Annotated in this window: 59 protein-coding genes and 1 tRNA gene (2 of these 60 only partly in view); 42 read left to right on the forward strand and 18 right to left on the reverse strand. The window is 65.7% G+C overall.

Annotation, left to right across the window (positions count from 1 at the left end; all coding sequences use genetic code 11):
- Positions 1–437 carry the 3' end of a LysR family transcriptional regulator gene (locus VK98_RS04860; RefSeq protein ID WP_048412966.1) on the forward strand. 457 nt of this gene lie to the left of the window's left edge, so 437 of the gene's 894 nt are visible here — the last part of the coding sequence; the start codon falls outside the window, past its left edge; its stop codon occupies positions 435–437.
- Here VK98_RS04860 and VK98_RS04865 read toward each other — a convergent pair whose 3' ends face one another.
- Genes VK98_RS04865 through VK98_RS04880 form a run of 4 tightly spaced genes read right to left on the reverse strand, consistent with a single transcriptional unit; the run spans position 438 to position 2,295 of the window.
- Positions 438–998, reverse strand: coding sequence for an RDD family protein (locus tag VK98_RS04865; protein ID WP_048412967.1), 561 nt, complete (start codon positions 996–998; stop codon positions 438–440).
- Complete coding sequence (locus VK98_RS04870) at positions 985–1,374, reverse strand: DUF3106 domain-containing protein (RefSeq protein ID WP_048412968.1); 390 nt, start codon at positions 1,372–1,374, stop codon at positions 985–987. The genes VK98_RS04865 and VK98_RS04870 overlap by 14 nt, the downstream gene beginning before the upstream one ends.
- Positions 1,367–1,732: a DUF3619 family protein gene (locus VK98_RS04875; protein ID WP_048412969.1), complete on the reverse strand. Its 366-nt coding sequence runs from the start codon at positions 1,730–1,732 to the stop codon at positions 1,367–1,369. The genes VK98_RS04870 and VK98_RS04875 overlap by 8 nt, the downstream gene beginning before the upstream one ends.
- Entirely contained in the window at positions 1,729–2,295 is a 567-nt protein-coding gene (locus VK98_RS04880; protein WP_048412970.1) for an RNA polymerase sigma factor, read from the reverse strand. The genes VK98_RS04875 and VK98_RS04880 overlap by 4 nt, the downstream gene beginning before the upstream one ends.
- Before the next feature lie 196 nt (positions 2,296–2,491).
- Between VK98_RS04880 and ilvB the strand changes: the two genes are divergently transcribed.
- The 3 genes from ilvB to ilvC are packed head-to-tail and all read left to right on the forward strand — an operon-like array spanning position 2,492 to position 5,838.
- The gene (gene ilvB / locus VK98_RS04885) at positions 2,492–4,258 is read left to right on the forward strand and encodes a biosynthetic-type acetolactate synthase large subunit (protein WP_048412971.1); all 1,767 of its coding nucleotides are present in this window, start codon (positions 2,492–2,494) and stop codon (positions 4,256–4,258) included.
- Between the two features lie 11 nt (positions 4,259–4,269).
- A complete protein-coding gene (gene ilvN / locus VK98_RS04890; protein ID WP_048412972.1) occupies positions 4,270–4,761 on the forward strand; it encodes an acetolactate synthase small subunit in 492 nt (163 codons plus the stop codon).
- Positions 4,762–4,821: 60 nt separating this feature from the next.
- Complete coding sequence (ilvC, locus tag VK98_RS04895) at positions 4,822–5,838, forward strand: ketol-acid reductoisomerase (protein ID WP_048407995.1); 1,017 nt, start codon at positions 4,822–4,824, stop codon at positions 5,836–5,838.
- Between the two features lie 115 nt (positions 5,839–5,953).
- On the opposite strand, the gene asd is transcribed toward ilvC, so the two are convergent.
- Complete coding sequence (gene asd, locus VK98_RS04900) at positions 5,954–6,796, reverse strand: archaetidylserine decarboxylase (RefSeq protein ID WP_048413199.1); 843 nt, start codon at positions 6,794–6,796, stop codon at positions 5,954–5,956.
- Positions 6,797–7,031: 235 nt separating this feature from the next.
- Between asd and VK98_RS04905 the strand changes: the two genes are divergently transcribed.
- From VK98_RS04905 to VK98_RS04930, 7 genes are all read left to right on the forward strand, one after another.
- The gene (locus tag VK98_RS04905) at positions 7,032–8,840 is read left to right on the forward strand and encodes a 2-isopropylmalate synthase (protein ID WP_048413200.1); all 1,809 of its coding nucleotides are present in this window, start codon (positions 7,032–7,034) and stop codon (positions 8,838–8,840) included.
- Between the two features lie 443 nt (positions 8,841–9,283).
- Positions 9,284–9,922, forward strand: coding sequence for a dethiobiotin synthase (bioD, locus tag VK98_RS04910; protein ID WP_048412973.1), 639 nt, complete (start codon positions 9,284–9,286; stop codon positions 9,920–9,922).
- 187 nt (positions 9,923–10,109) lie between these two features.
- Positions 10,110–11,213 carry a cytochrome c oxidase subunit II gene (coxB, locus tag VK98_RS04915; RefSeq protein ID WP_338030547.1) on the forward strand — a complete coding sequence of 368 codons (1,104 nt, stop codon included), beginning with the start codon at positions 10,110–10,112 and terminating at the stop codon, positions 11,211–11,213.
- A 38-nt stretch (positions 11,214–11,251) separates the two neighbouring features.
- Complete coding sequence (gene ctaD, locus VK98_RS04920; RefSeq protein ID WP_048412975.1) at positions 11,252–12,889, forward strand: cytochrome c oxidase subunit I; 1,638 nt, start codon at positions 11,252–11,254, stop codon at positions 12,887–12,889.
- A gap of 10 nt (positions 12,890–12,899) precedes the next feature.
- Positions 12,900–13,457: a cytochrome c oxidase assembly protein gene (locus tag VK98_RS04925; protein ID WP_048412976.1), complete on the forward strand. Its 558-nt coding sequence runs from the start codon at positions 12,900–12,902 to the stop codon at positions 13,455–13,457.
- Positions 13,454–13,630 carry a DUF2970 domain-containing protein gene (locus tag VK98_RS23215; RefSeq protein WP_082158757.1) on the forward strand — a complete coding sequence of 59 codons (177 nt, stop codon included), beginning with the start codon at positions 13,454–13,456 and terminating at the stop codon, positions 13,628–13,630. Before VK98_RS04925 ends, VK98_RS23215 begins: the two co-directional genes overlap by 4 nt.
- Positions 13,631–13,651: 21 nt before the next feature.
- On the forward strand, positions 13,652–14,515 hold the full coding sequence (locus VK98_RS04930) for a cytochrome c oxidase subunit 3 (protein WP_048412977.1): 864 nt from the start codon (positions 13,652–13,654) through the stop codon (positions 14,513–14,515).
- 57 nt (positions 14,516–14,572) lie between these two features.
- Here VK98_RS04930 and VK98_RS04935 read toward each other — a convergent pair whose 3' ends face one another.
- The gene (locus VK98_RS04935; RefSeq protein WP_019102806.1) at positions 14,573–14,770 is read right to left on the reverse strand and encodes a DUF2909 family protein; all 198 of its coding nucleotides are present in this window, start codon (positions 14,768–14,770) and stop codon (positions 14,573–14,575) included.
- A gap of 85 nt (positions 14,771–14,855) precedes the next feature.
- Here VK98_RS04935 and VK98_RS04940 point away from each other — a divergent pair, with 85 nt between their 5' ends.
- From VK98_RS04940 to VK98_RS05045, 22 genes are all read left to right on the forward strand, one after another.
- Positions 14,856–15,491, forward strand: a complete 636-nt coding sequence (locus VK98_RS04940) for an SURF1 family protein (RefSeq protein WP_053077230.1) — start codon at positions 14,856–14,858, stop codon at positions 15,489–15,491.
- Positions 15,475–16,017, forward strand: coding sequence for a hypothetical protein (locus VK98_RS04945; protein WP_048412978.1), 543 nt, complete (start codon positions 15,475–15,477; stop codon positions 16,015–16,017). Before VK98_RS04940 ends, VK98_RS04945 begins: the two co-directional genes overlap by 17 nt.
- A gap of 73 nt (positions 16,018–16,090) precedes the next feature.
- Positions 16,091–17,107 carry a heme A synthase gene (locus VK98_RS04950; protein ID WP_048412979.1) on the forward strand — a complete coding sequence of 339 codons (1,017 nt, stop codon included), beginning with the start codon at positions 16,091–16,093 and terminating at the stop codon, positions 17,105–17,107.
- Positions 17,108–17,133: 26 nt separating this feature from the next.
- Positions 17,134–18,033, forward strand: coding sequence for a heme o synthase (locus VK98_RS04955; RefSeq protein ID WP_019102802.1), 900 nt, complete (start codon positions 17,134–17,136; stop codon positions 18,031–18,033).
- Positions 18,033–18,620 carry an SCO family protein gene (locus VK98_RS04960; RefSeq protein ID WP_048412980.1) on the forward strand — a complete coding sequence of 196 codons (588 nt, stop codon included), beginning with the start codon at positions 18,033–18,035 and terminating at the stop codon, positions 18,618–18,620. Before VK98_RS04955 ends, VK98_RS04960 begins: the two co-directional genes overlap by 1 nt.
- A gap of 93 nt (positions 18,621–18,713) precedes the next feature.
- Positions 18,714–19,430, forward strand: coding sequence for a flagellar brake protein (locus VK98_RS04965; RefSeq protein ID WP_231589205.1), 717 nt, complete (start codon positions 18,714–18,716; stop codon positions 19,428–19,430).
- Between the two features lie 52 nt (positions 19,431–19,482).
- Entirely contained in the window at positions 19,483–20,124 is a 642-nt protein-coding gene (gene hisG, locus VK98_RS04970; protein WP_048412982.1) for an ATP phosphoribosyltransferase, read from the forward strand.
- A 10-nt stretch (positions 20,125–20,134) separates the two neighbouring features.
- Positions 20,135–21,427: a histidinol dehydrogenase gene (gene hisD, locus VK98_RS04975; RefSeq protein WP_048412983.1), complete on the forward strand. Its 1,293-nt coding sequence runs from the start codon at positions 20,135–20,137 to the stop codon at positions 21,425–21,427.
- 57 nt (positions 21,428–21,484) lie between these two features.
- Positions 21,485–22,474: an ABC transporter substrate-binding protein gene (locus tag VK98_RS04980; protein ID WP_053077231.1), complete on the forward strand. Its 990-nt coding sequence runs from the start codon at positions 21,485–21,487 to the stop codon at positions 22,472–22,474.
- Positions 22,475–22,573: 99 nt separating this feature from the next.
- Positions 22,574–23,644, forward strand: a complete 1,071-nt coding sequence (gene hisC / locus VK98_RS04985) for a histidinol-phosphate transaminase (RefSeq protein WP_048412984.1) — start codon at positions 22,574–22,576, stop codon at positions 23,642–23,644.
- 3 nt (positions 23,645–23,647) lie between these two features.
- Positions 23,648–24,241, forward strand: coding sequence for an imidazoleglycerol-phosphate dehydratase HisB (gene hisB, locus VK98_RS04990; RefSeq protein ID WP_048412985.1), 594 nt, complete (start codon positions 23,648–23,650; stop codon positions 24,239–24,241).
- Between the two features lie 108 nt (positions 24,242–24,349).
- Positions 24,350–24,991 carry an imidazole glycerol phosphate synthase subunit HisH gene (gene hisH / locus VK98_RS04995; RefSeq protein ID WP_048413203.1) on the forward strand — a complete coding sequence of 214 codons (642 nt, stop codon included), beginning with the start codon at positions 24,350–24,352 and terminating at the stop codon, positions 24,989–24,991.
- 20 nt (positions 24,992–25,011) lie between these two features.
- A complete protein-coding gene (gene hisA, locus VK98_RS05000; protein ID WP_048412986.1) occupies positions 25,012–25,752 on the forward strand; it encodes a 1-(5-phosphoribosyl)-5-[(5-phosphoribosylamino)methylideneamino]imidazole-4-carboxamide isomerase in 741 nt (246 codons plus the stop codon).
- Positions 25,753–25,980: 228 nt separating this feature from the next.
- Positions 25,981–26,745 carry an imidazole glycerol phosphate synthase subunit HisF gene (gene hisF, locus VK98_RS05005; RefSeq protein ID WP_048412987.1) on the forward strand — a complete coding sequence of 255 codons (765 nt, stop codon included), beginning with the start codon at positions 25,981–25,983 and terminating at the stop codon, positions 26,743–26,745.
- Between the two features lie 119 nt (positions 26,746–26,864).
- Positions 26,865–27,257, forward strand: coding sequence for a phosphoribosyl-AMP cyclohydrolase (gene hisI / locus VK98_RS05010; RefSeq protein WP_048412988.1), 393 nt, complete (start codon positions 26,865–26,867; stop codon positions 27,255–27,257).
- Between the two features lie 124 nt (positions 27,258–27,381).
- Entirely contained in the window at positions 27,382–27,708 is a 327-nt protein-coding gene (locus VK98_RS05015) for a phosphoribosyl-ATP diphosphatase (protein ID WP_043589545.1), read from the forward strand.
- 22 nt (positions 27,709–27,730) lie between these two features.
- Positions 27,731–28,054: a histidine triad nucleotide-binding protein gene (locus VK98_RS05020; protein WP_048412989.1), complete on the forward strand. Its 324-nt coding sequence runs from the start codon at positions 27,731–27,733 to the stop codon at positions 28,052–28,054.
- 72 nt (positions 28,055–28,126) lie between these two features.
- A complete protein-coding gene (tatA, locus tag VK98_RS05025) occupies positions 28,127–28,336 on the forward strand; it encodes a Sec-independent protein translocase subunit TatA (protein WP_043589548.1) in 210 nt (69 codons plus the stop codon).
- 18 nt (positions 28,337–28,354) lie between these two features.
- The gene (gene tatB / locus VK98_RS05030; protein WP_048412990.1) at positions 28,355–28,855 is read left to right on the forward strand and encodes a Sec-independent protein translocase protein TatB; all 501 of its coding nucleotides are present in this window, start codon (positions 28,355–28,357) and stop codon (positions 28,853–28,855) included.
- Between the two features lie 72 nt (positions 28,856–28,927).
- The gene (gene tatC / locus VK98_RS05035; RefSeq protein ID WP_048412991.1) at positions 28,928–29,668 is read left to right on the forward strand and encodes a twin-arginine translocase subunit TatC; all 741 of its coding nucleotides are present in this window, start codon (positions 28,928–28,930) and stop codon (positions 29,666–29,668) included.
- Complete coding sequence (locus VK98_RS05040; RefSeq protein ID WP_048412992.1) at positions 29,665–30,018, forward strand: DUF2069 domain-containing protein; 354 nt, start codon at positions 29,665–29,667, stop codon at positions 30,016–30,018. The genes tatC and VK98_RS05040 overlap by 4 nt, the downstream gene beginning before the upstream one ends.
- A 209-nt stretch (positions 30,019–30,227) precedes the next feature.
- Entirely contained in the window at positions 30,228–31,850 is a 1,623-nt protein-coding gene (locus VK98_RS05045; RefSeq protein ID WP_048412993.1) for a methyl-accepting chemotaxis protein, read from the forward strand.
- Between the two features lie 15 nt (positions 31,851–31,865).
- On the opposite strand, the gene VK98_RS05050 is transcribed toward VK98_RS05045, so the two are convergent.
- From VK98_RS05050 to kynB, 6 genes are all read right to left on the reverse strand, one after another.
- Positions 31,866–32,660, reverse strand: coding sequence for a TatD family hydrolase (locus tag VK98_RS05050; protein WP_048412994.1), 795 nt, complete (start codon positions 32,658–32,660; stop codon positions 31,866–31,868).
- 18 nt (positions 32,661–32,678) lie between these two features.
- Positions 32,679–34,436, reverse strand: coding sequence for an ABC transporter ATP-binding protein (locus VK98_RS05055; protein WP_048412995.1), 1,758 nt, complete (start codon positions 34,434–34,436; stop codon positions 32,679–32,681).
- Positions 34,426–36,198, reverse strand: coding sequence for an ABC transporter transmembrane domain-containing protein (locus VK98_RS05060; RefSeq protein ID WP_048412996.1), 1,773 nt, complete (start codon positions 36,196–36,198; stop codon positions 34,426–34,428). The genes VK98_RS05055 and VK98_RS05060 overlap by 11 nt, the downstream gene beginning before the upstream one ends.
- A 230-nt stretch (positions 36,199–36,428) precedes the next feature.
- Positions 36,429–37,817, reverse strand: a complete 1,389-nt coding sequence (locus tag VK98_RS05065; protein ID WP_048412997.1) for an amino acid permease — start codon at positions 37,815–37,817, stop codon at positions 36,429–36,431.
- A 134-nt stretch (positions 37,818–37,951) separates the two neighbouring features.
- The gene (gene kynU / locus VK98_RS05070) at positions 37,952–39,205 is read right to left on the reverse strand and encodes a kynureninase (RefSeq protein ID WP_048412998.1); all 1,254 of its coding nucleotides are present in this window, start codon (positions 39,203–39,205) and stop codon (positions 37,952–37,954) included.
- A gap of 8 nt (positions 39,206–39,213) precedes the next feature.
- On the reverse strand, positions 39,214–39,867 hold the full coding sequence (gene kynB, locus VK98_RS05075) for an arylformamidase (protein WP_048412999.1): 654 nt from the start codon (positions 39,865–39,867) through the stop codon (positions 39,214–39,216).
- 138 nt (positions 39,868–40,005) lie between these two features.
- On the opposite strand from kynB, the gene VK98_RS05080 reads away from it, so the two are divergent.
- The 3 genes from VK98_RS05080 to VK98_RS05090 all read left to right on the forward strand — a co-directional run bounded on the left by VK98_RS05080 (position 40,006) and on the right by VK98_RS05090 (position 43,674).
- On the forward strand, positions 40,006–40,476 hold the full coding sequence (locus VK98_RS05080) for an Lrp/AsnC family transcriptional regulator (RefSeq protein ID WP_048413000.1): 471 nt from the start codon (positions 40,006–40,008) through the stop codon (positions 40,474–40,476).
- 113 nt (positions 40,477–40,589) lie between these two features.
- On the forward strand, positions 40,590–42,863 hold the full coding sequence (locus VK98_RS05085; RefSeq protein WP_048413001.1) for a TonB-dependent receptor domain-containing protein: 2,274 nt from the start codon (positions 40,590–40,592) through the stop codon (positions 42,861–42,863).
- A gap of 253 nt (positions 42,864–43,116) precedes the next feature.
- Complete coding sequence (locus VK98_RS05090; protein ID WP_048413002.1) at positions 43,117–43,674, forward strand: DUF2939 domain-containing protein; 558 nt, start codon at positions 43,117–43,119, stop codon at positions 43,672–43,674.
- A 130-nt stretch (positions 43,675–43,804) separates the two neighbouring features.
- On the opposite strand, the gene VK98_RS05095 is transcribed toward VK98_RS05090, so the two are convergent.
- Positions 43,805–43,889: transfer RNA gene (locus tag VK98_RS05095), tRNA-Leu, on the reverse strand.
- Between the two features lie 81 nt (positions 43,890–43,970).
- The gene (rsmI, locus tag VK98_RS05100; RefSeq protein ID WP_197082965.1) at positions 43,971–44,867 is read right to left on the reverse strand and encodes a 16S rRNA (cytidine(1402)-2'-O)-methyltransferase; all 897 of its coding nucleotides are present in this window, start codon (positions 44,865–44,867) and stop codon (positions 43,971–43,973) included.
- 30 nt (positions 44,868–44,897) lie between these two features.
- Between rsmI and VK98_RS05105 the strand changes: the two genes are divergently transcribed.
- The 5 genes from VK98_RS05105 (at position 44,898) to VK98_RS05125 (ending at position 48,537) form a co-directional block, all read left to right on the forward strand.
- A complete protein-coding gene (locus VK98_RS05105) occupies positions 44,898–45,980 on the forward strand; it encodes a penicillin-binding protein activator (protein WP_231589206.1) in 1,083 nt (360 codons plus the stop codon).
- Complete coding sequence (locus VK98_RS05110; protein ID WP_048413005.1) at positions 45,980–46,315, forward strand: YraN family protein; 336 nt, start codon at positions 45,980–45,982, stop codon at positions 46,313–46,315. The genes VK98_RS05105 and VK98_RS05110 overlap by 1 nt, the downstream gene beginning before the upstream one ends.
- 22 nt (positions 46,316–46,337) lie before the next feature.
- Entirely contained in the window at positions 46,338–46,928 is a 591-nt protein-coding gene (locus tag VK98_RS05115; protein ID WP_048413006.1) for a phosphoheptose isomerase, read from the forward strand.
- A complete protein-coding gene (locus VK98_RS05120) occupies positions 46,928–47,509 on the forward strand; it encodes a BON domain-containing protein (RefSeq protein WP_048413007.1) in 582 nt (193 codons plus the stop codon). Before VK98_RS05115 ends, VK98_RS05120 begins: the two co-directional genes overlap by 1 nt.
- A 233-nt stretch (positions 47,510–47,742) precedes the next feature.
- The gene (locus tag VK98_RS05125) at positions 47,743–48,537 is read left to right on the forward strand and encodes a DNA-binding protein (RefSeq protein ID WP_053077232.1); all 795 of its coding nucleotides are present in this window, start codon (positions 47,743–47,745) and stop codon (positions 48,535–48,537) included.
- A 15-nt stretch (positions 48,538–48,552) separates the two neighbouring features.
- Here VK98_RS05125 and VK98_RS05130 read toward each other — a convergent pair whose 3' ends face one another.
- The 4 genes from VK98_RS05130 to VK98_RS05145 form a co-directional block, all read right to left on the reverse strand.
- Positions 48,553–49,746, reverse strand: a complete 1,194-nt coding sequence (locus VK98_RS05130; protein ID WP_048413008.1) for an EAL domain-containing protein — start codon at positions 49,744–49,746, stop codon at positions 48,553–48,555.
- Between the two features lie 144 nt (positions 49,747–49,890).
- Entirely contained in the window at positions 49,891–50,877 is a 987-nt protein-coding gene (locus VK98_RS05135; RefSeq protein ID WP_048413009.1) for a Tim44 domain-containing protein, read from the reverse strand.
- A gap of 56 nt (positions 50,878–50,933) precedes the next feature.
- A complete protein-coding gene (gene tsaA, locus VK98_RS05140) occupies positions 50,934–51,632 on the reverse strand; it encodes a tRNA (N6-threonylcarbamoyladenosine(37)-N6)-methyltransferase TrmO (RefSeq protein ID WP_048413205.1) in 699 nt (232 codons plus the stop codon).
- A 41-nt stretch (positions 51,633–51,673) separates the two neighbouring features.
- Positions 51,674–52,423 carry a GNAT family N-acetyltransferase gene (locus VK98_RS05145; protein WP_048413010.1) on the reverse strand — a complete coding sequence of 250 codons (750 nt, stop codon included), beginning with the start codon at positions 52,421–52,423 and terminating at the stop codon, positions 51,674–51,676.
- Between the two features lie 198 nt (positions 52,424–52,621).
- Between VK98_RS05145 and mnmG the strand changes: the two genes are divergently transcribed.
- Positions 52,622–53,981, forward strand: the 5' portion of a protein-coding gene (gene mnmG / locus VK98_RS05150) for a tRNA uridine-5-carboxymethylaminomethyl(34) synthesis enzyme MnmG (protein WP_048413011.1). Its footprint extends 536 nt past the window's final position; only the first 1,360 of its 1,896 coding nucleotides appear in the window; its start codon is at positions 52,622–52,624; the stop codon falls past the right edge of the window.

Below are 53,981 nucleotides of genomic sequence, written 5' to 3' on the forward strand. Positions count from 1 at the left end.
AGCGGCGGCTGGGCTGGGTGCGCACCCTGCTGGTGGCCGCGCCGGCCTATCTGGAGGCGCAAGGCGAGCCGCGGACGCCGGAGGCGCTGGCGCGCCACGCCCTACTGGTGGCGGAGCCGTTTGAACGCTGGCATTTGCGGCGGCGGGACGACGACGCGGAATGGGAATTGCCGCCGCCGCGCCTGCGGGTCAACGATATGCTGCTGCCGCGTCGGCTGGCCGAGGCCGGCGTGGGCATCGCGGTCTGTCCCCACAGCCTGTGCCACCGCCAGTTGGCGGACGGCGGTTTGCGGCAGGTGCTGGCCGGCTGGGAAATGCCGGCGCAACCGGTGTACGCGGTGTGGCCGCAACGGCGCTACCCGCCGGCGCGGGTGCGCGTCTTGCTGGACGCCTTGGCGGAGTTCGCCGAGACGGAGCCTTTGCTGGCGCGGGCTTAATCAGCCCGGCGTGGGCTCGCCGCGCCGTTTCTTGCCCGGATGCGGCGGCTTGGGCAGCACGATCTGGCGGGTGCCGGCCAGCCTGTCGTGCAGGAATAGCTTGTCGCGGTCGTAGAACTTGGCCAGGAAGGGAACCAGGCACCAGCTGAGCGCCAGCCACAGCGCCTGCGGCTGATGGCCGTAGGCATTGGCCCAGCCGAGATAGGACACCGCCGGCATGCCGACGAACAGGGCCAGGCCGATCAGATAGCGCGCCGCCGCCTGCTTCCAGACGATGCCGCCGCCGCGAGCGTTGACCAGCTTGATGCGCCAGGTCTTCATCGCCACGGTCTGGCCGCTGCGCACCCAGCAATAGCCGAAGTAGCCGAACAGCGCCACGGCGAGCGCCCCTTTCAGCAAGGTCTTGAACAACGGCCCCTGGCCGATCAGCGTTTGCAGCGGCGTCAGCGCCGCGGTGACGGTGAGCAAGAGCGCGGCGACCAGCAGCAATTCGTAGAACAGGCTGGCCAGGCTGCGTTTCAGCGTGGGCGGGGTCAGGGCGGGAGCGTCAGCGGGAGGCATCTTGGGCTTCATGTTGTTGCCGCAGGCGCTGGATGGCCTGTTGGCGTTGTTCGGGCGGCATCTGTTGCAGCGCCTTCCAGTTGGCGCGGATTTCGTCGCGCTGCTGCTGGCTCAGCTCGGACCAGGCTTTCAGCTTCTGCTGCACGCGCTGGCGCTGCGCCTCGGGCAGTTGTTGGAATTGCGGCACGATGGCCAGCAGGTTCTGCTTTTTGTACGGCGCGTAGCGGTCCCATTCGGTGGCCAGCGGCGCCAGCACCTGTTGCTGTTCCGCGCTCAATTGCGCCCAGCGGGGGCTGGCCGGCGGGCTGGCCTTGGCCGCCGGCGCCAGCAGTCCGCTCAGGCACAGGGCGAGCAAGAGGCGGCGGCCGCTATTCATGCAGCCCTCGGCTGAAGTGGGGTTCCAGCAAGGCCTCGAAGGGCAGATCCTGCGCCAGCAGCGCGGCGTCCACCGCTTCCTCCTCCAGCAGCAGGTCTTCCGCCAGCATCATGCCGGCGCCGGTCAGCAGCGCGAAGCCCAAGGCGAGGCCGCCGCGGCGCAGCGACAACACGTGGCGCTGCGCCCACAGGCCCAGCCGCTCGCGCGGCGATTCCGCTTCCGCGGCCTGGGCGTCGAAACGGGCCAGCGCCCGCTCGCGCGCCTGGGTCAGCTTGCGTTTCTGCTCGGCGTCGAGATCGGCGGCGGCGTGGTCCAGCACGCGCGCCACATGGCCGGGCAGGGGGTTGGAAGGTTTCATAGCGTCACTCCCTTTTGCGCGAGGATGGCGGCCAGCGTGTGATTGGCGCGCGAGCAATGCGTTTTGACGCTGCCCTCGGAGCAGCCCATCACGCGCGCGGTGGCGGCGACATCCAGACCCTCCCAATAACGCAGCAGGAAGGCTTCGCGTTGACGGGCCGGCAGCAGCTGCAGCGAGGCCTCGATCAGCACGGCGGTTTCCTTGCGCGCGCACCACAGCTCGGGATTGCTGTGCGCCTCGTCCGCGGCCACGTCCAGCGTTTCCAGCGGATCCGGGCTGTCGTCCTCTTCGCGGGCGGGGATCAGCGAGGACAGCAGCGTGCTGACGAAGCGGCGCGCCTTGCTGCGGCGGTAGAAGTCGCGAATGGTGTTTTGCAGGATGCGCTGGAAGATCAGCGGCAGTTCCGCCGCCGGGGCGTGCGGATAGCGATCCGCCAATTTCATCATCGAGTCCTGCACGATATCCAATGCGCTGTCTTCGTTCTGGACCGCATACCACGCCTGCTTGAAAGCGCGTTTCTCCGCCGACTCCAGGAAGTCGGCCATTTCCTCGCGGCTAGCCATCGGATGAGAGTTTGAGTTGATGCCAACAGAAGATGGTAGCAGAGCGCCGCCGATTCGGCCAAGCCTGATTTTTTTCCTGAATTTACCGAGGCTTAGGCGCATATTGCACCTGCACAAAAGCACTTGACCGGTTTCAAAGCAATACGCTAAGGTCGACCGATACGGGATGAAACTAACGCAAAGATAAAGAGGCCATATGCAGATATCGGGCGCGGAAGCGGTTGTCCGCTGCCTGCAGGAAGAAGGTGTCGAATTTGTTTTCGGCTACCCCGGCGGCGCGGTGCTGGAAATTTACGATGCCATTTTCCGGCAGGACAAATTCAAACATGTGCTGGTCAGGCACGAGCAGGCGGCGGTGCATGCCGCCGATGCCTACTCCCGTTCCAGCGACAAGGTGGGCGTGGCTCTGGTCACCTCCGGTCCCGGCGCGACCAACGCCGTGACCGGCATCGCCACCGCCTATATGGACTCCATCCCCATGGTGGTGCTGTCCGGCCAGGTGCCGTCCCCGGCCATCGGCCTGGACGCTTTCCAGGAAGTGGACATGGTGGGCATCACCCGCCCGTGCGTGAAGCACAACTTCCTGGTCAAGGACGTGAACGAGATCGCCTCCACCATCAAGAAGGCGTTCTACATCGCCAGGACCGGTCGCCCCGGTCCGGTGGTGGTGGACATCCCCAAGGACATCACCCAGCTGCGCACGGAATTCCAATACCCGGAAAGCGTGCATATCCGCTCCTACGTGCCGGCTACCCGCGGCCACCCGGGGCAGATCAAGAAAGCGGTGAACCTGCTGTTGGAAGCCAAGCGCCCCTTCATTTACGTGGGCGGCGGCGCGGTGCAGGGCAATGCCGCCGGCGAAGTGACCGAACTGGTCAAATCGCTGGGCCTGCCGTGTACCAACACCCTGATGGGCCTGGGCGCCTATCCGGGATCCGACCCGCAGTTCCTCGGCATGCTGGGCATGCACGGCACCTATGAAGCCAATATGGCGATGCAGTACTGCGACGTGCTGGTGGCCATAGGCGCGAGGTTCGACGACCGCGTGATCAGCGTGCCGTCGCACTTCCTCAGCCAGCCCAAGAAGATCATCCACATCGACGTGGACCCGTCCTCCATCTCCAAGCGAGTCAAGGCGGACATCCCCATCGTCGGCGACGTCAAGCATGTGTTGAAAGACATGCTGGACCTCTTGAAGCAATCCGGCCAGAAGCCGGACGCTCAGGCCCTGGCCGGCTGGTGGAAGCAGATCGAGGAATGGCGCGGCCACAACTGTCTGCTGTACACCCCGTCCACCGAGCTGATCAAACCTCAGTTCGTGGTGGAGAAGCTGTACGAGATCACCGGCGGCAAGGCCATCGTCACTTCCGACGTGGGCCAGCACCAGATGTGGGCGGCGCAGTACTACAAGTTCGACAGCCCCAAGCAGTGGCTGAACTCCGGCGGCCTCGGCACCATGGGCTTCGGCCTGCCGGCGGCGATGGGCGCGCAACTGGCCAATCCGGACTCCACCGTCGCCTGCATCACCGGCGAGGGCTCGATCCAGATGAACATCCAGGAACTGTCCACCTGCAAGCAATACCATACCCCGGTGAAAGTGGTGGCCCTGAACAACCGCTACCTGGGCATGGTGCGCCAGTGGCAGCAGTTCTTCTACGGCACGCGCTATTCCGAATCCTATATGGACGCCTTGCCGGACTTCGTCAAAATCGCCGAGGCTTACGGCCATATCGGCTTCAAGGTGGAAGACCCCGCCGACGTGGAGCCGGTATTGAAGGAGGCGTTCAGCCAGAAGCTGAAGGAACGCCTGGTATTCCTGGATTTCCGTACCGACCAGTCCGAGAACGTGTTCCCGATGGTGCAAAACGGCAAGGGTCTGGACCAGATGGACCTGCCCGCGCACATGAGCGAGGTGCAGAACGTGCCCTTCGAGAACAACCGTGACTACGGCAATATGTGTTGAGGTCAACCGGTATGCGACATATCCTATCCACTCTTGTGGAAAACGAAGCGGGCGCATTGTCCCGCGTGGTGGGCCTGTTTTCGGCCCGTGGCTACAACATCGATTCGCTGACAGTGTCCACGACTGAGGACCCGACGCTGTCGCGCATGACTATCGTCACCCACGGTTCCGACGAAGTCATCGAGCAGATCACCAAGCATCTCAACAAGTTGATCGAGGTGGTCAAGGTGATAGACCTCAATGAATCCGAGCACATCGAGCGCGAGCTGATGCTGATCAAGGTCCGCGCCACCGGCAAGGACCGCGAGGAGATGAAGCGCATGGCCGACATCTTCCGCGGACGCATCATCGACGTGACGGAAAAGACTTACACCATCGAGCTGACCGGTACGAGCGAAAAGCTCGGCGCCTTCATCGAGGCGGTGGACCGCACAGTGATCCTGGAAACGGTCCGTACCGGCGCATCCGGCATTGGTCGGGGTGAACGGATTCTGAAAATCTGACGCAGGCGAGAGCCCGGCCGGAGGCCGGGCCGCCCAAACAAACGATATCAAGGATTGCAAATGAAAGTTTTCTACGACAAAGACGCCGACCTCTCCATCATCAAGGGCAAGAAGGTCGCCATCATCGGCTACGGTTCCCAGGGCCACGCCCATGCGCAGAACCTGAAAGACTCCGGCGTGGACGTCGTGGTGGGCCTGCGCAAGGACGGCGCTTCCTGGAAGAAGGCGGAAGCGGCCGGCCACAAGGTCAAGGAAGTGGCCGAGGCGGTGAAGAAGGCCGACGTGGTGATGATTCTGCTGCCGGACGAGTCGCAGCCCGACGTCTACGGCAAGGACATCGCTCCCAATCTGAAGAAGGGCGCGGCGCTGGCCTTCGCCCACGGCTTCAACATCCATTACAACCAGATCGTGCCGCCGGCCGACGTCGACGTGATCATGGTGGCGCCGAAAGGCCCGGGCCACACCGTGCGCTCCGAATACCTGAAGGGCGGCGGCGTTCCGACCCTGATCGCGGTCTACCAGGACAAGTCCGGCAAGGCCCGCGACGTGGCGCTGTCCTACGCTGCGGCCAACGGCGGCACCAAGGGCGGAGTGATCGAGACCAACTTCCGCGAAGAAACCGAGACCGATCTGTTCGGCGAGCAGGCGGTGCTGTGCGGCGGCGCGGTGGAACTGGTCAAAGCCGGTTTCGAAACCCTGGTGGAAGCCGGCTACGCGCCGGAAATGGCTTACTTCGAGTGTCTGCACGAACTGAAGCTGATCGTCGACCTGATGTACGAGGGCGGCATCGCCAATATGAACTACTCGATCTCCAACAACGCGGAGTACGGCGAGTACGTGACCGGCCCGGAAGTGGTGACCTCCGCCACCAAGGACGCGATGAAAAAAGCGCTGTACCGCATCCAGTCCGGCGAGTACGCGAAGATGTTCATCCTGGAAGGCAAGACCAACTATCCGAGCATGACCGCGCGTCGCCGTCTGACCGCCGATCACCCGATCGAGAAGGTCGGCGCGGAGCTGCGCGCGATGATGCCGTGGATCGCCAAGAACAAGCTGGTGGACCAGTCCAAGAACTAAGTCCGCAGCCTGCCGCATCGACCAAAGCCGGGAATCTTCCCGGCTTTTTTGCGTTTGGGGGCAGGGGAAATGAAAAACGGCGCCCAGGGCGCCGTCGTGTCCGGAGCGAAGGCGTTCAGTCCGCCATCGGCTCGCCCATGCGCACCGCGCCGGCGGCTTGCCAGCCGGGGTTGAAGCTCAGCGGGCCTTGCGGGAACAGCAGCACCACGGTGGAGCCCAGCAGGAAACGGCCCATCTCCTCGCCCTTGGCCAGGCGGATGTCCTGGTCGCGGTAATCCCAGTGGCGGATCTGCCCCGGGCGCGGCGGATTGATCACGCCGTGCCAGACGGTGGCCATGCTGCCGACGATGGTGGCGCCCACCAGCACCAGCGCGAAAGGCTGGCCGTCCTCGCCCTCGAACAGGCAGACCACGCGCTCATTGCGCGCGAACAGACGGTCCACGCCGCGGGCGGTGGCCGGGTTCACCGAATACAGCTCGCCCGGCACATAGCTCATCCGCAGCAGACGGCCGGCGCAAGGCATGTGGATGCGATGGTAGTCGCGCGGACTCAGGTAGATGGTGGCGAAATGGCCGTCGTCGAAGCGGCGCGCCCACTCGGCGTCGCCGGCCAGCAAGGCCTGGGCGGAGTAGCTGCGGCCCTTGGCCTGAAAGATCTGTCCCTGTTCGATGCGGCCGAACTGGCTGATGGCGCCGTCCACCGGGCAGACCAGCCGTTCGCTCGCCAGCGGGCGCGCGTCGGCGCGCAAGGCGCGGGTGAAGAAGGCGTTGAAGCTGGCGTAGGCCGCCGGATCGCTGGCGGCGGCTTCGTCCATGTTCACTTGGTAGCGGGCAATGAAGCGGCGGATGATCCATTGCGTCAGGTTGCCGCCTTCCCAGTTGGCGATGCGGCCGGCCAAGCGGGTCATGGCCAGCTTGGGCATCAGGTGTTGCAACAGCACGAACAGGCGTTCGGACACTGGTTTGTCCTCGATCAATCTGACTAAACCCAAGAGTATAACCGATCTGCCGGCGTCTGATCGCGTGCAGGTTGCTTAAATTGTAAGCAGGTTTTAATTGAAAATAGACATATTGTCCGATATTTTTGGTTTGGACATCGGGTGTGACGTTTTAATCACAGTTTTCAACATGCAGATTTGACTTTATGTCTTGCTTGCCGGTAGGCTGAATCAAAATTTGCTGCGGGAGCACATGATGCAATTGGACATTGAACGCTTGATTGCGGATTTCGGCGGGCCGGGACAGCTGGCCGAAGATCTGAATCGCTTGTTCGCCGATGAGCCGGTGACTCGGGCGGCGATATACAAATGGAGAGAACGCGGCAGCCTGCCATTGGCCCAGCTCAACAAGCTGGCGGTGATGGCGGCCAGCCAGGGCAAACGCTTCGATTTCAACGATTATCTGATCGGCGTCGGGACAGGCGCGGAAATTGCAATGCAGGGACCAGGGAGAAACAGTCAGATGGGCAATCGTCTGTATATATTCGACACCACCTTGCGCGACGGCGAGCAATCGCCGGGCGCATCGATGACCAAGGAAGAAAAGATCCGGATCGCCCGCCAGCTGGAGCGCCTGGGGGTGGACATCATCGAAGCGGGCTTCGCCGCGGCCAGCCCGGGCGACGCCGACGCCATCCGCGCCATCGCCGAGGTGATCAAGGACTCCACAGTCTGTAGCCTGGCCCGCGCCAACGAGCGCGACGTCCGCGCCGCGGGCGAAGCGATCAAGCCGGCGGCGCGCGGCCGCATCCACACCTTCATCGCCACCAGCCCCATCCATATGGAGAAGAAGCTGCGCATGAGCCCGGACGAAGTGGTGGCGGCGGCGGTGGAAGCGGTGAAAATTGCCCGCGAATACACCGACGACGTGGAGTTTTCCGCCGAAGACGCGCTGCGCTCGGACATCAACTTCCTGGCGCGCATCTTCGGCGAGGTGATCAAGGCCGGCGCCACCACGCTGAACGTGCCGGACACCGTCGGCTACGCGGTGCCCTTCATCACCGAAGCCTTCTTCCGCGAACTGATCGCCAAGACGCCGGGCGGCGACAAGGTGATCTGGTCCGCCCATTGCCACAACGACCTGGGCATGGCGGTGGCCAACAGCCTGGCCGCGGTGCTGGGCGGCGCGCGCCAGGTGGAATGCACCATCAACGGCCTGGGCGAGCGCGCCGGCAACGCCAGCCTGGAGGAAGTGGTGATGGCGGTGCGCACCCGCAAGGACGTTTTCGCGCTGGAAACCGGCATCGACGCCACCCAGATCGTGCCGGCGTCCAAGCTGGTGTCCACGGTGACCGGCTATCCGGTGCAGCCCAACAAGGCCATCGTCGGCGCCAACGCCTTCGCCCACGAATCCGGCATCCACCAGGACGGCGTGCTCAAGCATCGCGAAACCTATGAAATCATGTCCGCCGAATCGGTGGGTTGGAGCACCAACCGGCTGACCCTGGGCAAGCTGTCCGGCCGCAACGCCTTCAAGACCAAGCTGATCGAGCTGGGCATCGTGCTGGACAGCGAAGAAGCGCTGAACGCCGCCTTCGCCCGCTTCAAGGAGCTGGCGGACCGCAAGCGCGAGATTTTCGACGAAGACCTGCACGCGCTGGTGTCGGACGAATTGAGCACCGGGCGCGAAGAGGATTACAAACTGGTATCCTTGAAGATCGCCACCGAAACCGGCGAAGCGCCGGTGGCCTCCATCGTGTTCCTGGCGCACGGCGAAGAGCGCCGCGCCCAGTCCAGCGGCTCCGGCCCGGTGGACGCCGCCTTCAAGGCGATTGAAAGCGTGGCCGGCAGCGGCGCGGAGCTGGAACTGTACTCGGTGAACGCCATCACCAAAGGCACCGAATCCCAGGGCGAAGTGACAGTCCGCCTGGCGCGCGACGGCCGCATCGTCAGCGGTCAGGGCGCGGACACCGACATCATCGTGTCCTCGGCCAAGGCCTATCTGTCGGCCTTGAACAAATTGATGAATCAGGAGCAAAAACTGAACGCGCAAGCGTTGGTATGAGGTTTTCCGGCTGCGGCGGCCAGCGCGGCGCGGCGTCGACAAGGTTTTCCATCCCGTCCTTGTCGGCGCGTCGCCAGCGCTAGACCGCCCGGCCGTAGAAGGGGCTCGAAAAACCGTCGTGAGCGGTCCGAGAGCAAGGCGCACCGCGCGCAGCGACCGAGCTAGTACAAAGGTACGGCGAGGAAGCGAGCACGGAGCAACGCCGCTATTCGGAGCGCACAGCAGGTTTTTCGCAGTCCCTCGGGAGTTCACTTTATCGAGTGTGAAGTCCATCAGGCCCACAAGGCCGCCCCTTCTGGCCCCGGCTCACAAGGCCGCGCGGCGGACAGCCGACCCATGAGGTCGGCGTCGTTGCGCGGCAGAGCCGGGGTTTTTTGCGTTTTACGCGCGGACGGGCCGGCGCTAGACTGCCAGCTCTCTACTTCCCCATTACGGAAAGCGCCATGTCCGCAGCCTTCTTCATTACCGGCACCGACACCGAAATCGGCAAGACCCACGTCGCCGTGCAACTGATTCGCCAATGGCAGGCCGAAGGCAAGCGCGTGCTGGCGATGAAGCCGGTGGCCTCAGGCTGCGAACTGCTGGCCGACGGCAGTTGGTGGAACGACGACGTGGCGCGGCTGACCGCCGCCACCGGCCAGTCGGATCTGGACCTGATGAACCCCTACCGATTCCTGCCGCCGGTGTCGCCGCACATCGCCGCGAGCGAGGCTGGCGTGGAAATCCGGCTGGACGTGATCATCGACCATTACCAGCAATTGGCCGCCTGCGCCGACGTGGTGGTGGTGGAGGCCGCGGGCGGCTGGCTGGCTCCGCTGTCCGACCGGCTGTTCATGGCCGACATGGCCAAGGCGCTGCAATTGCCGGTGATCCTGGTGGTGGGCATGCGGCTGGGCTGCATCAACCACGCCTTGCTGACCGCGCGCGCGGTGCTGGACGCCGGCCTGCCGCTGGCCGGTTGGGTGGCCAATCGCGTGGTGCCGCAGCAACAGGCTTACGAGCAGAATCTGGAGACCCTGCAACGGCACATGCCGGCGCCGCTATTGCTGGAAGTGCCGCATCAGGCCGGCGAATCCCACTGAGCCGCGCGCGCGGCGCGGCGTGCGCCTAACTTGCATTCGTAATATTTTATTGCGTTGCCGCAAGACATTTTCTTGTTTTCCTTGACCTTTTTTTCTAGCATGCCATTAACCGGTCATGAGAATAGACCGGACCCGTCAGCACCATTTCATGTCAGTTGAGGATTTCTAGGGGGGCTCCATGTCCTGTATGCGCGTCCTTTGCTGTTGGCTGCCGATATCCTGCGCGTCAGCGGCCGAGTTGAATCTGCAAGCCCCCGTTACTCCCATTGCCCGCCAGCAATACGATCTGCACACCATGTTGCTGATCATCACCTGTGTGATCTTCGCGCTGGTGTTCCTGGTGATGATGTACGCCATCGTCCGCCACCGCAAAGCCGCCGGCCACCAGGCCAAGCACTTCCATGAAAACACCACGGTGGAAATCATCTGGACGGTGATTCCGCTGCTGATCCTGATCGGCATGGCCTGGCCGGCCACCAAGGCGGTGTTGTCGCAGAAGAGCACGCGCGGCGAGGACATGACGGTCAAGGTCACCGGCTACCAATGGAAGTGGCGCTACGACTACCTGGACGACAACTTCGGCTTCATGAGCCATTTGTCCACGCCGCGCGAGGCCATCGCCAACGCCGCGGCCAAACCGGTCAACTACCTGCTGGAAGTGGACGAGCCCTTGGTGGTGCCCATCGGCAAGAAAGTGCGGCTGCTGCTGACCGCCAACGACGTGATCCACTCCTGGTGGGTGCCGCAACTGGGCGTCAAGCAGGACGCGATTCCCGGTTTTCTGCGCGACAGCTGGTTCCGCATCGACAAGCCCGGCACCTATCGCGGCCAATGCTCCGAGCTGTGCGGCAAGGACCACGGCTACATGCCCATCGTGGTGGAGGCCAAGACGCCGGACGACTACGCCAAGTGGCTGGAGGCCAAGAAAAAACAGATGGCCGCGGCGGCGGACGACCCCAACAAGGTGTGGACGCTGGCCGACTTGAAGGCCCGCGGCGAAAAAGTCTACGCCCAGAACTGCGTCGCCTGTCACCAAGCCAACGGCAAAGGCCTGCCCGGCGCCTTCCCGGCGCTGGACGGCTCCAAGATGGTCACCGCCGACAAGCCGGCGCACATCCACATCGTGCTGTTCGGCAGCCAGAAGAATCCGGCGATGCAAGCCTGGGGCAAGCAGCTGTCCGATACCGACATCGCCGCGGTGATCACCTATGAGCGCAACGCCTGGGGCAATCACACCGGCCAACTGGTGCAGCCCAAAGAGGTCAAGGCGGCCCGCGGCGCCACCGGCTGAGCCCGGGACCGGCGGCGCATCCATGCAAGGAGAGCGATATGGCAATTGTCGATGACGCCGGCCATGCCGGGCACGCGCCGGGGCACCATGAGCGCCCGCGCGGCATCATGCGCTGGCTGGCGGCCACCAACCACAAGGACATCGGTTCGATGTATTTGTGGTTCTCCTTCATCATGTTCCTGTCCGGCGGGGTGATGGCGTTGTGCATCCGCGCCGAGCTGTTCCAGCCCGGCCTGCAGTTCTTCCAGCCGGAGCTGTTCAATCAGTTCACCACCCTGCACGGCCTGATCATGGTGTTCGGCGCCATCATGCCGGCCTTCACCGGCCTGGCCAACTGGATGCTGCCGCTGATGATAGGCGCGCCGGACATGGCCTTCGCCCGGATGAACAACTGGAGCTTCTGGCTGCTGCCGCCGGCGGCGCTGCTGCTCTTGCTGTCCTTCATCGTGCCCGGCGGCGCGGCGGCGGCCGGCTGGACGCTGTACGCGCCCTTGTCCACCCAGATGGGCATGGGCATGGACATGACCATCTTCGCCATCCACATCATGGGCGTCAGCTCCATCATGGGGTCGATCAACATCATCGTCACCATCCTCAACCTGCGCGCGCCGGGCATGACCATGATGCGGATGCCCATGTTCGCCTGGGCCTCGCTGATCACCGCCTACCTGATCATCGCGGTGATGCCGGTGCTGGCCGGCGTGGTCACCATGGTGTTGACCGATCGCCACTTCGGCACTCATTTCTTCAACGCCGCCGGCGGCGGCGACCCCATCCTGTATCAGCACGTGTTCTGGTTCTTCGGCCACCCCGAGGTCTACATCATGGCGCTGCCGGCCTTCGGCATCGTCAGCCAGGTGATTCCCACCTTCGCCCGCAAGCCGCTGTTTGGCTACGCCTCCATGGTCTACGCCACCTCCAGCATCGGCATCCTGTCCTTCATGGTGTGGGCGCACCATATGTTCGCCACCGGCATGCCGGCCACCGCCCAGCTGTTCTTCATGTACGCGACCATGCTGATCGCGGTGCCCACCGGGGTCAAAGTGTTCAACTGGGTGGCCACCATGTGGGAAGGCAGCATGAGCTTCGAAACGCCGATGTTGTTCGCCATCGGCTTCATCCTGCTGTTCACCATCGGCGGCCTGTCCGGCGTCACCCTCAGCGTGGCGGCGGTGGACATCCAGCTGCACGCCAGTTACTACGTGGTCGCCCATTTCCATTACGTGCTGGTGGCCGGGGCGCTGTTCAGCCTGTTCTCCGCCATCTATTACTGGTTCCCCAAAATGACGGGCAAGATGTACCACGAGGGCCTGGGCAAGCTGCACTTCTGGTGGTCCTTGCTGTGGTTCAACGTCACCTTCTTTCCCATGCATTTCCTCGGCCTCGCCGGCATGCCGCGGCGGATTCCCGACTACGCGCTGCAATTTACCGAGTTCAACCAGCTGGCCAGCATCGGCGCCTTCATGTTCGGCCTGGGGCAGTTGATCTTCCTCTACAACATCCTGCGTTCGCTGCGCCGCGGCCGGCCCGCGCCGCCGCATCCATGGGAAGGCGCCAACACGCTGGAGTGGGCGATTCCGACGCCGGCGCCTTACCACAGCTTCGTCGAGGCGCCGCAGCTGGAAGTCATAGAGAACGGCGTGGTGGTGTCCAGCACCGGCGGCAAGCACCACTGAGGACGATGCGATGGAAGCCGCCGCCAAGCAGGGACGCAGCAACCGCCAGCTGATGAAGAAGCTGGCGGTGGTGGCCTTGCTGATGTTCGTTTTCGCCTGGGGGCTGATCCCGCTGTACAAGGTGGTGTGCGAAGTCACCGGCCTCAACGACGTGGTCAAGGCGGACAGCCTGGACGATGCGGCGGCAAGCGGCGGCGCGGCGACGCACGAGGTGGAGATGACCTTCGACGCCACCGTGCAGGCCGGCCTGCCGTGGCAGGTGCGTCCCTTGCAGACCCGGCTCAAGGTGAAGCCAGGCCAGTTTGTGCAGGTGGAGTACGAAATCACCAACGCCAGCGGTCAGCGGGTGGTGGGGCAGGCGATTCCGCGCTATCTGCCCGCCGCCGCCGGCGAGTACGTCAAGAAACTGGAGTGCTTCTGCTTCCGCCAGCAGGCCTTCGCGCCGGGCGAAACCAGGCGCTTTCCGGTGGTGTTCGTCGTCGACAAGCGTTTGCCGGCCTCAATAGACAGCATCACGCTGGCCTATACCGTGTTTGACGTGCCGGGCAACGCGGGAGCGGGCTCATGAAAGCGTGGCAAGGAGTGCTGGCGGTGCTGTCCGCCTTTTTCGGCGTGCGCCGCAAGGCGGACGCGCGCGAAGACAGCAAGCTGTCGCCGCTGCAGCTGATACTGACCGCCTTGTTGTTGGCGGCCACTTTTATCGGGGTGTTGCTATTGGTGGTGAGGCTGGCCACGTCCTAACCGGGGTGCAGGGAGAATGCAATGACGACAGCGAACGAGCGGGAACAGACGCATTACTTCGTGCCGCAGCCATCGCGCTGGCCGGCGGTGGGCGCGGTGGCGCTGTTCTGCCTGGGCTTGGGCGCGGCCTTCGCCGTCAACGGCCAGCCCATGGGCAAGCTGTCGCTGGGCGTGGGCGCGCTGATCCTGATCTATATGTTGTTCGGCTGGTTCGGCGACGTGATCCGCGAAAGCCGGCACGGCGACTACCAGGGCAAGGAGGACATGTCCTTCCGCTGGGGCATGGGCTGGTTCATCTTCTCCGAGGTGATGTTCTTCGGCGCCTTCTTCGGCGCCTTGTACTGGGTGCGGGTGGTGTCGGTGCCGACGCTGGGCGAGATGGACTACAAGATCCTGTACCCGGACTTCGAGCCGTCCTGGCCGCTGCTGACCGGGCCGGGGATCACCAAGCCTTACCAGGCGATGGGCGCCTGGGGCCTGCCGGCGCTGAACACTCTGATCCTGTTGAGCTCCGGCGCGATGGTGACCTGGGCGCATTGGGCGCTGCTGCAAGGCCGGCGCGCGCAATTGAAGCTGGGCCTGCTGCTGACCGTGTTGCTGGGGACCTTGTTCCTCTGCCTGCAGATGTACGAATACGGCCACGCGATGAGCGAGTTGAACCTGAGCCTGGCCTCCGGCGCTTACGGCATGACCTTCTTCATGCTGACCGGCTTCCACGGCTTGCACGTGCTGCTGGGCACCATCATTCTGGCGGTGGTGTGGCTGCGGGTGATGCGCGGGCACTTCGACGGCCAGCACCACTTCGCCTTCGAGGCGGCGGCCTGGTACTGGCACTTCGTCGACGTGGTGTGGCTGCTGCTGTTCGTCTTCGTCTACTGGCTGTGAGCCGCGAGGCAGGACCAAAGGCCAGGGGCCGCGCCGGGACGAGGGCGGACGGCTCGGCTAAGCTTGATGAGGGCGCCACCAGCCGAACAGCGCGCCCAGCAGCAGCAGCAGAAACAGGCCGATGGACAGGCCGATGCGCAAAGTGAGGGAGCGAACCAGACGTTGAGAGCCTTGATCGGACTTCAACAGGCCGGTCAGGCCCCAGAACAGGGCAAGCACGATGCAGGCGAGCAAGAACAGAATGACAAGTTTCATTGCGGAATCCCCCGGTCGATTGGGCCGTCGATCTTCAGTTTTGAAGTCTAGCGGCAAACGGCTGGTTTGGCTGTGTTTATTGGTCATGGCGGTGCTGCCTTTCTTCCTGGCGGCCTGGCAGTGGCAGCGCGCGCAGGAAAAGGCCGAGCTGCTGCGTTCGTTGACCAGCGCCATCGGCGTGCCGCCGGTCAGCCTGGTTTACCGCGAGGCCCGTCCGCAGCCGGAGTTCAGCCGGGTGGCGCTGCCGGGCGCGCATCCGGCCGGGCCGGCGCTGCAACTGGAAAACAGCTATCTGGGCGAGGTCAAGGGCCGGCGCGTGCTGCAGCCCTGGCGGCTGGAGGACGGCGCGATGGCCCTGGTAGACCTGGGCTGGCTGGCCGACGGCGTGGCGGCGCCCGCCATCGACCCGAAAACGCTGAGCTTGCGCGGGCACTGGATGCCCTTGCCGCGCCACTTCGTGCTGCCCGGCGCGGTGGCCGGCGTCGAGGGCCGCGTCGACGCCATCGACATGGCCGCGCTGCGCCTGCGCTACCCCGGCCATTGGCATCAGGGCGTGGTGGTGCTGGAGCATTCGCCGGACCCGCTGCGGCATTGGCCGGTGCTGCCGGAATTCATGCCGGAACGCCATTACGCCTATGCGGCACAATGGCTGTTGCTGGGACTGCTGCTGCTGTTGTCCTTGCATTCCTTGAGGAGGCGCTCCCATGAGCCGCGTCGATGAGCCGTCCCCGCAGGCGCCGTCCCCCGAGCCGTCGCGCCGCCGCGGCCGGCTTAAACTGCTGCTGATGGCGGCCATCTGTCTGGCGCCGGTGCTCGCCTCGTGGGCGACTTACCGGCTGATGCCGCCGCAGGGCGGCAAGAGCTACGGCCAACTGCTGCCGACGCGGCCGTTCGCGCTGATCGGCGCGCAAGGATGGCCGCGCGGCAAATGGGTGCTGGCGGCCAGGATAGAACCAGGCTGCCAGACGCGCTGCCAGCAGCGCTTTTTCGCGATGCGCCAGATTCAGCGCGCCCAGGGCGAGGCCGCTGGACGTTTGACCCGGCTGGGCTGGCAGGAGGGCGTCGCGCACGAGGAGGTGGACGCCACCCACATCCTGCAGTCCGCGCAGACGGACGTCGACGGCGGCGGTTACTACCTGGTGGACCCGCTGGGCAACCAGGTGCTGTTTTATCCGGACGCCGCCGACCCCAAGAAGGTGATCCAGGAAATCGGCCGCGTGCTGAAAACCAATAACGGCATCGGTTGAGATCATTGCGCCGCGGCCTCTCCAGGCCCGCGGCATCCGCAGTTTGTTGGCCGCTCGACAAGGGGAGCGCAGCATGAGGCGACTGATCTGGCTGGCATTCATCCTGGCATGCGTGGTCGTGCCTTTCGGCGCCTATGTGCGCCTGTCCGACGCCGGGCTCGGCTGTCCTGACTGGCCGGGCTGTTACGGCCAGATCTCCCCGCACCACGCGGCGGAGCGCATTCAGCAGCAATACGTCCAGAGTCCGGACGGGCCGGTCAGCCTGGGCAAGGCCTGGAAGGAAATGAGCCATCGCTACCTGGCCGGCGCGCTCGGCGCGCTGATCGTCGCCGTCGGCTGGCAGGCCTGGCGTCAGCGGCGGCATCGCCGCGCGGCCGGCGCGTTGCTGGCGGTGGTGGCGGCCCAGGGCCTGCTGGGCATGTGGACGGTGACCTTGCTGCTCAAGCCGGCCATCGTCACCCTGCATCTGCTGGGCGGCATGTCGGTGCTGCTGCTGCTGGCCTGGCTGGTGTGGTCGCCGCGGCTGCGGCCGGTGGAGGCGCCGGCGGCGCTGAACTGGCTGGCGCGCGGCCTGGTTCTGGCGGTGGCGCTGCAGGTGGCGCTGGGCGGCTGGGTGTCCACCAACTACGCCGCCCTGGCCTGCCAGGGCTTTCCCGCCTGCAATGGCGAGTGGTGGCCGCAGATGCGCTTCGAGCACGCCTTCCATCTGTTCAGAGAACTGGGCGAGGCGCCGGACGGCAGCCCGTTGGCGGTGGGCAATCTGGTGGCGGTGCATTGGCTGCACCGGCTGGGCGCCGTGCTGGTGACCGTCTTGTGCCTGGCGACGGCGCGCGCCGGCTGGCGACAGCCGGCGCTGCGCGGCCATCTGGCCTGTCTGCTGGCCTTGCTGGGTTGCCAGCTCGCCTTGGGCGTCGCCAACGTGTTGCTGGCGCTGCCTTTGCCGGCGGCGGTGTCTCACAACGCCGGCGCCGCCGGCCTGCTGCTGGCGTCCAGCTTGCTGGCGCTGCGCTTGCGCCCGGCGCGAGCCGTTCAAAAGCAGGCGGTCGGGCCGTTGCCCAGTCTTTCGAAAAATCATCGCGAATGGGTTTGAGCGCCGCATCCTGAGGGGGAAAAAACATGAACGCAGCGGAGCTTCAGCAGGCGCGCCAGCACGCGGTCGCCTTGATGCAACTGGCCAAACCCCGGGTGGTGGGGCTGATCGTGTTCTGCGCGGTGATAGGCATGTTCCTGGCGGGGCCGGGCTGGCCGGACCCGGCGCGCTTGTTGCCGGCCACCGCCGGCATCGCGCTGGTGGCCGGCGCGGCGGCGATGATCAACTGTCTGGTGGAGCGCACGGTGGACGCCAATATGCGCCGCACCGCCTGGCGCGCCACCGCGCGCGGCGAGGCCGGCGCGGCCGAGACCCTGATCATCGCGCTGACCGCCGGCGGCATCGGCATGGCCTTGCTGGCCGGCCTGGTCAACGCGCTGACCGCCTGGCTGACGCTGGCCACCTTCGTCGGTTACGCCATCGTCTACACCTTGCTGCTCAAGCCCAACACGCCGCAGAACATCGTGATCGGCGGCGCCAGCGGCGCGATGCCGCCGGTGCTGGGCTGGGCGGCGATGACCGGCGAGGTGCACGCCTTCGCGCTGGTGCTGTTCCTGATCATCTACGCCTGGACGCCGCCGCATTTCTGGGCGCTGGCGCTGTACCGCCGCGACGATTACGCCCGCGCCGGGCTGCCCATGCTGCCGGTCACCCACGGCCAGCGTTTCACCACCTTGTCCATCTTGCTGTACTCGCTGCTGTTGTCGGCCATCACCCTGCTGCCGGTGGCGATGGGAGCGGCCGGCTGGCTCTATCTGCTGGCGGCGCTGGCGCTGGACGCTCGGCTGCTCTTCCTTGCCGTGCGCCTGCATCGCCAGTATGCTGACGCTCTGGCCCGCCGCGCCTTTGCCTGGTCGATCTGGTATCTGACCTGGCTGTTCGCGGCCCTGCTGATAGACCACTACTGGCTGATACCCGTTTCCTGATGCGCAAATTGATAAAACTCGCCGGCTGGCTGTTGCTGCCGCTGTGGCTGGCCGCGTGCTCGCCGAATGAACCCAAGCTGGATTTGAAAGGCACCGACGTCGCCGGCGCGTCGATAGGCGGCGATTTCACGCTGACCGACCATCAAGGCCAGCGCCGCAGCCTGTCCCAATACCAGGGCAAGGTGGTGGCGCTGTTCTTCGGCTACACCCATTGTCCGGACGTTTGCCCGACCACCATGCTGGAATACGCGGCCGCGGTGAAGCAGCTGGGCGATAAGGCCGACCAGGTGCAGGTGCTGTTCGTCAGCATCGATCCCGAGCGCGACACGCCGCAGGTGCTGGCCGGCTACGTGCCGCATTTCAACCGCGGCTTCATCGGCCTGACCGGCACCGCCGGCGAGGTCGAACAGATCAAGAACCAGTACAAGATCGTCGCCCAGCGCGTGAGCCAGCCGGGCGGCGGCTATAGCGTGGACCACAGCGCCGGCTCCTATCTGTTGGATAAACAGGGCCGTTTGCGGGTGTTTGAAGCCTATGGGACGCCGTCGGCGAGCTTGGCTCATGATATTGGACAGTTGTTACGCTAAACTTGGCGTATCGGAAACTGACGCAGACATGAAAGTCGGATCAAAGTGAGCAACGACCATAACGCTGGCGCAACATCCGGCTCGCAGCCATCGTTGGATCTCGCCAAATACACGCTGTCCACGTCGGTGGAGATCGCCCATCACCTGGCCGGCATCGCCAAGAACGGCCACATGGTGACGGTGTTTTCCAACAAGGGGAAAACCTTCATCCTGACCCGCTTCCTGGAAGTGGACCACAAGGCGGGCACGCTGGTGTTCGACTGGGGCGCGGATCCGGAGACCAATGAGCATCTGCTGGCCAGCGAGCGCAATGTCTTCGTCTGCTCGCCGGAAGGCGTCAAGACCCAGTTCGTCACCGGCCAGGTGCGGCGCGTAGACTGGGAGGGCCAGCCGGCCTTCCAGGCCGACCTGCCGGAGCAGGTGATCAAGCTGCAGCGCCGCGAATTCTTCCGCATCCAGACCCCGGTGGCCAGCCCGGTGATGTGCCATGTGGCCGACTATCCGCACAAGCCCATCGATCTGCCCCTGTTCGACGTCAGCCTGGGCGGCGTCAGCATGTGGCTGCCGCAGCCGGGCACGCCGGGCTTCGACATCGGCCAGCAATACCAGCGCTGCACGCTGGACCTGAAGCCGCTGGGCGCGCTGCATATCGGGCTGGAAGTCCGCCACCGGCTGGCCGCCAAACTGCGCAACGGCAACGAGGCCGTGCGCATAGGTTGCTCCTATCTGGGGCTGACGCCGGCGATGGAGACGCTGATCCAGCGCTACGTCGGCCTGCTGGAGCGCGAACGCCGCGCGCTGGTGGGCTGAGCCCGCGCCTTCCGTTTTAACTTCGATTTCGTCATTCTTGCCGCAAGACACCATGAAGCTGACTATTGCCCTGTCCAAAGGGCGCATCTTTGAAGAAACCCTGCCTTTGCTGGCCGCCGCCGGCATTTTGCCGGCGGAGGATCCGGAAGCCTCGCGCAAACTGATCATCGGCACCAATCATCCGGGCGTGCGGCTGGTGATCGTGCGCGCGTCCGACGTGCCGACCTATGTCCAGTACGGCGCCGCCGATCTGGGCATCGCCGGCCGCGACGTGCTGATCGAGCACGGCGGCGCCGGCCTGTATCAGCCGCTGGATCTGAATATCGCCAAGTGCAATATGATGGTGGCTGTGCAGAACGGCTTCGACTACGAGGCCGCGGTGCGCCGCGGCGCGCGCTTGAAGATCGCCACCAAGTATCCGCAGATCGCGCGCGAGCATTTCGCCCGCAAAGGCGTGCACGTGGACATCATCAAGCTCTATGGCTCGATGGAGCTGGCGCCGCTGGTCGGCCTGGCCGACGCCATCGTCGATCTGGTGTCCACCGGCGGCACGCTGCGCGCCAACGATCTGATCGCGGTCGAGCACATCGTCGACATCAGTTCGCGGCTGGTGGTCAACCAGGCCGCGCTCAAGCTCAAACACGACGTGATCCAGCCGGTGCTGGACGCATTCGCCGGCGCCGTGCCGGCCTGAGGTCCGCTCCATGCTGAAACTGTCATCCTCCCAAGCCGATTTCACCGAACGCCTGCAGGCGTTGTTGGCGTTTGAAACCGCGCAGGACCCGGCCGTCGACGCCGCCGTCGCCGCCATCTGTGATGAGGTCAAGGCGCGCGGCGACGCCGCGGTGATCGAGTACACCAACCGCTTCGACCGCATGAGCGCGGCCTCGATGGCCGAACTGACGCTGTCGCGCGAGCAACTGGAAGCCGCCTTCCATCGGCTGAGCGATCCGGTGCGTCACGCGCTCAGCACCGCCGCGGAGCGGGTGCGCCGCTATCACGAGAAGCAGCTGGCGCATTCCTGGAGCTATCAGGACGAGGACGGCACCTTGCTGGGCCAGCAGGTGACGCCGCTGGACCGCGTCGGCATCTACGTGCCGGGCGGCAAGGCCGCCTATCCCAGCTCGGTGCTGATGAACGCGATGCCGGCCAAGGTGGCCGGCGTAGGCGAAATCATCATGGTGGTGCCGACGCCGGACGGCGAGCGCAACGATCTGGTGCTGGCCGCCGCCTATATCGCCGGCGTCGACAAAGTGTTCACCTGTGGCGGCGCGCAGGCGGTGGCGGCGCTGGCCTACGGCACCGAAACCGTGCCCCAGGTCGACAAGATCACCGGCCCCGGCAACGCCTACGTCGCCGCGGCCAAGCGCCGCGTGTTCGGCGTGGTGGGCATAGACATGGTGGCCGGCCCGTCCGAGATCCTGGTGATCTGCGACGGCGACACCCCGCCGGACTGGGTGGCGATGGACTTGTTCAGCCAGGCCGAGCACGACGAGATCGCCCAGGCCATCCTGCTGTGCCCGTCGGCGGACTACATCGCCCAGGTCGAGGCCAGCGTCGCCAGGCTGCTGCCGCAGATGCCGCGCCGCGCCATCATCGAGGCCAGCCTCGGCAATCGCGGCGCGCTGATCCAGGTCGGCGACCTGGCGCAAGCCTGCGAGATCGCCAACTACATCGCGCCCGAGCACCTGGAGCTGTCGGTGGCCAATCCGGACGAGCTGTTGCCGCTGATTCGCCACGCCGGGGCCATCTTCATGGGCCGCTTCACCTCGGAAAGCCTGGGCGATTATTGCGCCGGCCCCAATCACGTGCTGCCCACCAGCCGCACCGCGCGTTTCGCCAGCCCGCTGGGAGTCTACGACTTCCAGAAGCGCAGCAGCCTGATCCGGGTGTCCCAGGCTGGCGCGCAGACGCTGGGCCAGGTCGCCAGCCTGCTGGCTCACGGCGAAGGCCTGAGCGCGCACGCGCGCGCCGCGGAGCTGAGGCTGGACGTCTAGCGCCCGAAGCAAAACGCCGCGCCATCGCTTACTCTGGATAAGTAACCGGAGAAGGCGATGGCTGGGCTGCAACGCATCATGGCCGGACTCTGTCTGGCCTTTTTCCTGTCCGCAGCGGCCTGGGCGCAGCCGCGGGTGCTGGTGGTGGAGAGCTATCACAGCGACTACCCCTGGGATCAGGACTACCGCCGCGCCTTGCAGGAGCGGCTGGGCAAGCGCGTGCAGCTGAGCCATTACGCGATGGACACCAAGCGTCTGCCGCCGGCCCAGCATCAGGCGCGCGCCGACGAGGCGCTGGCGCTGGCGGCGAAAATAAAGCCGGACCTTGTCATCGTCGGCGACGACGCCGCCTTGCAGAGAGTGGGCAGCAAGCTGGCCCAGCAGGGCGTGCCGGTGATCTATCTGGGCATCAACAACAATCCGCGCAACTACTTCCCGGGCGCGGTGACGGGGGTCAGCGGCGTGTTGGAGCGGCCCTTGATCCTGCGCAGCGTCTTCGAATTGGGCAAGACCGTCCAAGGGATGCGCAACGCGCTGGTGTTGTTCGACGACGACCTCACCTCGCGCATCATCCGCGACGAAACCTTCGGCGGCCGCGACGCCATGTTGTTGTCCAATATCCACGTCGACCTGGCGCTGACCGGCTCCTACGCCGAGTGGCAGCGGCGGGTGCTGGGCGCCGCCGGCCGTTACCAGGCGATCTGGGTGGGCCTCTACTTCACCCTGCGCGACGCCGGCGGCAAGGTGGTGCCCGGCGACGAAGCGCTGCGCTGGACCGCCGCCCACGCCAAACTGCCGCTGTTCGCGTTCTGGGATTTCTCCGTCGGCAAGGACAAGGCCGCCGGCGGCCTGGTGCTGTCCGGCTACGAGCAGGGCCGCGAGGCGGCCAAGCTGGCCGAACAGGTGCTGTTCCGCGGCCAGCCGGTGGCCAGCCTGTTCCCGGTGACGCCGTCGGAAGGCCGCTATGTTTTCAGCCGCGAAGGGCTGGCGCGCGACGGCGTGGAGCTGCCGCCACGGCTGCGGGAACGGGCGAACTGGGTCGAGTAGCTGAAAGCGAATGAACACGCTACTATAGCTTTTCGCCGTTTCCGATAACACGGCTCCGTCCGCGGGGCTTTTGTTGGCCGCGAGGCCGATTGCGAAGTCATGAAAAAGTCCGTCCGACAGCTGGTGCGCGATGAGATCGCCGCCATCAGCGCCTACCCGGTAGCCTCCGCCGACGGCTACATCAAGCTGGACGCCATGGAGAACCCGTGGCCCTTGCCGGCCGACTTGCGCCAGGAACTGGCGCGGACCTTGGCCGACGTCGCCGTCAACCGCTATCCGGATCCGTCCGGCGGCACGTTGAAAGCCCAGCTGAAGCAGGCGTTCTCGATACCCGAGCCGGCCGAAGTGCTGCTGGGCAACGGCTCCGACGAGCTGATCACCCTGGTGGCGCAGGCGCTGGCCCGCCCCGGCGCCAAACTGCTGGCGCTGGAGCCGTCCTTCGTGATGTACAAGATGAACGCGCTGTTCTCCGGCCTCGACTACGTCGGCGTGCCGCTGCGTTCCGATTTCAGCCTGGATCTGCCGGCGACGCTGGCGGCCATCGCCGAACATCAGCCGGCGGTGGTGTTCGTGTCCTACCCCAATAACCCGACCGGCCCGCGTTTCGCCCGCGCCGAGGTGGAGGCGATCTGCGAGGCCGCGCCCGGCCTGGTGGTGGTGGACGAGGCCTATCAGGCCTTCGCCAGCGACAGCTTCATGAACCTGGCCGGCCTGCGCGACAATCTGATCGTGATGCGCACGCTGTCCAAGCTGGGCCTGGCCGGCATCCGCCTGGGCTACGCCGCCGGCCCCGCCGCCTGGATCCGCGAACTGGACAAGGTGCGGCCGCCGTACAACATCAATGTGCTGACCCAGGCCGCCGCGCGCTTCTCGCTGCGCCATATCGAGGTGTTCAACCGCCAGGCGGCGGAGCTGTGCGAGGAACGCGGCCGGCTGGCCGCCGGGCTGGCGCGCCACGCCGCCATCGAAGCCTTCCCGTCGGAAGCCAATTTCATCACCGTCCGGGTGCCGGACGCGCCGGCCTTGTACCAGCATTTCAAGGCCAGCGGCATCCTGATCAAGCAATTGCACGGCAGCCACCCCTTGCTGGAGCGATGCCTGCGCCTGACCGTGGGCGCGCCGCAGGAAAACGACGCCATGCTGGCGGCCCTGGACGCTTACTTCGCCTGAGCCATGAGAACCGCAACCGTTACCCGCAATACCCTGGAAACCCAGATCACCGTCAGCCTGAATCTGGACGGTGCCGGCGTAGGCCGCTTTGAAACCGGCGTGCCCTTTCTCGACCACATGATGGACCAGATAGCCCGTCACGGCCTGATTGATCTGGACGTGGTCGCCCACGGCGACCTGCACATCGACGCCCACCACACGGTGGAGGACATCGGCATCACCCTGGGCCAGGCCTTCGCCAAGGCGATAGGCGACAAGAAGGGCATTCGCCGCTACGGCCACGCCTACGTGCCGCTGGACGAGGCCTTGAGCCGGGTGGTGATCGACCTGTCCGGCCGCCCCGGCCTGTCGTACAACGTTGAGTACACCCGCGCCAGCATCGGCCAGTTCGACGTCGACCTGTTTTCCGAGTTTTTCCACGGCTTCGTCAACCACGGCATGGTCACGCTGCACATAGACAATCTGCGCGGCGTCAACAGCCACCATCAGGCCGAGACCATCTTCAAGGCTTTCGGCCGCGCTTTGCGCATGGCCTGTGAGGCGGATGAGCGCATGGCCGGACAGACGCCGTCCACCAAGGGCACGCTGAGCGCATGATCCGGCCGGTCCCCGCAGCGGCGCGGGCGGCCGCGGCGGTTTTTTTCAGGACTCCGGCGGCACTCGGCTGGAGTGCTGCCACCCCCGAAGCGAGTTTGTAGGATGGCGATGAAAGTTGCAGTAGTGGATTACGGCATGGGCAATCTGCATTCGGTGCTCAAGTCGGCGCAGGCGGTCAACGACATTGGCGCGGACATCTTTCTCACCAGCGAGCCGGAGGCCGTGCTCAAGGCGGACAAGGTGATCTTCCCCGGACAGGGCGCGATGCCGGACTGCATGCGCGAACTGAACCAGCACGGTTTGGCCGAGGCGATAAGGGAAAGCACCAAGAGCAAGCCGTTTTTTGGCATCTGCGTCGGCGCGCAGCTATTGTTCGAGGAAAGCGAAGAGGGGCCGACCCAAGGCCTGGGCCTGTTTCCCGGCAAGGTGGCGCGTTTTGCCGCCGGGCTGCGCGACGCCGAAGGCGAGCGGCTGAAAGTGCCGCACATGGGATGGAACCAGGTGTTCCAAACGCAGGTCCATCCCTTGTTCGCCGGGATCGCCGACGGCGAACGTTTCTATTTTGTGCATAGTTACCACTTTGCGCCGGCCGATGCGGGCCTGACGCTGGCGGAAAGTGAATATCCAGAGCGGTTTTCCTGTATTGTCGGTCGTGAGAACATCTTCGCAAGCCAGTTCCACACCGAAAAGAGCCACCGGGCCGGCCTTCAGATGATGAAGAACTTCCTGGCCTGGGACGGCAGTGTTTAACTCACGTTTGATTTAGCACCATGCTGCTGATACCCGCGATAGACCTGAAAGACGGTCAATGCGTACGCCTGAAACAGGGCGTGATGGACGATGCCACCGTTTTCTCCGACGACCCCGTGCAAGTCGCCGCCCATTGGCGCGATCAGGGCGCCCGGCGCCTGCATCTGGTCGATCTCAACGGCGCCTTCGCCGGCAAGCCCAAGAATCTGGCGGTGATCCGCGACATTCTGGGCGAAGTCGGCGATGACATGCCGGTGCAACTAGGCGGCGGCATCCGCGACCTGGACACCATAGAGAAGTACCTGGACATGGGCTTGTCCTACGTGATCATCGGCACCGCCGCGGTCAAGACTCCGGGCTTCCTGCACGACGCCTGCGACGCCTTCCCCGGCCAGGTCATCGTCGGCCTGGACGCCAAGGACGGCATGGTGGCGATTGACGGCTGGGCCAAGATCACCAATCACAAGGTGATCGACCTGGCCAAGCGCTTCCAGGACTACGGCGTCAATTCGGTGATCTACACCGACATCGGCCGCGACGGCATGATGAACGGCGTCAACATCGACGCCACCGTCAAGCTGGCGCAGGCGCTGACCATCCCGGTGATCGCCTCCGGCGGCCTGAGCAATCTCGACGACATCCGCGCGCTGTGCGCGGTGGAGGACGAGGGCGTCGAAGGCGCGATCACCGGCCGCGCGATCTACGAGGGCGGCATCGATTTCGCCGCCGCGCAGACCCTGGCCGACGAATTGTCGGCATAAGCCGACGCCGTTTCCAGAATCACCAAGCCATGCCGGCCCGGGCGCCTTAGAGCGTGTTTACGATCTAGCGAGCTAGAGCGAGACAAGGCGAAAACGTCTGAGAAAGCGGAATGTACACGTGGTACATGAGCATTTCGAAGACGCACTCGCCGTGTCGCGTCTCACGACGCGCAGCAGATCGTGAACAGGTTCTTGGCCCGGGCCGGTCGGCCGTTTGCCGGACTCCTTATGCTTGCCAAACGCATCATCCCCTGTCTGGACGTGACCGCCGGTCGCGTCGTCAAAGGCGTCAACTTCCTGGGTCTGCGCGACGCCGGCGACCCGGTGGAAATCGCCCGCCGCTACAACGAGCAGGGCGCGGACGAACTGACCTTTCTGGACATCACCGCCAGCTCGGACCAGCGCGACATCATCCTGCACGTGATCGAATCGGTGGCGGAGCAGGTGTTCATTCCGCTGACCGTGGGCGGCGGCGTGCGGGAGGTGGCGGACATCCGCCGCCTGCTTAGCGCCGGCGCGGACAAGGTCAGCATCAACACCGCGGCGGTGACCCGGCCGCAGCTGGTAGGCGAGGCGGCCGATCGCTTCGGCAGCCAGTGCGTGGTGGTGGCGGTGGACGCCAAGGCGGTGACGCCGGAGAACGACCGTTGGGAAGTGTTCACCCACGGCGGCCGCACGCGCACCGGCATCGACGCGGTGGCGTGGGCGCGCCAGATGCAGCAGCTGGGGGCCGGCGAAATCCTGCTGACCAGCATGGACCGCGACGGCACCAAGATAGGTTTCAATCTGGAACTGACGCGCGCGGTGTCGGAGGCGGTGGACATCCCGGTGATCGCCTCCGGCGGCGTCGGCACGCTGCAGCACCTGGTGGACGGCGTCAAGCTGGGCAAGGCCGACGCGGTGCTGGCCGCCAGCATTTTCCACTTCGGCGAGCATACGGTGGCGGAGGCCAAGCGGGCGATGCGGGATGCCGGCATCGAAGTGCGTCTGTGAACGGACGCGCGCTGATCAACATTCTTGCCGGCGTCTTAATTTGAGGCGAAGCGGGCGCCGCGCTGAATCATTTGCCGCGCCGCCACTCATAGCCAAGGCGCGCGGCGCAAAGGTGAGCGATGAATTGGTTGGATGAAGTCAAGTGGGACGACAAGGGCCTGGTGGCCGCCGTCGCCCAGGACGCCGCCAGCGGCCGGGTGCTGATGGTGGCGTGGATGAACCGCGACAGCCTGGCCCTGACCGCCGAAACCGGCGTCGCCCATTACTGGAGCCGCTCGCGCGGCAAATTGTGGAAGAAGGGCGAGGATTCCGGCCATCTGCAAACCGTCAAGGAACTGAGGCTGGACTGCGACGGCGACGTGGTGGTGATGCAGATCGAGCAGGCCGGCGGCATCGCCTGCCACACCGGCCGCGAGAGCTGCTTCTACCGTCGTTTCGATCCGGCGCGGCAAGACTGGGAAGTGGTGGACGCGGTATTGAAGGACCCGGACGCGATCTACCGCAAGGATTGACTTGCGCGCGGTCAACGCCGCGCGCCGGCTGGCCGTTAGAATGGCAGCCGGCAAGGCGATTGTTATCGTTTTGCCATCGGAACGACATATACTTGCCGGGGTTGCGGCGTAAAGGAATAGCGACATGAGCCAGGATGTGCTGAAAACCATCGCGGACACGCTGGAAGCGCGGCGCGAAGCCAGTTCCCAGTCTTCCTATGTGGCGTCCCTGTTTCACAAGGGCGAGGACGCCATTTTGAAGAAAGTGGCGGAGGAGGCGGCGGAGACGCTGATGGCCTCCAAGGACAAGGACAAGCTGCACTTGGTGCGCGAAGTGGCGGATCTGTGGTTCCACAGCATGGTGTTGCTGACCTATCATGGCCTGCGGCCCGAGGACGTGCTGATGGAGTTGAAGCGGCGCGAGGGTATTTCCGGCCTGGATGAAAAGGCTTCCCGCGCCCCCACCCCTTAAGAGTTAGCGAGAGCGGACAATAATGACAGACTGCATCTTCTGCAAAATCGTGGCCGGACAGATTCCGGCCAATAAAATCTACGAAGACGACGATGTGCTGGCCTTCCACGACATCCGTCCGATCGCTCCGGTGCATTTCATGCTGATTCCCAAGCTGCACGTGGATTCGCTGGCCCATTGCGGCCCCGAGCACGAGGCGGTGCTGGGCAAGATGCTGACCCTGGCGCCCAAGCTGGCGCGCGAACAGGGCCTGGAGGGCGGTTTCAAGACCGGCATCAACACCGGCCGCGGCGGCGGGCAGGAAGTGTTCCACCTGCATGTGCATGTGTTCGGCCACAAAAACTGATTGGCCTATCCGGCCAGGGCGGACGGCCGGGCGGCCTCCGCGGACTAATTCGATTTGATAAGGAAGTGAATCATGGGTTCTTTCAGCATTTGGCACTGGCTGGTGGTATTGCTAATCGTGGTGCTGGTGTTCGGCACCAAGAAACTGCGCAATATCGGCGAGGATCTGGGCGGCGCGGTCAAAGGCTTCAAGGAAGGCATGAACGGCGAGAACGACAAGGCCGCCAAGGACAAGCCGGCTGAAACCGGCCGCATCATCGACGGCGACGCCGACAAGAAATAAGGCGCGGACGGTTCAAGCGTGTTTGAAATCAGCTTTGGCGAAATCCTGTTGATCGGCGTGGTGGCCCTGGTGGTGTTGGGGCCGGAGCGCCTGCCTACGGTGGCGCGCACCCTGGGCGCGCTGGTGGGGCGGGCCCAGCGCTTCGTGGCCACGGTGAAGGCCGACATCCAGCAACAGGCCAACCTGACCGGCCTGAACGAATTGCGGCAGGACATCGAGGACGCGGCGCAGTCGTTCAAAGGCCAGCTCGACTCCGAAGTGCGCGGCGTGCGCGAGGCGATGGAGCAGAACGGCGCCGAACTGCGCGCGCTGGCGGACGAGGCGCGCGCGCCGGTGGACGAGGCGGTCAACGCCATCCACGGCGGCTTGCAGCCGGATCTGCTGGACCCGCTTCCGGCCGACGTCGAGGCGCAGGCCGAGGCGGCGCCGGTCAAGGACGAGAACCAGCTGGATCTGTTCGACGACCTACCGCCGGCAAAGCCGGCTCCCCAGCCGGCGGATCCGCCATCGCTGCGCTGAGGTCGGTTGCACCCGGCCGGGCGGGACTGGCGCCCGCTTCGGCCGTTCCTGAATCCATTGGAAATCCCGCGCATGAATGAACAACCCTTGCTCGCGCATCTGATCGAGCTGCGCACCCGCCTTGTGCGGGCGCTGCTCGGCGTCGCGCTGGTGTTTCTCGGCCTGTTCCATTGGTCCGGGGATATCTACCACCTGCTGGCCAAGCCCCTGCTGGACGCGCTGCCGGCGGGAGCGAACATGATAGCCACCGATGTCACCGCGCCCTTTTTCGTGCCGGTCAAGGTGACCATGCTGGTGGCCTTTCTGATCTCGCTGCCCAACACCCTGTACCAGATTTGGGCCTTTGTCGCGCCCGGACTCTATCACCATGAGAAGCGGCTGGTGCTGCCGCTGGTCGTGTCCAGCCTGCTGCTCTTCCTCATCGGCATGGCTTTCGCCTATTTTCTGGTGTTCCCGGTGGTGTTCGGCTTCCTGTCGGCGGTGACGCCGGCCGGGGTCAGCATGATGACCGATATCGACAAATACCTGTCCTTCGTGCTCGGCATGTTCGTGGCCTTCGGCGTCACTTTCGAAGTGCCGGTGGTGGTGATCCTGCTGGTGCGCATGGGCGTGGTGTCGGTGGAAAAACTGCGCCAGGGCAGGCCTTACGTGATTGTCGGCGCCTTCGTGGTGGCCGCCATCGTCACGCCGCCGGACGTGCTGTCGCAAACCCTGTTGGCGGTGCCGCTGTGGCTGCTGTACGAAGCGGGCATCCTGATGGCGGTGTTCCTGGGCCGCAAGAAGGCGCGCCCTTTGCTGGAGGACGGTTCATGAATCGAAACGCCTGGTATTACGGCGCGTCGGCGTCGCTGATCGCGCTGATCCTGCTGTGCCTGGCCTGGGAGCTGTGGCTGGCGCCGCTGCGTCCGGGCGGCTCGCTGCTGGCGCTCAAGGCGGCGGTGCTGCTGCTGCCGCTGCGCGGCATTCTGAGCCAGCGTCTGTACACCTACCAATGGGCCAGCATGTTCATCCTGGCCTACTTCACCGAGGGCGTGATGCGCGGTTGGGCCGATCGCGGTCTGTCGCAGCAACTTGCATGGGGCGAAATCTTCTTAAGCGGACTATTCTTCGTCTGTGTATTGGGCTTTGCCAGAACCTTCAAGTTGTCGCGTCAGCCGCAGTAGACCCCGCGCGCAGCGTAAAGGAAGCCGTCAGCTCATGCTGACGGCTTTTTTTGCGTCCGCCGCGCATGCGGTGAGCAGACTGTGAAACTTGCCGGAGTCATGCGGAGAACGCCGCAAACGGCTTGGTTTACAATCGCGGCGAAACCGCGACTTGATCGGCGGGAATCCAAAAAAATACGGTTTGGTTGGGGAGTGTGTAAATGCGGAATATGACGATTGCGGCCCGGATCACTCTGGGTTTCGCCTTGCTGTTGGTGGCGCTGGCGGTGACCAGCTTGCTGGCGTTCATGGGGCTGGGCAGCATTTCCAGCCGGGTGGAGGATGTCAGCACGCACGAGTTGGCCTTTTACCGGGACGTGGTGGAGTTGCAGCAGCATATGGGCAATCTGCGGCGTTTCGAGAAGGACTATTTCATCAATCTGGGCGACGCGGCCAAGCGCGCCGAGTACGGCGGGAAATGGAGCAAGACCTTGGACGGCGCGCACGCGGCGATCAAGAACGCCGGCACCCACCCGCTGAACGGCGACGCCGCCCAGCAGCTGACCGCGCTGGACGGCCTGCTCAACAGCTACGCCGACGGTTTCAAGGCGGTGGGCGCCAAGGTGGACAAGCAGGAGCTTGCCAGCACCAGCGACGCCAACAAGGCGTTTGGCCAGTACAAGGGCAGCATCCACCAGATGGAAGAGGTCTCGGCCAAACTGGCCAAGGGCGGTTCCGACGCGGTGGCGCGCTTGCGCAGCCAGATCGACGCCTCGGCGGACGCGGTGCGCAGCCAGTTGCTGGCCACGGTGGTGATAGGCCTGCTGGCCAGCCTGGTGGTGTCCTGGTACATCATCCGCTCCATCCGCGTGCCCTTGCTGCAGATGCGGGACTCCGCGCAGCAACTGGCGCAAACCTGCGACTTGAACCTGGAGCTGCCGGACTTCGGCCGCAACGAGCTGGGCAGCGTAGGCGAATCGCTGGCCTCGCTGGTGGGCACCGTGCGCCGGCTGGTGCAGGAGGCCCAGGGCCACGCCACCCAGCTGGCCAGCGCCTCCGGCCAGATGGCTGACGTCAGCTCCCAGGTGTCCGGCGCCGCGGCCAATCAGGCGGAGTCCGCCGCCAGCGGCGCGGCGGCGATCGAGCAGATGTCGGTCAGCATCAATCTGGTGGCGGACAACACCCGCGATGTGGAAGGCCAGGCGCGCCAGACCATGGCGCAGGCGGATCGCGGCAACGGCCTGGCGGAAAAAGCCGCCAGCGAGATTCAGCTGATCGCCAGCGGCATTACCGAAACCTCCACGGTGATGGGGCAGCTCAATCAGCGTTCCAGCGACATCGGCGACATCGTGAGGGTGATCCGCGACATCGCCGAGCAGACCAATCTGTTGGCGCTGAACGCGGCGATCGAGGCGGCGCGCGCCGGCGAGATGGGTCGCGGCTTCGCTGTGGTGGCGGACGAGGTGCGCAAGCTGGCCGAGCGCACCAGCCAGGCCACCACCGAGATTTCCACCCATATCGAAGGCGTGCAGACCGATACCCAGCGCGCCTACCAAAGCATGCAGCAGGCCAACGCCCGCATCGAGAGCGGGGTCAGCAGCACCTCCAGCGTGGCCGAGTCGCTGCGCGAGATTCATCAGCTGTCGCAGCACTCGGTGGAGCGCATCACCGACATCGCCAACGCGATCAAGGAGCAGAGCCACGCCAGCCTGCTGGTGGCGGGCAATGTCGAGCAGATGGCGCAGATGAACGAGAGCACCGCCAAGGCCTCCGGCCAGGCCAGCCAGCTGTCGCAGGCATTGCAGCAGCTGTCGGTGGATCTGGACGCCAACCTCAGGCGCTTCCGTACCTGAGAATGGGAGGGCATGTCAGCCGGCGATGCCCAGCGCGTCCAGGCTGTTGCGGCGCAAGGCGCGGCGCAGCTCCGGTTCCGGCACGCCCCGCAGTTCGGCCAGCAGCGCGCTGAAGGCGGCCAGATGGGCCGGCTCGTTGGGCCGGTCCTGGGCGAACTCGGGGCGGATGTCCGGCGCGTCGGTTTCCAGCACCAGGCCGGACAGCGGCAGCGTGGCCGCCAGCCGGCGGATGCGCTGCGAGCCGGAATAGCTCATCGCGCCGCCGAAGCCCAGCTTCATGCCCTGGCGCAGCATCGCTTCCGCCTGCTGCGGGCTGCCGTTGAAGGCGTGGGCGATGCCGAGCTCGACGCGCTGCTCGCGCAGGTGCTTGAGCACGCGGTCCACCGAACGGCGCACATGCAGCACCACCGGCAGCGCGTATTTGCGCGCCAGCTTCAGTTGCTCGACGAACAAGGCCTCCTGCCGCGCCGGGTCCAGTTCCGGCAGATAGAAATCCAGGCCGATTTCCCCCACCGCCTCCGGCCGCTGCTCGCGCAGCGCGCGCTCCAGTTGCTCCAGATGCTCGTCCAGATGCCGTTCCAGATAGATGGGGTGCAGGCCGAAGCCTATCCAGCAGCCGTGGTCGCGGCGCATCGCCGCCGCCGCGTCGAAGGTGTCGGCGCGCACCGCCGGTACCAGGATCTGGCCGACGCCGGCGGCGCGCGCGCGCTCCAGCACGGCGGCCAGCATGGGCGCCAGTTCCGGCGCGTCCAGATGGCAGTGGGTGTCGATCAGCGCCTCGGGCGCGGGCAGGGCGGGGAAACGGTGCATGGCGGATTCGTCGCGGGCTCAACCGGCTTCCGGCTGCAATTGCTGCAGCAAGTATAGCCGTTGGTAGATGCCGCCCACGGTCATCAGCTCCTCGTGATTGCCGGTTTCGGCGATCTGGCCGTGGTTGAGCACGATGATGCGGTCGGCGTCGCGGATGGTGGACAGCCGGTGGGCGATGGAGATCAGCGTGATCTGGCCGCGCAGCCTCTCCAGCGCCCCTTGCACCAGCTGTTCGGTTTCGCTGTCGATGTGGGAGGTGGCTTCGTCCAGCAGCAGGATGCGCGGCCGGCCCGCCAGCGCGCGGGCGATGGCGATCAGCTGCTTCTGGCCGCTGGACAGCCGCGAGCCGCTCTCGCCCATATCGGTGTCGTAACCCTGTTCCAGCGCCAGGATCAAGTCGTGAGCGCCGGCGGCGCGCGCGGCGTCCTCGATCTGCTGTTGCGACAGCGGACGGCCCATGGCGATGTTGTCGCGGGCGCTGGCCGCCAGCAGGAAGGGTTCCTGCGGCACCAGGCCGACGCCGTCGCGGAAGGCCGCGTCGTCGAAGGCGTCCAGCGGCTGTTCGTCGATCAGGATCTCGCCGCTCTGCGGCGCGTAGAAGCGCAGCAGCAGCGACAGCAAGGTGGATTTGCCGCTGCCGGTGTGGCCGACGATGCCGATGAAGCCGCCGGCCGGAATCTCCAGCGACAGATCGGGCAAGACCGGCCGCTCCGGCTGATAGCCGAAGCTCACCTGGCGGAAGCTGACCGCGCCCTGGCCGATGCGGCCGCGGCCCTGGCCGGCCGCCGCGGCCGGTTCCTGCAGCAGCGCATCCACCCGCGCCGCCGCCACCACCGCCTGCTGCAGCTGGCTGAACTGCATGGTGATCTGGATCAGCGGGTCCACCATGCGGCCGATATAGCTGATGAAGGCGTAGAGCACGCCGATCTGCAGCGCGCCCAGCGGCCGCTGGCTGAAGCTGTAGATCACCCCGGCCAGCAGCAGCACCTTCAGCAGATCCAGCGCCGGACGCAGCAGCCAGGCGTTGGCGCTCAGCTCCGCGATCCGCGCCCGGTAGTAGTTGCGGTTGGCCTGGTCGAAACGCGCGGCGAAGCGGCCGGTGGCGTTGGCGGCTTGCAGCACGCTCATGCCGGAGATGGATTCGGCCATTTGGGCGTTGATGTCGCTGCGCAACGCGCGGGCGCGGGTCACCGACGGCGCGCTCCAGCGCTGGTACAGCCAGACGATGGCCAGCATCGCCGGCAGCAGCAGCGCCGCCAGCAGCATCAGCCGCCAGTCCAGCCAGGCCATCGCCGCCATCACGCCGATCACCACGATGCTGCTGTCCAGCATCACGAACAGCACCTGCACGTACAAGGCCTTCACCGATTCGGTGTCGTTGGTGACGCGGCTGACCAGCTGGCCGGTGATCGCCTTGTCGAAAAAGGCCATCGGCAGCCGGATCACGTGGCGGTAGACCTGTTCGCGCAGCCTTTGCACCGAGCGCATCGCCACGCCGGACAGGCGCACCAGCTGCAGATAGCGCAGGCTGGAGGCGGCGTAGCCGGCCAGCAGACAGGCGAGCAGCAACAGGCCCATTTCCAGCCACTGCGGCGCGCGCGGCAGCAGGTAGCGGTCAATGAACACCTTGCCCAGCAGCGGCGACAGCGCCTCCATCAGCGCGGCGGCGATCAGCCACAGCGTGCCCCACAGCACATGACGGTTTTCCGGCGCGGCGGACTGGCGCAGCAGGGCCACCGCCCGCTTGCGGTTGATCGCGGACTGATCAGATTTCATCCAGGCTGGCCTCCAGTTGTTGATAGCGCCATTGGCTGGCGTACCAGCCGTTCAATTGCAGCAGCGCCTCGTGGCTGCCGGCTTCGGCGATGCCGCCGTGCTGCAGCACGATGATGTGGTCGGCGTCGGCCACCGCGGACAGCCGGTGGCTGGCGATGATCACGCTGCGGCCGCGGCGCGCCTCGCGCAGATGTTGCAGGATCTGGGTCTCGGTCTGGGTGTCCACCGCGGACAAGGCGTCGTCCAGCAGCAGCAGCGGCGCGTCCGCCAGCAGCGCGCGGGCGATGGCCAGGCGCTGGCGCTGGCCGCCGGACAAGGCCACGCCTTTCTCGCCCACCGGGGTGGCGTAGCCCTGGGCCAGGCGCAGAATGTCCTCGTGCACCGCCGCCAGCCGCGCCACGCGCTCGATGTCGCGTTCGGCGGCGTCCGGGCGCGTCAGCGCGATATTGTCGGCCACCGAGGCCGAGAACAAAAAGGATTCCTGCGGCACCCAGCTGATCGCCGCGCGCAAGGCGTCCATCTTGTATTCCTCCAGCGGCACGCCGTTCCAGCTGACGCTGCCGGCCGGCAGCGGATACTGGCGCAGCAGCAGTCGCAGCAGCGTGGACTTGCCGCTGCCGGTGGGGCCGACGATGCCCAGGGTCTGGCCGCGGCCCAGGCGCAGCTCGATCGCGCGCAGCGCCGGCGTGCTCTGGCCCGGGTAGGTGAAGTCCAGGCCGTGCCAGCGCAGTTCGCCGGCCGGCTCCGTGGCGTCGGCGCCGCTGTCGTCCACGGATTCGGGCGCGCTCAGCACCGGCTCCAGCCGGTTCCAGCCGGCGCGGCCGCGCTCCAGCAGCGACAGCACCCAGCCGGCGGCGAACATCGGCCAGATCAATTGGCCCAGATACATGCTGAAGCTGGTCAGCGCGCCTATGGTCAGCTGTTGCTGCCACACCAGATAGCCGCCGACGCCCAGCGTGGCCGCCGCCGCGGTGCTCAGGGTCAGCCCCACCACCGGCTCGAACGCCGCCTCCCAGCGTTGCGCCTCCAGGCTGTTGTTGGAGGCGGTGGCGGCCAGGCCGGCCATTTCGCGGCTGTTGCGTTCCTCCAGGCCCAAGGTGCGCAGCGTGCGCACCCCGCTCAGCGTTTCCTGCACATGGTCGTTGAGCCGGCTGAAGCTTTGCAGCGAGCCGGCCCAGGCCTGATGCACGCGGCGGGTGATGCGCCAGAAGGCGAAGGCCATCAGCGGGAAGGGCAGCAGCGCGGCGGCGGCCAGCCGCCAGTCTATGCCCAGGGTCATCATCGCCAGCACCATCACCAGGGTCAGGCTGCCGTCGAAGCCGGCCAGCATCGCCTCGCCGGCGGCCATTTCCACCGCGTCGATGTCGTTGGTGGCGCGCGCCATCAGGTCGCCGGTGCGCTGATGATGGTAGAAGCCCGGCCCCTGGCGGCTCAGCCGCTGATACAGCCGGGTGCGCAATTCCACGCCCAGCTGGTAGGCGGCGGCGAACAGTTGCAGCCGCCAGCCGGCGCGCAGCAGATAGATGACCACGCCGAACAGCAGCAGCCAGCCCAGTTCGCGCAGCAGCTGCGGGCCGCCGAGCTCCCCCTTGGCCAGCAAGTCGACGATTTCCCCAATCTGGCGCGGAATCAGCACGGTGAGCACCGCCACGGCGGCCAGCATCAGCGCCGCGCGCAGGTAATAGGGCCAATGACGGAGGACGAAGCCGCGCAGCAGCGCGGACAGGCTGGCGCCGGGGGCGAGATCGGACGGGCGTGGCATGGTGGGGGCGGGCTATCCGGATTGGGTATCGAGCAGAACATTCTAAGCCGAATCCGATGGCGGCGTCAGCGCTGTTTTCTATCCGCCGCGCTGCGCGGCAACAGCCATTTCGCCATGGGCATGCGCCGCGCGCGCAGCCGTTTCCGCCGCGGTTTAAGCCTTGTCCCGCGCTTGCGCGCGGGCCGGCCGCCGCCGCTCAGGCCGGGCGCGGGGCCCGGCAGCGGCGCGGCTTAAGTCGTTTGCGCAGTCGGCGTTAGCCGCGGCTTGCGCACCTTGTGGAACAACACGACCAGCAACAGCAGGAAGGGCAGGCCGAAGACCAGGGTCAGCCGGAACACTTCGGTGAAGATGGTGGTAACCATGATCGCCAGCATCAAGCCCAGCCCGGTCAGCGTGCTGTAGGGAAACAGGCGCATCTTGAACGGCAGCGCCAGCCCGCCGGCCTGGTCGTGGTGACGGCGGAAGCGCAGATGGGTGTAGAAGATCATCAGCCAGGTGAACATGGCGCCGAACATCGACAGCGAAATCATCAGCGTGAACGCCTGTTGCGGAAACAACACGTAGAGCACCGCCGCCAGCGCGATACCGCTGGTGGACAGCAAGAGCGCGTTGACCGGGATGCCGCGCGGGTTCAGCTTGCCCAGCGAGACCGGCGCGTCGCCGGCGCGCGACAGGCTGAACATCATGCGGGTGGTGATGTAGAGCTGGCTGTTCATCGCCGACAGCGCGGCCACCACCACCACGAAGTTGAGGATGCCGGCGGCGTAGGGAATGTTCAGCACCTGCATCACGGTGACGAAGGGGCTGTTGCCGGCGCCGATGCGGCTCCAGGGCACGATGGCGATGATCAGGCTCAAGGACAGCAGGTAGAACACCACCAGCCGTGCGATGGTGGCGCGGAAAGCCTGGCGCACCGCCTGTTCCGGGTTTTCCGCCTCGCCGGCGGCCACCGCGATCATCTCCACGCTCAGATAGCTGAAGATGGAGATCACCACCGCCACCCACATGCCCCAGACGCCGTTGGGGAAAAAGCCGCCGTCGGCGCTGAAGTTGCGCGCGCCGTAAGCCGGATCGCCGCTGCCCCACACCAGGTAGCAGCCCATCAAGATGAAGGCGACGATGGCGAAGATCTTGATGGAGGAGAACCAGTACTCCACGGTGCCGAAGGCCTTGACATTGGTGGCGTTGACGCCGATCAGCGCGCTGGAGAACAGCAGGATCCAGATCCAGGGCGGCGTGTCGGGAAACCAGTAGCGCATGTATTCGGCCACCGCGGTGATCTCGGTGCCCACCGCCATCACCACGCTGACCCAATAGCAGTAGCGCACCAGGAAGCCGGCCAGCGGGCTGATGTAGTGCTCGGCGTAGGCGCCGAAGGAGCCGGAGGTGGCGTGCGCCACCGTCATCTCCGCCAGGCAGCCCATCAGCAACAGGGTGATCAGGCCGCCGATGGCGTAACTGAGCACCACGCTGGGGCCGGCGAAGCCGATGGCGAACTTGCTGCCGAGAAACAGGCCGGTGCCGATGGCGCCGCCTATGGCGATCATGCTCATCTGTCCGGCGGTCAGCCTGCGTTGCAGGCCTTGTTCCCGGTCCTTGATGTCCTGGAAGCTGCTCATGGTGTTTCTCCTCTGTAGATGGCGCTGTGTGCGGGATCTGACGTCCCTTGCGCTGTAGAGCCGCCGGCCGCGTAGCTATCGCGGGCGGCGGCTATGTGGAGGCGCGGCGGCAGGACCGTCGTGCCGTTCCGGGCTCAGGTCACCGCGCCGCGGCGGTGGAACTCCGGCTTGTCCCAACTGCCGCTGTCCAGGATTTCGCGCAGGATCTCCACCGCGTCCCAGATGTCGGCGTGGCTCAGATAGAGCGGGGTGACGCCGAAGCGCAGCACTTCCGGCTCGCGGTAGTCGCCGACGACGCCGTTGGCGATCAGTGCCTGCATCACCGCGAAGCCCTGCGGGTGGCGGAAGCTGACATGGCTGCCGCGGCGCGCGTGCTCGCGCGGGGTGATCAGGGTCAGCGGGTGGCCGCCGCAGCGCTGTTCCACCAGTTCGATGAACAGATCGGTCAAGGCCAGCGATTTGGCGCGCAGCTGTTGCGGGTCCACCTGCCGCGCCACCTCCAGCCCGCACTCCACCAGGGCCAGCGACACGATGGGCTGGGTGCCGCACAGGAAGCGGCGGATGCCTTGGGCCGGCGCGTAGTCGGCGGCCATCTCGAAGGGCTTGGCATGGCCCCACCAGCCGGACAAGGGCTGCCAGAAAGCGTTTTGGTGGCGCGGAGCCACCCAGATGAAGGCCGGCGATCCCGGGCCGCCGTTCAGGTATTTGTAAGTGCAGCCCACGGCGAAGTCGGCGTCCGCGCCGTTCAGGTCCACCTGCAGCGCGCCGGCCGAGTGCGCCAGGTCCCAGATCGCCAGCGCGCCGCGTTGATGGGCGGCGCGGGTGACCGCGGCCATATCGTACAAATAGCCGGTGCGGTAATTGACGTGGGACAGCAGCAGCACCGCCACCTCGTCGTCCAGCGCCTGTTCCAGCGGCCGCGCCTCGTCGATCAGGCGCAGCTCGTAGCCCTGCTGCAGGAATTCGATCATGCCCTGGATCATGTAGAGATCGGTGGGGAAGTTGTCGCGCTCGGACAGGATCACCTTGCGCTCCGGATGCGCCTGCCGCTGGATGCGCAAGGCCGCAGCCAGCGCCTTGAACAGATTGAGCGAGGTGGTGTCGGTGACCACGGTTTCGCCGGGGCCGGCGCCCAAGAGCGGCGCCAGCTTGTCGCCCAGCCGAGACGGCAGTTCGAACCAGCCGGCGGTGTTCCAGCTGCGGATCAGATCATGGCCCCATTCGCGGGTGATCACCTGCTGGCTGCGCTCCAGCGCGCCCTTGGGCAATACGCCCAGCGAGTTGCCGTCCAGGTAAATGGTATTGGCCGGCAGCTCGAAGCGTTGGCGGAAGCCGGCCAGCGGATCTTGCTGGTCGGCGGCGAGACAAGTTTCGCGAGTGTGTTTCATGGCGGGTCCTACACGAGGGGGGTGGAAACGGGCAAGGGTCGCAGCACGGCGCGCACCGGGCTGGCGTCCAGGTCCATCAACTTCAGCGGCAGCGCGATCAATTCGTAGTCGCCCTCCGCCGCATGGTCCAGCAGCAGCTGTTCCAGAATGGCCATGCGCTGACGCGCGGTGGCGTGGTGAGCGTCCATGGTCTTGCTGTCCATCGGGTCCAGCGAGGCGGTGTCGACGCCGATCAGCCGCACGCCCTGGCCGCCCAGCCAGTCGATGGCGGCGGCCTCCACGCCGGGGAAGTCCGCGTCCCAGGCTTCCAGCGGGTAGCGCTCGTAGCTGCGGATCAACAAGCGCGGCGGCAGCGCGCCGGGCAGGGCGGCGAGCCGGGCCTGGATCTGCGTCAGCCGGATCAGCGGGCCGGGGGCCAGGCAATGGATCAGCCGGCAGGGCCCCAGATAGGCGTCCAGCGCCACCTGGCCTATGCCCTGGCCGGCGGCCTGGAAGTGGGCGGGCGCGTCGGCGTGGGCGCCGCTGTGCGGCGACAGCGTCAGCCGCGCCACATTGACAGGACAGTGGGCGTCCAGTTGCCAGGCCGGGCTGGCCTTGAAGTCGGTGTCGCCGGGCCAGACCGGCAGGCCGGCGCGCAGCGGGGGGCTGATGTCAAGCAACATGGAGCGGCTCCAGGGAGAGAAATCTTGGAATCATGCTAGCACCAAGGCCTGCGCCAGAAATTGCAAGTTGGTGTTGCTAATGGCATGCTTTTCGCAGGAACTGCAGCGGAACGGATGGATAACGATGGGAAATTGCAAATGCAACTCGACGCGATAGATTGCCGGATTCTTTCCGCATTGCAGCACAACGCCAGGCTCAGCAATCAGGACCTGGCCGACCAAGTGGCCCTGTCCCCGTCCGCCTGTTTGCGGCGGGTGCGCGCGCTGGAAAGCCAGGGCCTGATCCGCGGTTATCACGCGCAGCTGGACCCGGGTCTGCTGGGTTATGAATTGGAGGCCATCGTGCACGTGACGCTGGATCGGGCGCGCGAAGACTGGCACGAAGACTTCATCGAGCGCATCCGGCAGTTCGAGGAGATCGCCGCCGCCTACATCGTCGCCGGTCCCAGCAACTATGTGTTGCACGTCCGTTGCCGCAATCTGGCCGCCTTCAGCGGTTTCATCGTGGAGCGGCTGAACCGCATCCCCGGCATGCGCGATATCTGTTCCTACATCGTGATGCGCACGCTCAAGGATCAGCGCTGGCAGGTGCCGCTGGGCGGTAAATAGCCGCGTGCCTGGTGGGGCCGGCGCGGAGAGTGGCTTGGTATAATTACCATTGTTAATGAGAATCATTAGCATTAACTTCGGCGCTCCTACCCAAAGCACCCCCTACCCATATCATGAAATACCGGAGTCTTTCCGCCTGCCTATTACTGTCGGCGGCCTATCCGCAAACCCTGCTGGCCGCCGAGGACACGCCGCCGCAGCTTGAAAAAATCAGGGTCACCGCCGAGCGCAAGGCCAAGCCCGCCGGCGCTTCCGCGCTGGACGCGGACCAATTGCGCCGCGCGCGCGGCACCGGCAACGCCGACATCTTCTCCGCCCTGCCCAGCGTGCAGGCCAACAATATTCGCAACGAGGCCGGCGCCATCGACCTGGGCATCCGCGGCCTGCAGGGCGAAGGTCGGGTGCCGGTGGTGATAGACGGCAGCCTGCAGTCCACCCACACCGCCCGCGGCTACCAGGGCACCAGCGACCGCACCTATATCGATTCGGACCTGATCACCAAGGTCAGCGTGGAAGAGGGGGCCAGCAACGGCGCCTTCTCCAGCGGCGCGATCGGCGGCCTGGTGCAGATGCGCACCTTGGGCGTGGAGGACGTGCTGCGCCCCGGCAAGGATTTCGGCGTGCTGTTCAAGGGCAGCGCCTACAACAACAACAAGACGCCCCGGGTGCCGGACGATGAGCGCGACCAGGTGTATTACCAGTTGAACAACGGCCTCAGTCCGCGCGTGTTCAACAACGGCTCCGCCACGCTGGCGCTGGCCTACCGGCAGCCGGGATTCGACGCCTTGCTGGCCTACAGCAAGCGGCGCACCGGCAATTACTTCGCCGGCAGCCACGGCTTCGACGGCTACCCGGAAGCCGTGGTGTCGCGCGGCCAGGAAGTGGTGAACACCAGTTACGAGAGCGATTCGCTGCTGGCCAAGCTGGGTTTCGCGTTGGACGACGCGCAGCGCTTGAAGCTGATCTTCCGCCGCCACCGTCAGCAAGCCGGCGAACTGCTGGCCGCCTACTGGTACAAGAACTCCAACGACAAGAACTTCAACGAGTTGCCGCCGGGCGTGGAATCGATGCCGCAATGGGCGCTGGGCAGCGCCGTCGTGCACGCCTACAGCGCCCAATACACTTTCACCCCCAGCGACAACAGGCTGATCGATCTGAACCTGGGGGTGTGGGCCACCGAGGCGGATCTGGACCAGCACAACGGCTTGTGGGCCGGCCGCCCCGGCGCCTCTTACGGCGACCAGTACATGCACGCCTACAACAACAAGCGCCACGGTTTCAATCTGCTCAACCGTTCGGAACTGGAGGCGCTGCCCCTGAGCCTGAGCTACGGCCTGGCCGTCCAGCAGGAGCGCACCCAGCCCACCAGCCGCTACACCGAGCAGCCGCGGCCGCTGGTGGCGTCGCGCAACGGCGTGCGCAACGAGCGCAGCCTGTTCGCCAACGCCGTGCTGTCCTATCCCTGGGCCCGCTTCACTTTGGGCACGAATCTGCACGGTTCGACCACGCGCGACTACGCGACCAATCTGGAAGCGGATTACGCGCCCAAGCTGGACCTGACCGGGCAGATCGACGTCCACCTGGCCAAGTGGCTGGATGTTTACGCCAAGGGCGGCCGCGCCTACCGCATGCCCAGCCTGTACGAAACCACCACCTCGTCCGAGGTGTTCAGCTACAACCCGTACAATCCGCTGCGGCCGGAGCGTTCGTTGAATCTGGAGCTGGGGCTGAAGGCGAGTTTCCAGGATGTGTTCCGCGATCAGGAGCACATCGGCTTCAAGGCCGCCTATTTCGACAACAAGGTGACGGACTACATTTCCAGCGCCTGGCTGGATCGGACGCCGGGCATGCCGTCGTGGCAGGGCAATCTGACCTTCCTCAACTACGACAAGGTGGAGCTGCGCGGCTTCGAGTACGGCGTGGATTACCATAGCCCGTCCTTCTTCGTGGAGGCCGCCGCCACTCGCTACCTGGACCCGGAAGTGTGCTCGGTGAACCAGGCGGCCCGGCGCGACGCAGAAGTGTGCAATCAGAACGGCTTCGCCTGGAGTCTGATCCCGCCCCGCATCCCGCCCAAGAGCGTGTACGTGATTTCCGCCGGCAAGCATTTGCTGAGCGGCGATCTGACCGTGGGCGGACGGCTGCGATACCATGCCGGCAAGACCAATCCGGCGGGCTGGCTGAAGGGCACCGGCGCGCAGCCGGTGTTGGAGCTGCCGTCCGAACGGCTGGTGGACCTGTTCATCGAATACCGGCTGAACAAGCAGGTCAATCTGAATTTCAATGTGGACAACCTGACCAACCGCTATGCGGTGGACCCCGGCTCGGTGATCAGCATGCCTATTCCGGGCCGGACCATAAGGATGGGGATGGAAGCGCGCTTCTGAGAACCAGTTCAAAGCCTGCTGCGCTTCAGCGATACGGCGTTGAAACCCACTTCGAAATGCTCATGTACCACCTGTACATTCCGCTTTCTCAGCGGTTTTCGCCTTGTCTCGCTCTTGCTCGCGAGACTTTGAACAGGCTCTGAGCCGCCGGCCGCGTGTTTTTTACCGCGGTCGGCGGGAATCTGCGCGCCGGCCGCTGGTCTGTAGACACTATGAGCCGCGGACGCGGCCATTCGATTCAGGGGGATTAAGAATGAGCATAAAAGCGAAACTGGCGCTGGGCGTCGCGGTATTGGCTTTGGGCGCGTGGTTTTACGCGACCCCGTATCTGGCGCTGCGCGGCATGCAGCAGGCCTTGGACGCGCGCGACGCGGCCAAATTGTCCGGTTATGTGGACTATCCGGCGCTGCGCAACAGCCTGAAGGAGTCCATCGCGCCCAAGGCGGTGCTGGACCTGAACCAATCCAAGGACAAGAACCCGCTGGCGGCGATGGGCGCCGCCATTGCCGACGCGGTGATCGCGCCGGTGGTGGACGCGATGGTGACGCCGGAAAGCCTGGCCTTGATGATGCGGGGGATCAAGCCTCAGCCGGGTTTGCCGCAGAGCGGCGCCGACGAGCCGGCGGCCGGCGGCGGCGAAGCGTCGGGAGAGCCGCGCGCCGGCGTCGACACGGCGATGGGCTACGAAGCCGTAGACCGCTTCGTGGTGACGGTGAAACGCAAGGACAAAACCGAACAGCCCCTGGGTTTGATCTTCAAGCGCGACGGCTGGTTCGGCTGGAAACTGGCGGCGGTGCGCTTCGCCGAATGAGGGGCGAGAGCGAGGCCGCGTAGCGCATCCGGTGCCAGGCGAGGCTTCGGCCTTGCCGGGCGACGGGCAACAAAAAACCCGCAGAGCTTGCGCTGTGCGGGGTTTTTGGGGTTTCGGCCTGCCAAGTCGCTGGTGCCCAGAGTCGGACTCGAACCGACACACCTTGCGGCGGGGGATTTTGAATCCCCTGCGTCTACCAATTTCGCCATCCGGGCGTCTTCGGCATTCCGAGAAAACGAATGATAGCGACAGCAAATCGCTTTGTAAATCCTTTTTTCCTGGCGCTTGGCCGCGGCTCAACCCTGTTTCAGCTTGAGCGCGAGGTCGTAGAGCTGCTTGCGGTTGCCGTCGCAGATCTGCGCGGCCAGCGAGGCCGCCTGCTTGGTGGGCAGTTCCGCCGCCAGCAGCTTGAGCACGCGCACGGTGTCTTCCGGCACCGCGTCGTCGGCGTCCTCGCGCGCCGGCGCGGCGTCCAGAATCAGCACGATCTCGCCGCGTTGCTGGTTGGAATCGGACTCCACCCACGCCAGCATCTCGCCGGCGGGCAGATTGCGGAAGGTTTCGAAGGTCTTGGTCAGTTCGCGCGCCAGCAGCAGGCGGCGTTCCTCGCCCAGCTCCGCGACAATGTCGCGCAGGGTATCGACGATGCGGTGCGGCGCCTCGTAGCACACGGTCAGATGCGGCGCGGACAGCCATTGGCGCAGCGTCTTGCGGCGCTCGCCGCTCTTGGGCGGCAGGAAGCCGTGGAACAGGAAGGACGGCGCGGTCAGCCCGCTGGCGGACAGGGCGGCGATCACCGCGCTGGAGCCGGGCACCGGCCGCACCGGCAAGCCGGCGGCGCGCACCGCCTCCGCCAGCCGCGCGCCGGGATCGGACACCGCCGGGGTGCCGGCGTCGGACACCTGCACCACGATCTGGTCTTCGGACAGCCAGCGCACCACTTGCTCGGCCATGCCGCGCTCATTGTGCTCGCGCAGGCTGACCAGGCGTTTGGCGTGGATGCCGTAGGCGGACAACAGTTGTCCGGTGACGCGGGTGTCTTCGGCGCAGACCACGTCGGCGGCGCTGAAAGCCGCCAAGGCGCGGGCGCTGATGTCGGCCAGGTTTCCAATGGGCGTGGCCACCACATATAATGTGCCGCGACAGAAACTTTCCCTGGCTGATTCAAGCAGATGAGCGAACGAAGTATGCAAAGACTGACTCCGCTGTTGGTTGGCGTCTTGATGACTTGGTTGACGCCGACAATGGCGCAAACCCCGGACTATATCATCCAAAGCAATACCGCGCCGCTCAAGTTGCTGGGCCAGCCGGCGCCGAAACCGGAGGCGCCGGCGGCCGCGCCGCGAGACGCCAGCGCGACGGCGGCGAAGCCGCAACCGGCCGGCGGCCGTCTGCGCGTCGGCCTCTTGCTGCCCACCGGCTCCGCCACCCTGGGCGAAGCCGCCGCGGTGGTGCGCAGCGGGGTGGAGGCGGCGGCGAGCGTGGATCAGAACGCCGAGCTGGTGCCCATAGCGGCCTCCGAGGACACCGCCGTGGCCGGCTACAAGCAGGCCCTGGCCAGCGGAGTCAATGTGGTGATAGGACCGCTGTCGCGCGGGGCCATCGCCGCGGTGGCGCCCGCGGTCACCGTGCCCACACTGGCCTTGAACTCGATAGGCCGCGAAGTGCCGGCCAATCCCAAACTGTTTTCATTGTCCCTGATCGTCGAGGGCGAGGCGCGGCAAGTGGCGCGCCTGATGCACGAAGACGGCCGGGCCAATCCCTTGCTGTTGTTCGGCGCGGACAGCCTGTCCCAGCGGCTGCGCCAGGCCTTCATCGACGAGTGGCGGGTGCTGAGCCGCGGCAAGTCTCCGCTGGCGCTGGAAGCGAAGCCGGACGGCCTGCCGGCGATTCTGCAGGCGGCGGCCGGCGCCGACGCTGTGTTCATGGCGCTGGACGCCCACGAGGCCGGCATCGTCAAGGCCGCGCTGGCGCCGGAGCTGCCGGTGTACGGCACCTCCCAGCTCAACGGCCGCGGCAGCGCGGTGGCGCTGGCCGGCGTGAGAGTGATAGACATGCCCTGGTTCCTGATGCCGGAGCACCCGGCGGTGAAGCGTTATCCGCGGCCTGCGGCGGCGCTGACGACGCAGACCGAGCGCCTGTACGCGCTGGGCGTGGACGCCTGGCGGCTGGCGGTGCTGCTGGCCGGCGCGCGGCAGCCGACCGGGCTGAGGCTGGACGGCGTCACCGGCGATTTGAGGCTGGGTCGCGACCGCCTGTTCGAACGCCAGTTGCCGATGGCGGTGTTGAGCGTGGAGCAGCCGTAGTGAACCCGCAGGGCCGGCTCGCCGAAGACAAGGCGCTGGCCTGGCTGCTGCAGCGGGGCCTGACGCTGGTGGAGCGCAACTGGTCCTGCCGCGGCGGCGAAATCGATCTGATCATGCGCGATGGGCGCTATTGGGTGTTCATCGAAGTGCGCCATCGCGCCAGCGCGGCCTTCGGCGGCGCGGCCGCCAGCATAGGCGCGGCCAAGCAAAGGAAACTCATGCTGGCCGCCGAGGTCTATCTGTCCCAAAAGGGAATAGACGCGCCATGCCGTTTTGACGCGGTGTTGACCGTGGGCGGGGCGGAGCCGCAGTGGTTGCAGAATATTTTCATGTAGTGTTGAAAGATAAGGATGTCCCATGGATTTGATTGACCGCGTCAGCGGGCATTTCCTGGAAAGCATCGCCGTCAAGCAGGAGGCGATGGAATTGCTGTCGCCGGCGATAGCCGCGGCGGCGGAACAGATGGTGGCTTGCCTGATGAACGAAGGCAAGATTCTGGCTTGCGGCAACGGCGGTTCGGCGGCGGACGCGCAAAACTTCGCCGCGGAAATGGTGGGGCGCTTCGAGAAGGAGCGTCCGGGCTTGGCGGCGCTGTCGCTGGCCACCGACGGCTCGGCCCTGACCGCGATCGGCAACAATTACGATTTCGACATGGTGTTTTCCAAGCAGGTCCGGGCCCTGGGCCACACCAACGACCTGTTGTTGGCGATTTCGGCGTCCGGCAATTCCGCCAACGTGATCGAGGCCATTTACGCGGCGCATGAGCGCGGCATGAGCGTGATCGCCTTGACCGGCATGGACGGCGGCAAGGTGGCCGAGATCCTGTCGCCGGAAGACATTCAGTTGATCGTGCCGGCGATGCGCAGCTGCCGGATTCAGGAAGTGCATACCCTGGTGGTCCACGCCCTGTGCGACACCATAGATTACATGCTGTTGGGAGGTGAATGATGAAGCGTCGCGTATTCGCGGTATTGTTGGCTGCTGGCTTCAGCAGCGCTCTGAGCGGTTGTTTCGGCGTAGTGGCGGCGGGCGCGGCCGGCGGCGCGCTGGTGGCTACCGATCGCCGCACTAGCGGCGCCTATGTGGACGATCAGGGCATCGAGCTGAAAGCCGCCGACCAGATCGGCAAGCAGCTGCCGTCCGCCCATGTCAACACCACCAGCTTCAACCGCGCGGTGCTGTTGACCGGAGAAGTGCCCAGCGAGCAGGCGCGCCAGCAGGCGGAACTGACCGCGCGCGGCATCCCCAATGTGCGCCGCGTGTTCAACTACACCGTGGTGGCGCCGTCGTCCGGCTTCTCCGAGCGCAGCAGCGACACCTGGGTGACCAGCAAGGCGCGCACCCGGCTGCTGGACGGCAAGGGCTACAACCCGAACAACGTCAAGGTGGTGACCGAGCGCGGCGTGGTCTACATGCTGGGCATGGTGACCCAGGCCGAAGGCGCGGCCGCGGCCAAGGTGGTCAGCGAGACCTCCGGCGTGCAGAAAGTGGTGACCTTGTTCGAATACATCAACGACATCGCGCAGTGACGCGGATGTCCCGCGACGACAAGCCCGGCTTTGGCCGGGCTTTTTCATTGTCCGGCGGCGCGAATACGGGAAATCTCCGGTTTTTTTAAGAAAAATCCTATGTCCGCTGGCCGGCGGTTCTGCTGGAATCTGCCTTGCTGCCGAAACCCCGCGTTTCGGCGCATTTCTGACGCCCGGCCGTAGCCGGGCGGTACCGGCAACGCAGTTGGCAAGACGGGCGAGGACGCGGCTTTATGAACCAGGCGGGCAAGATATCGACGGAGGCGCGGGAGCGCATCATTGCGGCGGCGGCGGAACTGTACGAGAAGTCCGGCCGCAAGCGGCATCCCTCCGTCGACCAGGTCCGTCAGCTGGCGGGCGTGGACATGGACGCCGCCAGCGTGGTGCTTAAAGACTGGCGACGGGTGCAGCCGGCGACGGCGGCGGCCTTGGACGGCGAGGTGCCGGAAGGCGTCAGCCAGGCGGGGTTGGTCGCGCTGGAGGCGATCTGGACGCAAGCCAAGGCCTTGGCCAACGACAGCTTGAGCGCCGCCCAGGCCGCCTGGGAGCGCGAGCGGGCCGAACTGGACCAGCTGCGCGCCGAGCTGGCCGGCGCTTTCGAACGCCAGGCGGCGGAGCTGGACGCCACCCGCCGCCAGCTGTCGGCCTCGCTGGCCTTGACCGCGCAGCAGGCGCAGGACCTGGCGGTGGCGCAGCCGCAGGCGGAAGCGTTCCGCGAGCGCATGGACAAGGCCGAGGTTCGCGTCGGCGAACTGGAGCGGGAGCTGTCCGAGGCGAAAAGCGAGCTGCTGCGGGCTCAGAACGAGTTGCGGCTGAGCGCCGCCGACGGCCGGGCGGCGGAAACGGCGCTGGCCAAACTGCGCGGCGAATTGCTGCAATCCGGCGCCAGCGCCGCGATGAAGGCGGAAGTGGCCAGGATCAAGACGCCGCCCAAGCCGGTGGTCGCGCCGCAGGCCGGCGAGGAGCCGTCCTTGACGGCCGCCTACACGCCGCAGCCGGCCGCCGAGGACATTCTGAAGTTTCGTTGACGCCTGTGGCCGCCGTCAGTGCTGGGGAATCAGCACGTCGGCGCACAGCACGTGCATGATTTCGTCGATTTCTATCGCCATCGAGATGGTCACGCAGGAGCGGGTGTCGGTCATCGACAGATAAGGCTCGCTCATATACAGCACGCCGGGTTGATCCACCGCGTGCTGGAAGTAGCTGCGCCGCGACCAGACCGCGCCGGTGGTGTCCACCAGCGGCGCGAACTTGGGGTTGGCGGCGGCCAGCGGCTGGCGGCTGTTCAGGTTGCGGCCGATCTGGCGTCCGGCGCTGTCCAGCAGGAAGCAGCGCACCACGTCCGGCAGCGCCAGCATCGGCTTGGCGGCCAGGTCGAACGGCGTGCCCTGCATCAGCGAGATGGCGCTTTGCACGAAGGATTGCCGCGCCAGCTCGATCTGGCGCCGGGTTAGTTTGCGCTTCAGCAGCTCGCGCGCCATCAGTTCGTCCCAGCGTTCGTCGATGCGGGGAGTGATGATGTGGTCCTGGTCCGGTTGATCGCTGGGGTGGGCGACGAAATAACCCTGCACCAAATCGCAGCCCGACTCCAGCGCGATCAGCACGTCCTGATCCGTTTCTATCCCTTCCTCCACCACCAACGCCCCAATTTCGTGCATCAGCCGCACCAGCTTGGCCAGCAGATTGCGGGTGCGCGGCTGGTGGACGGCGGCGCGCAGCAGGTGGCGGTCGAATTTGACCAGATCCGGCTCCAGCTGGCAGACGCGGTCCAGATTGGAGTGGCCGACGCCGAAATCGTCGATGGCGATCAGGAAACCGCTGCTTTTCAGCACATTGACGCCTTCGATCAGCGCCTCGTCCACCTCCAGCACGTGTTCCAGCACTTCCAGCACCACCTGGCTGGGGTCCAGGCCGGCGGCCTTGATGCCGTTGGCCAGGGCCATCGCGCGTTCCGGCCGCGACAGGGAGGCGGCGTCGATATTGAGAAACAGCCAGCAAGGGTGATCGCTTTGCATCTGGCTGAAACGGACGGCATGGGCTTCGCTCGCCGCCAGGTCCAGCTGGTGGCGGCGTTCGGGCGAGACGACGGAGTAAAAGGCCTCCGCCGGCGTCAGCGGGGACGTGTCCTGTCTGGCGCGCAGCAAAGCTTCCATGCCTATCGTGCGGCGATGCGCCAGACTGTAGATAGGCTGGAAGTGACTGCCGAGTTTCAAGCCGGCATGCTCGAATTCTTTCATGGAATAGCTGCCCTCCGTGGCGCGGACTCTACGGCCGGTATTGTTTTTTTGCCTGAAGCAATCGGCATTCCAGTTTAGTGCATCGCCATTAAAAATAAAAAACGGGCCAGGCGGCCCGTTTGGATAAAGATGTTAAAAAGCTTGCTACTGTTGGATGCCCGCCACCAACCACTTGCCGTTGGTGCTGTCGTCCTTGATGTAGTGCCAGTATTCGGAGAACGGCTCCGCCGACGCGCCCACAGCCTCGCTGACCGTGCCGGAGAAGCGCACGCTGGCGATGTAGCGGCCGCCTTCCATGCTGGCTTCGGACAGCTGGCAGTCCAGTTGCGGGAAATCGGCCACCTCGGTGTTGGCGGCGATGTCTTCGCGCAGGGCGTTGAACAGGTCCGGCGTCATGTACTTGCGCACTTCTTCCAGACTTTCCGTGCTGTTCAGGTTTTGCAGGTGCAGGAAGGTGGCCTTGGCCTGACGCAGGAAGTGCGGGGTTTCGGTGCCGTCCGGCAACCGCGCGGGCGCCTCGTTCATCGCGCCGCCGCCAAAGCCGGCTTGCGCGCCGCCCAGGCCGGAGCCGATTTTCGGGATGGAGTCGAAACGGGCCGGTTCCTGGTAGCCGCCCATGTTCTGCGGCATGCCCGCTGCTTGCGGAGCGGCCATGGCCGGACGAGCGGCGCCGGCCTTGCGGCGGAAGAACATGTAGCCGCCGATCAGCACCGCGCCCAGCAGGGCCAGCGTGCCCCAGGGCATGCCGCCGCTTTTCTGCGGTTGCTGGCCTTGGGCTTGCGCCGCGAGAGCCGGGTCGGCGTTGCCGTTGGCCGCGGCCGGCGCTTGCTGCTGGCCTTTGTCGCTCATGGCGGAGCCCAGCATGTAACCCGCGGCGGCGCCGGCGGCGCCGGCGGCTACGGCGGTGCCGATGCCGGGGCCGGATTTGGGTTGAGCTTGGGTCGGAGCGGGCGCTTGCGCGGGCGGCGCAACCGGGCGCGCCGGCGCTTGTTGTTGGTAAGAACGGGTGGGGGCCGAGCGCTGCATGCCGGCGCTCTTGCCTTTACCTAGGCGGGCCGCTTCCGCGAACGGAGCGGCCAACATGGAAACCATGGTGAAGGCGAGCATGATCGTCTTCGCGCGGGTGGTCATATTTGCTTTTTTCCTGAGTGGTTGGTATCGCCCCGGTATGACTGGGGCGCAAAAGATTAGTTCGGGGTCAACGGCTGAATTTCAATGACTTGCGCATGGTTTTTTTCCACGCGGAAACGCACATTCCATTGGTGCAGCGCCACGCCGTAAACCCGCTCCGGATCGTCCTGATAGGCCGGACGCGGGTCCTGGGCCAGCACCTGCTCCACCAGCAGCGCGAAGTCGGCCGGCAGGCCGGGGGCGGCCAGTTGGGCGCGGGCGGCGGCGTCCCAGGCCACGCTCAATTGCGGCGGCGGGCCGTCGACGAAGCCGCCGCGGGCGTCGGCTTGGGCCTCGACGAAGGGAATATAGGGTTTTATGTCCAGCACCGGAGTGCCGTCCAGCAGATCGGCGCCCTCCAGCGTCAGCACCACCTTGGGCTGGGTGTCTATCCGCAGCAGCCGCACCAGCGACAGGCCCAGCGGGTTGGGGCGATGGGTGGCGCGGCTGGCGAACACGCCGACCTTGGCGTTGCCGCCCAGCCGCGGCGGGCGCACCAGCGGCTGCCAGCCGCGCTCGGCGGTTTGATGGAACACGAAGCTGATCCAGACATGGGAAAACGCGTCCAGCCCGCGCACCATGTCGGGGTGATCGTAGGGCGGCAGCAGTTCCAGCGTGATGCGGGCGGCGTTGACCAGCGAGGGCTGGCGCGGGATGCCGAATTTTTCGCGGTAGGGCGAGCGGATCACGCCTACCGTTTCAAAGGTGTAGCTCATGGCCGGATTGTAGCATCCGGCCATGCGCCAGGCGCTTGCCGCTAGCCGACGAAGTGCTTGTTGTAGCGGCCGTTCAGCCGGCTCATCGGCAACAGCATGAAGAAGTCCGCGCAGTTGAAGTCCGGGTCCCAGGCCGGTTCGCCGCAAATATAGGCGCCGGCGCGCAGATAGCCCTTGATCAGCGCCGGCATCGGCGCGGAAGGCGCGTCGTCGCAGACGCGGTCCAGCGGCAAGGGCAGATGGGGAAACACTCGCCATTCCGCCGGCGACAGGTGCTTGCTCTCCAGCTGGCGGTAGAGGCTGACCGCCTGGTGGCCGCCGTCGCTCAGCGACACGCTGGCGCAGCCGGCCAGGTATTGGCCGCCGTGCTGTTGCACGTAATCGGCCAGGCCGGACCAGAGCAGGGCGATCACCGCGCCGGAGCGGAAGTCGCGATGCACGCAGGAGCGGCCCACTTCGATCAGGCCGGCGCGCAGATGGGCCAGCCGAGTCAGATCGAACTCGTGTTCGGAATACAGGCTGGGCGCGCGGCGCGCCATGGCCGGGGACAGCATGCGGTAAGTGCCCACCACCAGGCCGCTGACGGCGTCTTCCACGATCAGATGGTCGCACAAGGCGTCGTATTCGTCGCAATCGATGCCCAGGTCGCGGGAGCCGAGCTCCGCGCCCATTTCCCCGGCAAACACCTCGAAGCGCAGTTTCTGCGCGCGGCGGATATCCTGCGCTTCGCTGGCCACGCGCACGCTCAGGCGCGGTTTGGCGCTCACGGCAAGCTGTTCATTTAGCAGCATGTTTTGCTCCCTTTTGTGGTGAGCCCCATGCTAGGCAGCTTGTTTGACGCGGCGATGTCTTTAATATGACCATCGGGTGACCGGCGCTTGACGTCGCCATTACCGGCTGGATTTATTGAAATCAACGACTTACGCTGGTTCAGGATTTGGCGTAGAATAGGCCGTTTTTCCGTTCGATTTGCTCTTTCCGACAAAGCCATGATTTATCCGACAAACTTCGACGTGATAGTGGTGGGCGGCGGCCATGCCGGCACCGAGGCCGCGCTGGCGGCCGCGCGCATGGGCTGCAACACCCTTCTTTTGACGCACAACATCGAGACCCTGGGTCAGATGTCGTGCAATCCGTCGATCGGCGGCATCGGCAAGGGCCATCTGGTCAAGGAAGTGGATGCCCTGGGCGGCGCGATGGCGCTGGCCACCGATATCGGCGGCATCCAGTTCCGCACCCTCAACGCCTCCAAGGGACCGGCGGTGCGCGCCACCCGCGCGCAGGCCGACCGCATCCTGTACAAGGCGGCGGTCCGCGAGATGCTGGAGAACCAGCCCAATCTGACGCTGTTCCAGCAGCCGGTGGATGATCTGTTGATCGAAGGCGACCGCGTCGCCGGCGCCATCACCGCCATCGGCATCACCTTCCGCGCCAAGACCGTGGTGCTGACCGCCGGCACCTTCCTGTCCGGCAAGATCCACGTCGGCATGGAAAACTACACCGGCGGCCGCGCCGGCGATCAGGCCGCGTCCACGCTGGGCGCGCGCTTGCGCGAACTGAGTCTGCCGGTGGGGCGGCTGAAAACCGGCACGCCGCCGCGCATCGACGGTCGCAGCGTCGACTTCTCGGTGATGGAAGAGCAGCCGGGCGACACGCCGGAGCCGGTGTTCTCCTACCGCGGCAGCCGCGCGCTGCATCCCAAGCAGCTGCCGTGCTGGATCACCCACACCAATGAGCGCACCCACGAGATCATCCGCTCCGGCTTCGACCGCAGCCCGATGTTCACCGGGGTGATAGAAGGCGTCGGCCCGCGCTACTGCCCGTCGATCGAAGACAAGATCAACCGCTTCGCCGACAAGGACAGCCATCAGGTATTCCTGGAGCCGGAAGGCCTGACCACCCACGAGTTCTACCCCAACGGGATTTCCACCAGCCTGCCCTTCGACATCCAGCTGGCGGCGGTGCGCTCCATCCGCGGCATGGAGAACGCCCACATCCTGCGGCCCGGCTACGCGATCGAATACGACTACTTCGACCCGCGCGGCCTGAAGGCCTCGCTGGAGACCAAGGCGATCCAGGGTCTGTTCTTCGCCGGCCAGATCAACGGCACCACCGGCTACGAAGAAGCCGCCGCCCAGGGCCTGCTGGCCGGCATGAACGCCGCCTTGTTCGCTCGGGACCAGGCCGGCTGGTGTCCGCGCCGCGACGAAGCCTATCTGGGCGTATTGGTGGACGACCTGATCACCAAGGGCGTGGCCGAGCCCTATCGCATGTTCACCAGTCGCGCCGAATTCCGCCTGCAGTTGCGCGAAGACAACGCCGATCTGCGGCTGACCGAGATCGCCCGCC

Source organism: Chromobacterium sp. LK11 (genome assembly GCF_001043705.1).
Lineage (GTDB): Bacteria > Pseudomonadota > Gammaproteobacteria > Burkholderiales > Chromobacteriaceae > Chromobacterium > Chromobacterium alkanivorans.

Excerpts from the sequence above, each read along its gene's own strand:
- VK98_RS04865 (WP_048412967.1), bottom strand. The coding sequence starts at position 998 with ATGCCTCCCGCTGACGCTCCCGCCCTGACCCCGCCCACGCTGAAACGC.
- VK98_RS04870 (WP_048412968.1), bottom strand. The coding sequence starts at position 1,374 with ATGAATAGCGGCCGCCGCCTCTTGCTCGCCCTGTGCCTGAGCGGACTG.
- VK98_RS04875 (WP_048412969.1), bottom strand. The coding sequence starts at position 1,732 with ATGAAACCTTCCAACCCCCTGCCCGGCCATGTGGCGCGCGTGCTGGAC.
- VK98_RS04880 (WP_048412970.1), bottom strand. The coding sequence starts at position 2,295 with ATGGCTAGCCGCGAGGAAATGGCCGACTTCCTGGAGTCGGCGGAGAAA.
- ilvB (WP_048412971.1), top strand. The coding sequence starts at position 2,492 with ATGCAGATATCGGGCGCGGAAGCGGTTGTCCGCTGCCTGCAGGAAGAA.
- ilvN (WP_048412972.1), top strand. The coding sequence starts at position 4,270 with ATGCGACATATCCTATCCACTCTTGTGGAAAACGAAGCGGGCGCATTG.
- ilvC (WP_048407995.1), top strand. The coding sequence starts at position 4,822 with ATGAAAGTTTTCTACGACAAAGACGCCGACCTCTCCATCATCAAGGGC.
- VK98_RS04905 (WP_048413200.1), top strand. The coding sequence starts at position 7,032 with ATGCAATTGGACATTGAACGCTTGATTGCGGATTTCGGCGGGCCGGGA.
- bioD (WP_048412973.1), top strand. The coding sequence starts at position 9,284 with ATGTCCGCAGCCTTCTTCATTACCGGCACCGACACCGAAATCGGCAAG.
- coxB (WP_338030547.1), top strand. The coding sequence starts at position 10,110 with ATGCGCGTCCTTTGCTGTTGGCTGCCGATATCCTGCGCGTCAGCGGCC.
- ctaD (WP_048412975.1), top strand. The coding sequence starts at position 11,252 with ATGGCAATTGTCGATGACGCCGGCCATGCCGGGCACGCGCCGGGGCAC.
- VK98_RS04925 (WP_048412976.1), top strand. The coding sequence starts at position 12,900 with ATGGAAGCCGCCGCCAAGCAGGGACGCAGCAACCGCCAGCTGATGAAG.
- VK98_RS23215 (WP_082158757.1), top strand. The coding sequence starts at position 13,454 with ATGAAAGCGTGGCAAGGAGTGCTGGCGGTGCTGTCCGCCTTTTTCGGC.
- VK98_RS04930 (WP_048412977.1), top strand. The coding sequence starts at position 13,652 with ATGACGACAGCGAACGAGCGGGAACAGACGCATTACTTCGTGCCGCAG.
- VK98_RS04935 (WP_019102806.1), bottom strand. The coding sequence starts at position 14,770 with ATGAAACTTGTCATTCTGTTCTTGCTCGCCTGCATCGTGCTTGCCCTG.
- VK98_RS04940 (WP_053077230.1), top strand. The coding sequence starts at position 14,856 with ATGGCGGTGCTGCCTTTCTTCCTGGCGGCCTGGCAGTGGCAGCGCGCG.
- VK98_RS04945 (WP_048412978.1), top strand. The coding sequence starts at position 15,475 with ATGAGCCGCGTCGATGAGCCGTCCCCGCAGGCGCCGTCCCCCGAGCCG.
- VK98_RS04950 (WP_048412979.1), top strand. The coding sequence starts at position 16,091 with ATGAGGCGACTGATCTGGCTGGCATTCATCCTGGCATGCGTGGTCGTG.
- VK98_RS04955 (WP_019102802.1), top strand. The coding sequence starts at position 17,134 with ATGAACGCAGCGGAGCTTCAGCAGGCGCGCCAGCACGCGGTCGCCTTG.
- VK98_RS04960 (WP_048412980.1), top strand. The coding sequence starts at position 18,033 with ATGCGCAAATTGATAAAACTCGCCGGCTGGCTGTTGCTGCCGCTGTGG.
- hisG (WP_048412982.1), top strand. The coding sequence starts at position 19,483 with ATGAAGCTGACTATTGCCCTGTCCAAAGGGCGCATCTTTGAAGAAACC.
- hisD (WP_048412983.1), top strand. The coding sequence starts at position 20,135 with ATGCTGAAACTGTCATCCTCCCAAGCCGATTTCACCGAACGCCTGCAG.
- VK98_RS04980 (WP_053077231.1), top strand. The coding sequence starts at position 21,485 with ATGGCTGGGCTGCAACGCATCATGGCCGGACTCTGTCTGGCCTTTTTC.
- hisC (WP_048412984.1), top strand. The coding sequence starts at position 22,574 with ATGAAAAAGTCCGTCCGACAGCTGGTGCGCGATGAGATCGCCGCCATC.
- hisB (WP_048412985.1), top strand. The coding sequence starts at position 23,648 with ATGAGAACCGCAACCGTTACCCGCAATACCCTGGAAACCCAGATCACC.
- hisH (WP_048413203.1), top strand. The coding sequence starts at position 24,350 with ATGAAAGTTGCAGTAGTGGATTACGGCATGGGCAATCTGCATTCGGTG.
- hisA (WP_048412986.1), top strand. The coding sequence starts at position 25,012 with ATGCTGCTGATACCCGCGATAGACCTGAAAGACGGTCAATGCGTACGC.
- hisF (WP_048412987.1), top strand. The coding sequence starts at position 25,981 with ATGCTTGCCAAACGCATCATCCCCTGTCTGGACGTGACCGCCGGTCGC.
- hisI (WP_048412988.1), top strand. The coding sequence starts at position 26,865 with ATGAATTGGTTGGATGAAGTCAAGTGGGACGACAAGGGCCTGGTGGCC.
- VK98_RS05015 (WP_043589545.1), top strand. The coding sequence starts at position 27,382 with ATGAGCCAGGATGTGCTGAAAACCATCGCGGACACGCTGGAAGCGCGG.
- VK98_RS05020 (WP_048412989.1), top strand. The coding sequence starts at position 27,731 with ATGACAGACTGCATCTTCTGCAAAATCGTGGCCGGACAGATTCCGGCC.
- tatA (WP_043589548.1), top strand. The coding sequence starts at position 28,127 with ATGGGTTCTTTCAGCATTTGGCACTGGCTGGTGGTATTGCTAATCGTG.
- tatC (WP_048412991.1), top strand. The coding sequence starts at position 28,928 with ATGAATGAACAACCCTTGCTCGCGCATCTGATCGAGCTGCGCACCCGC.
- VK98_RS05040 (WP_048412992.1), top strand. The coding sequence starts at position 29,665 with ATGAATCGAAACGCCTGGTATTACGGCGCGTCGGCGTCGCTGATCGCG.
- VK98_RS05045 (WP_048412993.1), top strand. The coding sequence starts at position 30,228 with ATGACGATTGCGGCCCGGATCACTCTGGGTTTCGCCTTGCTGTTGGTG.
- VK98_RS05050 (WP_048412994.1), bottom strand. The coding sequence starts at position 32,660 with ATGCACCGTTTCCCCGCCCTGCCCGCGCCCGAGGCGCTGATCGACACC.
- VK98_RS05055 (WP_048412995.1), bottom strand. The coding sequence starts at position 34,436 with ATGAAATCTGATCAGTCCGCGATCAACCGCAAGCGGGCGGTGGCCCTG.
- VK98_RS05060 (WP_048412996.1), bottom strand. The coding sequence starts at position 36,198 with ATGCCACGCCCGTCCGATCTCGCCCCCGGCGCCAGCCTGTCCGCGCTG.
- VK98_RS05065 (WP_048412997.1), bottom strand. The coding sequence starts at position 37,817 with ATGAGCAGCTTCCAGGACATCAAGGACCGGGAACAAGGCCTGCAACGC.
- kynU (WP_048412998.1), bottom strand. The coding sequence starts at position 39,205 with ATGAAACACACTCGCGAAACTTGTCTCGCCGCCGACCAGCAAGATCCG.
- kynB (WP_048412999.1), bottom strand. The coding sequence starts at position 39,867 with ATGTTGCTTGACATCAGCCCCCCGCTGCGCGCCGGCCTGCCGGTCTGG.
- VK98_RS05080 (WP_048413000.1), top strand. The coding sequence starts at position 40,006 with ATGCAACTCGACGCGATAGATTGCCGGATTCTTTCCGCATTGCAGCAC.
- VK98_RS05085 (WP_048413001.1), top strand. The coding sequence starts at position 40,590 with ATGAAATACCGGAGTCTTTCCGCCTGCCTATTACTGTCGGCGGCCTAT.
- VK98_RS05090 (WP_048413002.1), top strand. The coding sequence starts at position 43,117 with ATGAGCATAAAAGCGAAACTGGCGCTGGGCGTCGCGGTATTGGCTTTG.
- VK98_RS05105 (WP_231589206.1), top strand. The coding sequence starts at position 44,898 with ATGACTTGGTTGACGCCGACAATGGCGCAAACCCCGGACTATATCATC.
- VK98_RS05115 (WP_048413006.1), top strand. The coding sequence starts at position 46,338 with ATGGATTTGATTGACCGCGTCAGCGGGCATTTCCTGGAAAGCATCGCC.
- VK98_RS05120 (WP_048413007.1), top strand. The coding sequence starts at position 46,928 with ATGAAGCGTCGCGTATTCGCGGTATTGTTGGCTGCTGGCTTCAGCAGC.
- VK98_RS05125 (WP_053077232.1), top strand. The coding sequence starts at position 47,743 with ATGAACCAGGCGGGCAAGATATCGACGGAGGCGCGGGAGCGCATCATT.
- VK98_RS05130 (WP_048413008.1), bottom strand. The coding sequence starts at position 49,746 with ATGAAAGAATTCGAGCATGCCGGCTTGAAACTCGGCAGTCACTTCCAG.
- VK98_RS05135 (WP_048413009.1), bottom strand. The coding sequence starts at position 50,877 with ATGACCACCCGCGCGAAGACGATCATGCTCGCCTTCACCATGGTTTCC.
- tsaA (WP_048413205.1), bottom strand. The coding sequence starts at position 51,632 with ATGAGCTACACCTTTGAAACGGTAGGCGTGATCCGCTCGCCCTACCGC.
- VK98_RS05145 (WP_048413010.1), bottom strand. The coding sequence starts at position 52,423 with ATGCTGCTAAATGAACAGCTTGCCGTGAGCGCCAAACCGCGCCTGAGC.